Annotated in this window: 47 protein-coding genes, 2 tRNA genes and 1 riboswitch (1 of these 50 only partly in view); of the genes, 21 read left to right on the top strand and 28 right to left on the bottom strand. The window is 68.6% G+C overall.

The window, feature by feature from the left end:
* Positions 1-396 carry the end of an acyl-CoA thioesterase gene (locus tag N1027_RS11055; RefSeq protein ID WP_259507706.1) on the top strand. Its footprint begins 477 nt before the window's first position, so only the last 396 of its 873 coding nucleotides appear in the window; the start codon falls outside the window, past its left edge; the stop codon is at positions 394-396.
* Positions 397-402: 6 nt separating this feature from the next.
* Here the strand turns inward: N1027_RS11055 and N1027_RS11050 are convergent, their stop codons facing one another.
* The 5 genes from N1027_RS11050 to msrA all read right to left on the bottom strand — a co-directional run bounded on the left by N1027_RS11050 (position 403) and on the right by msrA (position 4,515).
* Positions 403-885: an acyl-CoA thioesterase gene (locus N1027_RS11050; RefSeq protein ID WP_259507704.1), complete on the bottom strand. Its 483-nt coding sequence runs from the start codon at positions 883-885 to the stop codon at positions 403-405.
* A gap of 12 nt (positions 886-897) precedes the next feature.
* Positions 898-2,580 (bottom strand): energy-dependent translational throttle protein EttA, encoded by a 1,683-nt coding sequence (ettA, locus tag N1027_RS11045; RefSeq protein WP_259507702.1) that lies wholly within the window; start codon positions 2,578-2,580, stop codon positions 898-900.
* Positions 2,581-2,582: 2 nt separating this feature from the next.
* Entirely contained in the window at positions 2,583-3,116 is a 534-nt protein-coding gene (locus N1027_RS11040) for a DUF6993 domain-containing protein (RefSeq protein WP_259507701.1), read from the bottom strand.
* Between the two features lie 116 nt (positions 3,117-3,232).
* Entirely contained in the window at positions 3,233-3,856 is a 624-nt protein-coding gene (locus N1027_RS11035) for a single-stranded DNA-binding protein (protein ID WP_259507699.1), read from the bottom strand.
* A 131-nt stretch (positions 3,857-3,987) separates the two neighbouring features.
* A complete protein-coding gene (gene msrA / locus N1027_RS11030) occupies positions 3,988-4,515 on the bottom strand; it encodes a peptide-methionine (S)-S-oxide reductase MsrA (protein ID WP_259507697.1) in 528 nt (175 codons plus the stop codon).
* A gap of 59 nt (positions 4,516-4,574) precedes the next feature.
* Here msrA and N1027_RS11025 point away from each other — a divergent pair, with 59 nt between their 5' ends.
* The 3 genes from N1027_RS11025 to N1027_RS11015 all read left to right on the top strand — a co-directional run bounded on the left by N1027_RS11025 (position 4,575) and on the right by N1027_RS11015 (position 6,008).
* Positions 4,575-4,796: a hypothetical protein gene (locus N1027_RS11025; RefSeq protein WP_259507695.1), complete on the top strand. Its 222-nt coding sequence runs from the start codon at positions 4,575-4,577 to the stop codon at positions 4,794-4,796.
* A 135-nt stretch (positions 4,797-4,931) separates the two neighbouring features.
* Positions 4,932-5,858, top strand: coding sequence for a hypothetical protein (locus tag N1027_RS11020; protein WP_259507693.1), 927 nt, complete (start codon positions 4,932-4,934; stop codon positions 5,856-5,858).
* 77 nt (positions 5,859-5,935) lie between these two features.
* Positions 5,936-6,008: transfer RNA gene (locus tag N1027_RS11015), tRNA-Arg, on the top strand.
* A 20-nt stretch (positions 6,009-6,028) separates the two neighbouring features.
* Here N1027_RS11015 and N1027_RS11010 read toward each other — a convergent pair.
* From N1027_RS11010 to N1027_RS10995, 4 genes are all read right to left on the bottom strand, one after another.
* Positions 6,029-6,805: an ABC transporter permease gene (locus N1027_RS11010; protein ID WP_259507691.1), complete on the bottom strand. Its 777-nt coding sequence runs from the start codon at positions 6,803-6,805 to the stop codon at positions 6,029-6,031.
* Positions 6,805-7,800, bottom strand: a complete 996-nt coding sequence (locus tag N1027_RS11005) for an ATP-binding cassette domain-containing protein (RefSeq protein ID WP_259507689.1) — start codon at positions 7,798-7,800, stop codon at positions 6,805-6,807. Before N1027_RS11005 ends, N1027_RS11010 begins: the two co-directional genes overlap by 1 nt.
* Positions 7,801-7,999: 199 nt before the next feature.
* The gene (locus tag N1027_RS11000; RefSeq protein WP_259507687.1) at positions 8,000-8,677 is read right to left on the bottom strand and encodes a PadR family transcriptional regulator; all 678 of its coding nucleotides are present in this window, start codon (positions 8,675-8,677) and stop codon (positions 8,000-8,002) included.
* A 69-nt stretch (positions 8,678-8,746) separates the two neighbouring features.
* The gene (locus N1027_RS10995; protein ID WP_259507686.1) at positions 8,747-8,965 is read right to left on the bottom strand and encodes an SCO4848 family membrane protein; all 219 of its coding nucleotides are present in this window, start codon (positions 8,963-8,965) and stop codon (positions 8,747-8,749) included.
* A 54-nt stretch (positions 8,966-9,019) separates the two neighbouring features.
* Between N1027_RS10995 and orn the strand changes: the two genes are divergently transcribed.
* From orn to N1027_RS10975, 4 genes are all read left to right on the top strand, one after another.
* A complete protein-coding gene (gene orn, locus N1027_RS10990; protein ID WP_259507684.1) occupies positions 9,020-9,640 on the top strand; it encodes an oligoribonuclease in 621 nt (206 codons plus the stop codon).
* 48 nt (positions 9,641-9,688) lie between these two features.
* A tRNA-His gene (locus N1027_RS10985) sits at positions 9,689-9,764 on the top strand.
* An 85-nt stretch (positions 9,765-9,849) separates the two neighbouring features.
* A complete protein-coding gene (locus N1027_RS10980; RefSeq protein ID WP_259507681.1) occupies positions 9,850-10,200 on the top strand; it encodes a metallopeptidase family protein in 351 nt (116 codons plus the stop codon).
* Positions 10,201-10,322: 122 nt separating this feature from the next.
* Positions 10,323-11,612: a D-alanyl-D-alanine carboxypeptidase family protein gene (locus N1027_RS10975; protein ID WP_259507680.1), complete on the top strand. Its 1,290-nt coding sequence runs from the start codon at positions 10,323-10,325 to the stop codon at positions 11,610-11,612.
* 2 nt (positions 11,613-11,614) lie between these two features.
* Here N1027_RS10975 and N1027_RS10970 read toward each other — a convergent pair whose 3' ends face one another.
* From N1027_RS10970 to N1027_RS10955, 4 genes are read right to left on the bottom strand one after another with little or no spacing between them, the layout of a single operon-like run.
* A complete protein-coding gene (locus tag N1027_RS10970; RefSeq protein WP_259507678.1) occupies positions 11,615-12,103 on the bottom strand; it encodes a nucleoside/nucleotide kinase family protein in 489 nt (162 codons plus the stop codon).
* A 28-nt stretch (positions 12,104-12,131) separates the two neighbouring features.
* Positions 12,132-12,914, bottom strand: a complete 783-nt coding sequence (locus N1027_RS10965) for an energy-coupling factor transporter transmembrane component T family protein (RefSeq protein WP_259507676.1) — start codon at positions 12,912-12,914, stop codon at positions 12,132-12,134.
* Positions 12,911-14,542, bottom strand: coding sequence for an ABC transporter ATP-binding protein (locus N1027_RS10960; RefSeq protein ID WP_259507674.1), 1,632 nt, complete (start codon positions 14,540-14,542; stop codon positions 12,911-12,913). The genes N1027_RS10965 and N1027_RS10960 overlap by 4 nt, the downstream gene beginning before the upstream one ends.
* Before the next feature lie 3 nt (positions 14,543-14,545).
* Positions 14,546-15,166: an ECF transporter S component gene (locus N1027_RS10955; RefSeq protein WP_259507672.1), complete on the bottom strand. Its 621-nt coding sequence runs from the start codon at positions 15,164-15,166 to the stop codon at positions 14,546-14,548.
* 81 nt (positions 15,167-15,247) lie between these two features.
* A riboswitch (TPP riboswitch) is annotated at positions 15,248-15,358 on the bottom strand.
* Positions 15,359-15,504: 146 nt separating this feature from the next.
* Here N1027_RS10955 and N1027_RS20135 point away from each other — a divergent pair.
* Entirely contained in the window at positions 15,505-16,428 is a 924-nt protein-coding gene (locus tag N1027_RS20135; RefSeq protein ID WP_259507670.1) for a DUF559 domain-containing protein, read from the top strand.
* A gap of 71 nt (positions 16,429-16,499) precedes the next feature.
* On the opposite strand, the gene N1027_RS10945 is transcribed toward N1027_RS20135, so the two are convergent.
* Positions 16,500-16,874, bottom strand: coding sequence for a hypothetical protein (locus N1027_RS10945; protein WP_259507669.1), 375 nt, complete (start codon positions 16,872-16,874; stop codon positions 16,500-16,502).
* A gap of 115 nt (positions 16,875-16,989) precedes the next feature.
* Between N1027_RS10945 and glgX (N1027_RS10940) the strand changes: the two genes are divergently transcribed.
* Genes glgX (N1027_RS10940) through treZ form a run of 3 tightly spaced genes read left to right on the top strand, consistent with a single transcriptional unit; the run spans position 16,990 to position 23,385 of the window.
* Complete coding sequence (gene glgX, locus N1027_RS10940; RefSeq protein WP_259507667.1) at positions 16,990-19,191, top strand: glycogen debranching protein GlgX; 2,202 nt, start codon at positions 16,990-16,992, stop codon at positions 19,189-19,191.
* A gap of 34 nt (positions 19,192-19,225) precedes the next feature.
* Entirely contained in the window at positions 19,226-21,577 is a 2,352-nt protein-coding gene (gene treY, locus N1027_RS10935) for a malto-oligosyltrehalose synthase (RefSeq protein WP_259507665.1), read from the top strand.
* On the top strand, positions 21,574-23,385 hold the full coding sequence (gene treZ, locus N1027_RS10930; protein ID WP_259507663.1) for a malto-oligosyltrehalose trehalohydrolase: 1,812 nt from the start codon (positions 21,574-21,576) through the stop codon (positions 23,383-23,385). The genes treY and treZ overlap by 4 nt, the downstream gene beginning before the upstream one ends.
* An 84-nt stretch (positions 23,386-23,469) precedes the next feature.
* Here the strand turns inward: treZ and N1027_RS10925 are convergent, their stop codons facing one another.
* On the bottom strand, positions 23,470-24,717 hold the full coding sequence (locus N1027_RS10925; protein ID WP_259507661.1) for a DNA polymerase IV: 1,248 nt from the start codon (positions 24,715-24,717) through the stop codon (positions 23,470-23,472).
* Positions 24,718-24,895: 178 nt separating this feature from the next.
* Between N1027_RS10925 and N1027_RS10920 the strand changes: the two genes are divergently transcribed.
* Genes N1027_RS10920 through N1027_RS10910 form a run of 3 tightly spaced genes read left to right on the top strand, consistent with a single transcriptional unit; the run spans position 24,896 to position 29,763 of the window.
* Positions 24,896-26,206: an alpha/beta hydrolase gene (locus tag N1027_RS10920; RefSeq protein WP_259507660.1), complete on the top strand. Its 1,311-nt coding sequence runs from the start codon at positions 24,896-24,898 to the stop codon at positions 26,204-26,206.
* Positions 26,207-26,210: 4 nt separating this feature from the next.
* A complete protein-coding gene (locus N1027_RS10915) occupies positions 26,211-28,748 on the top strand; it encodes a phosphatidylglycerol lysyltransferase domain-containing protein (RefSeq protein ID WP_259507658.1) in 2,538 nt (845 codons plus the stop codon).
* A gap of 10 nt (positions 28,749-28,758) precedes the next feature.
* Entirely contained in the window at positions 28,759-29,763 is a 1,005-nt protein-coding gene (locus N1027_RS10910; RefSeq protein ID WP_259507656.1) for an aldo/keto reductase family protein, read from the top strand.
* A gap of 117 nt (positions 29,764-29,880) precedes the next feature.
* Here the strand turns inward: N1027_RS10910 and N1027_RS10905 are convergent, their stop codons facing one another.
* Positions 29,881-30,441, bottom strand: coding sequence for a GNAT family N-acetyltransferase (locus N1027_RS10905; protein ID WP_259507655.1), 561 nt, complete (start codon positions 30,439-30,441; stop codon positions 29,881-29,883).
* Between the two features lie 272 nt (positions 30,442-30,713).
* On the opposite strand from N1027_RS10905, the gene N1027_RS10900 reads away from it, so the two are divergent.
* Positions 30,714-31,148 carry a DinB family protein gene (locus N1027_RS10900; RefSeq protein ID WP_259507976.1) on the top strand — a complete coding sequence of 145 codons (435 nt, stop codon included), beginning with the start codon at positions 30,714-30,716 and terminating at the stop codon, positions 31,146-31,148.
* Between the two features lie 35 nt (positions 31,149-31,183).
* Here the strand turns inward: N1027_RS10900 and N1027_RS10895 are convergent, their stop codons facing one another.
* The 7 genes from N1027_RS10895 to mnmA form a co-directional block, all read right to left on the bottom strand.
* Complete coding sequence (locus N1027_RS10895) at positions 31,184-31,699, bottom strand: hypothetical protein (RefSeq protein ID WP_259507654.1); 516 nt, start codon at positions 31,697-31,699, stop codon at positions 31,184-31,186.
* A gap of 138 nt (positions 31,700-31,837) precedes the next feature.
* A complete protein-coding gene (gene gatB / locus N1027_RS10890) occupies positions 31,838-33,352 on the bottom strand; it encodes an Asp-tRNA(Asn)/Glu-tRNA(Gln) amidotransferase subunit GatB (RefSeq protein WP_259507652.1) in 1,515 nt (504 codons plus the stop codon).
* On the bottom strand, positions 33,352-34,893 hold the full coding sequence (gene gatA / locus N1027_RS10885) for an Asp-tRNA(Asn)/Glu-tRNA(Gln) amidotransferase subunit GatA (RefSeq protein WP_259507651.1): 1,542 nt from the start codon (positions 34,891-34,893) through the stop codon (positions 33,352-33,354). The genes gatB and gatA overlap by 1 nt, the downstream gene beginning before the upstream one ends.
* Complete coding sequence (gene gatC, locus N1027_RS10880; RefSeq protein ID WP_259507649.1) at positions 34,893-35,192, bottom strand: Asp-tRNA(Asn)/Glu-tRNA(Gln) amidotransferase subunit GatC; 300 nt, start codon at positions 35,190-35,192, stop codon at positions 34,893-34,895. The genes gatA and gatC overlap by 1 nt, the downstream gene beginning before the upstream one ends.
* 40 nt (positions 35,193-35,232) lie before the next feature.
* Positions 35,233-36,255, bottom strand: coding sequence for an alpha/beta hydrolase (locus N1027_RS10875; protein ID WP_259507647.1), 1,023 nt, complete (start codon positions 36,253-36,255; stop codon positions 35,233-35,235).
* 53 nt (positions 36,256-36,308) lie between these two features.
* Positions 36,309-38,780, bottom strand: a complete 2,472-nt coding sequence (gene ligA / locus N1027_RS10870; RefSeq protein ID WP_259507645.1) for an NAD-dependent DNA ligase LigA — start codon at positions 38,778-38,780, stop codon at positions 36,309-36,311.
* Positions 38,780-39,940 (bottom strand): tRNA 2-thiouridine(34) synthase MnmA, encoded by a 1,161-nt coding sequence (mnmA, locus tag N1027_RS10865; RefSeq protein WP_259507643.1) that lies wholly within the window; start codon positions 39,938-39,940, stop codon positions 38,780-38,782. Before mnmA ends, ligA begins: the two co-directional genes overlap by 1 nt.
* A 97-nt stretch (positions 39,941-40,037) precedes the next feature.
* Here mnmA and N1027_RS10860 point away from each other — a divergent pair, with 97 nt between their 5' ends.
* Positions 40,038-41,015: an endonuclease/exonuclease/phosphatase family protein gene (locus N1027_RS10860; protein ID WP_259507641.1), complete on the top strand. Its 978-nt coding sequence runs from the start codon at positions 40,038-40,040 to the stop codon at positions 41,013-41,015.
* Between the two features lie 122 nt (positions 41,016-41,137).
* On the opposite strand, the gene N1027_RS10855 is transcribed toward N1027_RS10860, so the two are convergent.
* The gene (locus tag N1027_RS10855) at positions 41,138-42,481 is read right to left on the bottom strand and encodes a cysteine desulfurase family protein (protein WP_259507639.1); all 1,344 of its coding nucleotides are present in this window, start codon (positions 42,479-42,481) and stop codon (positions 41,138-41,140) included.
* Between the two features lie 50 nt (positions 42,482-42,531).
* Between N1027_RS10855 and glgX (N1027_RS10850) the strand changes: the two genes are divergently transcribed.
* A complete protein-coding gene (gene glgX, locus N1027_RS10850; protein ID WP_259507637.1) occupies positions 42,532-44,598 on the top strand; it encodes a glycogen debranching protein GlgX in 2,067 nt (688 codons plus the stop codon).
* A gap of 192 nt (positions 44,599-44,790) precedes the next feature.
* Here glgX (N1027_RS10850) and N1027_RS10845 read toward each other — a convergent pair whose 3' ends face one another.
* Positions 44,791-46,245 (bottom strand): DHA2 family efflux MFS transporter permease subunit, encoded by a 1,455-nt coding sequence (locus tag N1027_RS10845; RefSeq protein ID WP_259507635.1) that lies wholly within the window; start codon positions 46,243-46,245, stop codon positions 44,791-44,793.
* Between the two features lie 78 nt (positions 46,246-46,323).
* Between N1027_RS10845 and N1027_RS10840 the strand changes: the two genes are divergently transcribed.
* A complete protein-coding gene (locus tag N1027_RS10840) occupies positions 46,324-46,941 on the top strand; it encodes a TetR/AcrR family transcriptional regulator (protein ID WP_259507633.1) in 618 nt (205 codons plus the stop codon).
* A gap of 72 nt (positions 46,942-47,013) precedes the next feature.
* Here N1027_RS10840 and glgP read toward each other — a convergent pair whose 3' ends face one another.
* Positions 47,014-49,596 (bottom strand): alpha-glucan family phosphorylase, encoded by a 2,583-nt coding sequence (gene glgP, locus N1027_RS10835; RefSeq protein WP_259507632.1) that lies wholly within the window; start codon positions 49,594-49,596, stop codon positions 47,014-47,016.
* Between the two features lie 215 nt (positions 49,597-49,811).
* Between glgP and N1027_RS10830 the strand changes: the two genes are divergently transcribed.
* Together N1027_RS10830 and glgB are read left to right on the top strand one after the other, a co-directional pair.
* Positions 49,812-51,869 carry a maltotransferase domain-containing protein gene (locus N1027_RS10830; RefSeq protein WP_259507630.1) on the top strand — a complete coding sequence of 686 codons (2,058 nt, stop codon included), beginning with the start codon at positions 49,812-49,814 and terminating at the stop codon, positions 51,867-51,869.
* The gene (glgB, locus tag N1027_RS10825; RefSeq protein WP_259507628.1) at positions 51,869-54,088 is read left to right on the top strand and encodes a 1,4-alpha-glucan branching protein GlgB; all 2,220 of its coding nucleotides are present in this window, start codon (positions 51,869-51,871) and stop codon (positions 54,086-54,088) included. Before N1027_RS10830 ends, glgB begins: the two co-directional genes overlap by 1 nt.
* 311 nt (positions 54,089-54,399) lie before the next feature.
* Here the strand turns inward: glgB and N1027_RS10820 are convergent, their stop codons facing one another.
* Entirely contained in the window at positions 54,400-55,383 is a 984-nt protein-coding gene (locus N1027_RS10820) for a tetratricopeptide repeat protein (RefSeq protein WP_259507974.1), read from the bottom strand.
* Between the two features lie 2 nt (positions 55,384-55,385).
* Positions 55,386-57,200, bottom strand: coding sequence for a DUF8094 domain-containing protein (locus tag N1027_RS10815; RefSeq protein ID WP_259507627.1), 1,815 nt, complete (start codon positions 57,198-57,200; stop codon positions 55,386-55,388).
* Between the last annotated feature and the right edge of the window lie 5 nt (positions 57,201-57,205).

Below are 57,205 nucleotides of genomic sequence, written 5' to 3'. Positions count from 1 at the left end.
GACATGCGGCACGTGCCCTCGCCGATCTACCTCTCGGTGGAGGGCGAGCACCTCGCGCATCAGGCCGTCTGGATCAAGGCGCTCGGCCGGCTGCCCGACGACCCGAACCTGCACCGCGCGGCGCTGGCCTACGCGAGCGACTACGCCATCCTGGAGCCCGTGATGCGCCGGCACGGCATCGCCTGGGGTCGTCCCGACCTCAAGATGGCGAGCCTCGACCATGCGATGTGGTGGCACCGCTTCGCCCGAGCCGACGAGTGGCTTCTCTACACGCAGACCTCGCCGAGCGCCGGTGGCGGACGCGGATTCGCGCTCGGCAGCATCTACGACCGCGGCGGGCGACTCATCGCATCCGTGGCTCAGGAGGGCATGCTCCGGATCGCGCAGGAGGGCTGATGCGCGTCAGGTGCGGCGGCGGAAGGTGAGCGGCTCGTCGAGGTAAGGCTCCCAGGCCTCGCGCTCGTGCGGCAGGATGCGCCGCGGCCGCTCGGTGTCGGCGTCGACCAGTACCAGCGTGGTGGAGGCTTTCACGTAGGTGACCTGAGGCGGCAACGCGAGTGGGCTCTTGATCTCGTAGTAGACGTCGAGGCTGGCGCCACCCAGGTGTCCGATCCAGAGTTCGACGTCGATCGGCTGCCGGATGTAGGGCATCGAGCGCACGTATTCGATCTCCTGGCGCGAGATGACGCTCTTCGTGCGCGTCGTGGGGCTGGCGTCGATGACCGCCGTCGTCCACGCCGCCTGCGTGGGGTCGGTCAGGTCGCCGTCGACCCAGAAGGCGAAGACACGCGCTTCTTCGAGGATCTTCAGCATCGAGGCGTTGTTGACGTGCCCGTAGGCGTCGAGGTCGCTCCAGCGCAGCTGGATCGGAACATGCAGTCGCATCGCTGATCGCTTCTAGTCGCGCGTGAGCTTCCGGTAGGCGGAGCGGTGCGGCTTCGCGGCGTCGGGGCCGAGGCGCTCGATCTTGTTCTCCTCGTAGGCCTCGAAGTTGCCTTCGAACCAATACCAGTTCGCCGGGTCGTCTTCGGTGCCCTCATAGGCCAGGATGTGCGTGGCGATGCGGTCGAGGAACCACCGGTCGTGAGTGATGACCACGGCGCAGCCGGGGAACTCGAGCAGCGCGTTCTCGAGGCTGCCGAGGGTCTCGACGTCGAGGTCGTTCGTGGGCTCATCGAGCAGCAAGAGGTTGCCGCCCTGCTTCAGCGTGAGCGCGAGGTTCAAGCGGTTGCGCTCACCACCGGAGAGCACACCCGCCCGCTTCTGCTGGTCGGGGCCCTTGAAGCCGAAGGTCGAGACGTAGGCGCGCGACGGGATCTCGGTCTTGCCGACCTGGATGTAGTCCTGACCGTCGGACACGACCTCCCACAGGGTCTTCTGCGGGTCGATTCCCCCACGGCTCTGGTCGACGTAGGAGATGTCGACCGTGTCGCCGATCTTCAGGTCTCCGCCGTCGAGCGGCTCGAGGCCCACGATGGTCTTGAAGAGCGTGGTCTTGCCGACGCCGTTCGGGCCGATGACGCCGACGATGCCGTTGCGCGGCAGGGTGAACGACAGGTCGTCGATCAGCACGCGCTCGCCGAAGGCCTTGTGCAGCTTCTTGGCGTCGATGACCTGGGAGCCGAGACGCGGCCCCACCGGGATCACGATCTCTTCGAAATCGAGTTTGCGGGTGCGCTCGGCCTCGGTGGCCATCTCCTCGTAGCGGGCGAGACGGGCCTTCGACTTCGCCTGGCGGCCCTTTGCGTTGCTGCGCACCCAGTCGAGCTCTTCGGACAGCCGCTTCGCGAGCTTCGCGTCCTTCTTGCCCTGCACCTCGAGGCGCTCGCGCTTCTTCTCGAGGTAGGTGGAGTAGTTGCCCTCGTAGGGGTAGAGGCGTCCGCGGTCGACTTCGGCGATCCATTCGGCCACGTGGTCGAGGAAGTACCGGTCGTGAGTCACGGCGAGCACGGCGCCGGGGTACTTCGACAGGTGCTGCTCGAGCCAGGCGACACTCTCGGCGTCGAGGTGGTTGGTGGGCTCGTCGAGCAGCAGCAGGTCGGGCTTCTGCAGGAGCAGCTTGCAGAGCGCGACGCGGCGCTTCTCACCACCGGAGAGGTTCGCGACCGGCGCGTCGCCCGGGGGCGTGCGCAGAGCGTCCATCGCCTGCTCGAGCTGCGAGTCCAGATCCCACGCGTCAGCGGCGTCGATCTCTTCCTGCAGCGTGCCCATCTCGGCGAGCAGCGTGTCGAAATCGGCATCGGGCTCGGCCATCTCGGCGCTGATCTCGTTGAAGCGGTCGATCTTGCCCTTGATGGGGCCGACGCCCTCCTGCACGTTCTCGAGCACGGTCTTCGACTCGTCGAGCTCGGGCTCCTGCATCAGGATGCCGACCGTGAATCCGGGCGTGAGCTTGGCCTCGCCGTTCGACGGGGTGTCGAGACCCGCCATGATCTTCAGGATGGTGGACTTTCCCGCGCCGTTGGGGCCGACCACACCGATCTTCGCCCCCGGGAGGAACGCCATCGTGACGTCGTCGAGGATCAGCTTGTCGCCCACCGCTTTGCGGGCGCGCACCATCGAGTAAATGTATTCGGCCATGCTTACCAGTCTATGGCGCGGGTCTGACCCACTAGGCACGCCCCGGTGCCGAGGGCGGGGGCGACGATGCTCTCGTACTGGCCCTGGCCGTACTGCCCGATCAGGCAGTCGTCGCCCCAGTGCACCGAGAACTGGATCGAGTCGGCCGCGACCCCGACCGTGGTCGTGTCGGCCGTGACCTGCATCGCCGCGATGTCGAATCCGTTGGTGCGCAGGTTGCTCGTGAATTCGACACCACCGGCGGCCGGGTTGCTCGCAATGAGCGCCCGGTTGACCGAGTCGAAAAATGCCTGGTTGTCGGCCGCCGAGCCGCCGGGGTTCAGAGTGCTGGCCACCGGGGTGGGAGTCGCCGTCGCGCTCGACGAGGCACTCGTGGTCGGGGCCGTTGAGGTCGACGGAGCGGATGGCCCGGCGGTGCACGCGGCGAGCAGCAGCGACAACCCCACCGGGATCACGGCGAGCACCGCACCGCGGCGGTGCAGGCCGCGTCGATTCGATCGGCTGCCGAGTGCGGTTGCGCCTCGTTTCGTGTGCATCGCTCGCAGTGTCCTCTCGATCGCGGTGCCCCGTGGAACGGCCCGTGGGCCGTCCATGAGTTTATGCGGTCGCCGGGCGATCCGGCTGTGAGCCCCCACCCTCTGGGCTCCCCCGGTCAAAATGGCACGAGCAGGCTCCCGGATGCGGCACCTTCTCCGTCTTCTGACGACAGGGCATCCGAATCATCCACCGACCCGCCGTCGGCGCCGTCTGCCGTGGGCCCGCCTTCTCCCGTCGACCCACCGGAGTCGCCGGCATCCGGTGCCCCTCCAGACAGAGGCGGAGGCGCCCAGCCCGCTTGAGCGAGCCCGGGCGCGCTCGACGATTCTGGCGGCACGAACCCCCCGCCCGACGACTCGGTCTGCTCACCCGGCGAACCGGAGAAGATCGTCTTCGTGTACGCCGAGGTTCCCCAGCTGAGGTCGTGCCCCGCTGCCTCGGCCTCCAGTTCGATCGTGGTGCCGGACTTGTCGCCGTTCTCCCAGGCGCGGACACGCAGCCGCCCGGTGACCACGACGTGCTGGCCCCGCTCGATCGAACTGGCGACGTTGAGCGCGAGCTGGCGGAACGTGGTCACGGTGTACCAGTTCGTCTCGGCGTCGACCCAGCGTTTCTGCTCGCGGTCGAAGCGGCGCTGACCCGAGGCCAACCGGAAGCTCGTGATGTCGAGCCCCGAGTTCGTGGTGATGTGCCGAGGCGACGTGGCGACGACTCCGGTGAGGGTCAAGTGGTCGGGCATCCTGTGCTCCTTGTGATCGTGGTCTGTGGTCGTTGTGACCACCCGATTCTGCGCAGGGAGCGACGACGAAGAACGGCCGAGGCCCGTATCTGTGCACGGGGCCTCGGCCGTTGGAAAATGTGGTGGAGAGGTCAGGCGGCCTTGATGTAGCTCGCGTAGGCCTTGCGCACCTTCGAGACTTTCGGCACCGCGACGGCCATGCAGTAGCCCTGACCCGGGTTCTTCGCGAAGAAGTCCTGGTGGTATTCCTCGGCCCGGTAGAACTCCCCGAGCGGCTCGAGCGTCGTGACGATACCGCCGTCCCACAGCTCCCCGGCGCGCACGAGCGATGCCTCGAACAGGGCCTTCTGCTCCTCGCCCTGGTAGAACATCGCCGATCGGTACTGCGTGCCCACGTCGTTGCCTTGACGGTTCAATTGCCGCGGGTCGTGCAGGGTGAAGAAGACATCGAGGATGATGTCGGCCGGGATGACCGACGGGTCGAAACGCACCTCGACCGCTTCGGCATGTCCGGTGCTGCCGGTGCACACCAGTTCGTAACTGGGATTCGGGACGGTGCCGCCGGTGTATCCCGAGACGACGTCGTCGACACCCTCGAGGGTGCGGTAGACCGCGTCGAGGCACCAGAAGCAGCCTCCTGCGAGAACGAAGGTTTCCATGCCCCGATTCTACGACCGCCCGGAAACGCGATGTCGGTGGCTGGATCTACCGTCGGATCATGACCACCACGACCCCGATCTTGCATCGCCCGGAGCTCCGCCGCGTCCGCGACGGGTACTGGCGCGTGACCGCCCCGTCGGGCATCCTCCTCGGCTACGTCGAGGAGTTCGAGTCGGAGGGGCTGCCGCGCTACCGCGCCACCCGGCTCCATCCGCCCCTGCGGCTGGTGGCCATCGGCGAGTTCGCTGAGCGGGAGGAGGCCGCCGAATGCCTGCGTTGACAAGAGCTGCGGTGACAAGAACTGCGTTGACTGGAGTTGCGATGACACGAGCCGTGATGACGATCGTGACACCAGTTCCGGCGACACCGGCTCGTCGCAACAGCCATCCGAATACTGCGGGGTAGTGTGCGCCTCATGGAATGGTGGAATGCATTCGTCCGGTGGCTCACTTCACCCACCGGAGAGTTCGTGGTCTCCGACATCGTCTTGCCCGCGGTGGCGATCATCGTGGCGGGTCTGCTCGCCGCGTGGATCGCGCACAGCTCGGTCAAGCGCCTCCTCGCCAAGCACGATCGTGAGCTGAAGATCTCGGCCATCGCGTCGCTCATCGACGCCGCCGAACAGGCCTCGGTATGGAATTCGCTCACGCCGCAGGAGCAGATCCTCTCCGACCGGGCGACCGGTCAGGCCGACATCCAGGTGCGCCTGCTGCCGATCAAGGGAGCGGATGTCGCGGCGAACTGGGCCGCCCATGCCCTCGCCGAGATGAAGCGCGAGTCGGCGACCTTCGGCTACCAGGTCGAGCCGGCCGTCTTCGAGTTCCGTGACCGCCTGATCGAGTGGCAGCAGCGTCCGGGCCGCGCGAAGCGGGTCTTCCAGAGCGACCTTGAGCGTTGGGCCACCGAAGACGCGTCCACCGAGCGCGAACTGCTCGCGCAACAGGATGCTTGGGTAGCGCAGCAACACCACTCCCAGTACGCCGGCACCGAGGCTCTGAGTGCCCCCGGAGCACTCAGCACTCCGACGGCATCGAGCACTCCCGCCGCCTCAAGCGCCCCCGCCACACCGATCGCCGAACCCGTGAGTTACGGATCGGGCACCTCGAGCTACGCATCGGGCGCCGCAACCGCGGTCATCGCCCCGGCCGCTCCCCTGCCACCCACGCACGAGCCACGCCCCACGGTGCAGCAGGTGGCTTCGGGCAACGGCACGCGCGGCGTCGCTCCCGGAGCACCGTCGCCGCTGGCCGACCTGGAGTTCACGGTCGACCCCGCAGATGCACGCGCCTCGGGCGAGATCCCGCCGCCGGTGCACGCGTTCCCGCCGCGCGCATCCGAGTAGCGCGACCGAGTAATCCGACCGAGTAGGCACTGGGAGCTACAGGGACGCCCGCCGCGTCGTAGTACGCTTTCGGGGTCGCCCCTGTAGCTCAGTGGATAGAGCACCGGCCTTCTAATCCGTTTGTCGCTGGTTCGAATCCAGCCAGGGGCACGCCTCCCCAGCCCCGAGCACTATGCGCTCCGCTGATAGCTGCGGAACGCCCGCGTCGCCAGCCACGCCATCACCACGGCCAGTGCGGCCAGCAGCCCGAGGTGGAGCCAGATGGAGGCCCAGTCCGGCGCTTCCGACAGTGCCGACCGGCCGACGATCACAGCCCACTCGAACGGGTTGTAGCGCGCGACATCCTGTACCCACTGCGGCGACAGCGCGGTGTTCATGATCGCCGAGCTGAGGAACATCAGCGGAAACGAGATCAACTGCGAGATGCCGATCAGCGCCGTCTGCTGGCGGGCGAGCAGCGCGATCGCGTTCGAGAAAGCGGCGAAAACCGCCGTGAGCAGCACGACGGCGACGAGCAGCACCACCACTCCCAGAACGCCGCCGGAGAAGCGTGCCCCCGCCAACCATGCGATCAGCAGCACCAGCAGTGACTGCACCACCGCGAGGATGCCCTGGTAGACGATCGTCGACACGATCAGCGCGCCGCGGCTGGTGGGCGAGGTAAGGAACCTGTCCATCACGCCCCGATCCATGTCTTGGATGTAGACGGTGCCCGCCCAGGCGCTGCCGAACAGCGCCATCATCATCACGATGCCCGGCGTCAGGAACTCGAGGTACGTGCCGGCGGCGCCGAATCCGGGAATCTCGATGACCGATTTGAACAGCTGCCCGAAAAGCAGCAACCAGATGACGGGCTGGATGAGGTTCATCACGAGGAACGCCGGCATGCGCCAGAAGGCGCGCAACTGGCGACCGGTGAGGAACGCGGTGTGGCTGAGGAAGGTCATCACAGCTCCTCTCCCTGCGCGCGGGCGAAGGTGCGCCCGGTGTGGTTGAGGTAGACGTCGTCGAGGCTCGGCCGGGCGACGGTGGCCGAGGCGACCCGGATGCCCGCGTCATCGAGCAGCGCCAGCGCGAGCGGCAAGGCGGTCGCCCCCGCGTCTGCGCGAGCACGCAGCACGTGCCCGGCCGCCGCCACCTCGCGCAGCAGGTCGAGGCGAGCGATCGCGGCCAACGCGACGCCCGCATCCGATTCGGCCCCGAGTTCGATCACCACTGTGTCGCCACGCAATTCGTTCTTCAGTTCTTCTGGAGTTCCGGATGCGACGACCCGGCCGTGATCGACGATCGCCAGTCGCGAGGCCAGCCGGTCGGCCTCCTCGAGGTAGTGCGTGGTGAGCAGCACGGTCATCCGTTCCTCCACCGACATCCGTTCGATCTCGGCCCACATCTCGGCCCGCGCCTCCGGATCGAGACCGGTGGTCGGCTCGTCGAGAAAGAGCACGGCCGGGCGGTTCATCAGGCCGATCGCCACGTCGAGCTTGCGCGCCATCCCGCCCGAGTAGGTTTTGACGAGTCGGTCGCCCGCCTCCTCCAGCGAAAAGCGCTGCAGCAGCTCGTAGGCGCGGGCCTTCGCGTCGCCCCCTGTCATGCCCTGGAGCCGCCCGGCCAGCACGAGGTTCTCCCGCCCGGTGTCCATGGGGTCGGAAACCTGCTTCTGGGCCACGAACCCGATCGCGTGCCGCACCCGGTCGGGTCGGGCGGCGACGTCGATTCCGGCGACGAACGCGCGACCGGAATCGGCCCGGGACAGTGTCGACAAGATCTTGACGGTCGTCGACTTGCCCGCTCCGTTGGGGCCGAGCAGGCCGAAGACGGTGCCCTCGGATGCCTCGAAGCTGAGGCCGTCGAGAGCCGTGACAGTGTGTCTGCCCCGCCCGCCCGGATATGTCTTGGTGAGCGCGGAGGCCTCGAGGGCCGGCGCGCCAGTGGTGTTCGCCATGGTGTTCTCCTTCGGTTGAGGAGTCGTCTGTCGGGCCCCGGTCCGCGGAATCGCGGGTCGGGCGGAGACCCTGTGCACATGAGTACGATGGCGAAGAGCCTCGAGGCAGCTGTTGACGCAGGTCCGGAAACGGACGACTCGGGTTCAGGCGGTTCGGATGTTGGCGCATCCGGACCGCCGTTTCATGGTGGGCGTAGCCCTACTCGTGTGTGCCGGTGGCCGCCTCCTTCGGAAGATGGGGCGCGAGGAGCTGTTGCACCTCGTGGGCCGGCCGGCCCTGCGCGAGCAACTCGTGCATGCGGGCCCACACGTCTTGACCGCCGACTTCGCCCCTGTCGAGGCGGTCGGCGAAGGCGGCGATGTAATCGCGTTCGGCGCGCAGCAGCGCGAGCTTGTAGTCGAACTCCGCGGTGAAGATCTCGGGCAGACCCGCGAACTCCGGCCCCGAGGCCACCGCCTCGCGGCGCTCGAGCTCGGAGGTGAGGAGTTGGGCGCGCGTACGGAGCAGCCCGGCGACCTCGCGCGGCGGCAGGATCGCCATGAGCGACAACCCCGCCTCGATCGCCGGATACTCCTTCGCCGGCGTCTCGAGGAGGTCGCGGAGCCACTCGGTGGTCTCCCGCCTACCCTCCGCCGTGATCTCGTAGACGGTGCGCTCAGGGCGGTTGCCCTCGCGTTCGAAGCGGGACTCCTCGATGAAGCCGTGCTTCTCGAGCGACTTCATGACCGCGTAGAGCGAGCCGAAGTTCAGGCGGATGCTGTCTTCTTTACCGCGCTCACGCAGGGTGGTGGTGATCTCGTACGGGTACATCGGGCGCTCCCACAGGCACGACAGCACGGCCAGTGCGAGCGGATTGGCAATGGCTCGACGCGACATACTCACCTCCAAATACTTTGTTCAGAGTATTTGGTATCGAAATATATCGCAAGAGCCGGATGCGACGTCCTACTGGCTCACCAGCGCGACGATTGCGACGACCGCCGAGATTGCGGCGATGAGCAGCGAGATGCCGATCAGCACGGCGTGCACGATGAGGAAGGTCGTAGGCTTGCCGGCGTCGTCGCGAGCGCGTTCGTCGCGGTTGACCCGCTTGAAGAACTGCGGCCAGACGATCGCGTTCCAGGCGGCGTTGACGAAGAGGAGGATGGCGAGTGTTGTGATCATCGGCGCCATTCTACGAGCGCCCGCGGTGTCCGAGGCCGCCGCTAGACTCGGCTCATGAGCTCTTCCTCAGACCGTCTCGTCTGGATCGACTGCGAGATGACAGGGTTGGACCTCGAGGTCGACGAGCTGGTCGAGGTGGCGGTGGTCATCACCGACTTCGACCTCGCACTGGTCGACCCGGGCTTCAGCATCGTCATCAAACCCGACGACTCCGCACTGGCGAACATGAACGATTTCGTCACGAAGATGCATGAGACGAGTGGTCTCTCCGAGGAGATTCCGAATGGGGTGAGTCTCGCGGATGCTGAATACCAGGTGCTCGAATACATCCTGAAGTTCGTGCCCACTCCCCAGCAGGCCCCGCTCGCGGGCAACACGATCGGCACCGACCGCTCGTTCATCTCGAAGTTCATGCCGCGGGTCGACGGCCACCTGCACTACCGCAGCATCGACGTCTCCTCCATCAAGGAGCTCGCCCGTCGCTGGTTCCCCCGGGTCTACTTCAACGCCCCGGAGAAGGCCGGCGGCCACCGAGCCCTCGCCGACATCCTGGAGTCGATCCGCGAGCTCGAGTACTACCGCAAAGCGGTGTTCATCGCCGAGCCCGGGCCCACCTCAACCGAGCTCAAGACCCTCTCGGCCGACGTGGTGCGCGAATTCGGCTCGCGGATGTAATAGAATCTTCTATCGTTGCCACGCAATCGCGATTGCGAGGTGAACATGGTGGATATAGCTCAGTTGGTAGAGCGCTGGCTTGTGGTGCCGGATGTCGCGGGTTCGAGTCCCGTTATTCACCCCAGATGTGCTAGTTGCACAGCGTGATGGCCCGGGTTCTCCCGGGCCATCGTCGTCTCACAGCACGAATCACGCACGACAGGATGCTCATGGTCGAGATGGATGCGGAAGCCTTCGAGCAACTCGTCGGCGACGAACTCGACCGTCTGCCCGACGACATGATGGACGGCCTCGACAACGTGATGTTCGTGGTGGAGGACCGCCCGGAGGACGGCTCGCTCGATCTCCTCGGCCTCTACGACGGCGTCGCCCTCACCGAACGGGGGCAATACGGCTTCGGCGAGATGCCCGACCGCATCACCGTCTTCCGGGAGCCGCTGCTGGCGATCTGCGCCGACGTCGACGAACTCCGCGACCAGGTGCACGTCACCCTGGTGCACGAGATCGCGCACTATTACGGCATCGACGACGAGAAGCTGCACGAGCTCGGCTGGGGGTAGCGCGGGTCAGCACGCCGCAGACGGCTAGGACGAGCGGCGCCCACGGCTTGACGGCAGATGCTCAGCAACTCGCAACCGAGTCGATACCCGGGAGGGTATGGTCGCCCCCGTAGCCTGGAGTCATGGCAACGACGGTCGGGCGCAAGGCGGTGAGAGCCGTCATCGTGCTCGTCGGCGTCTTCGTCATCCTCGGGCTCGGACTGTACGGCCCCGCGACACTCGTCGGCCCCCTTCCGTCGGCGAGCGCCTCGGTCGACGAGACCACGGGCGGCGCCGCCACCACGGCCAGCCCCACCATGCCGGCCACCGGGGCGAGTGCGATCGTGGCCGACGTGGCGACACCCGTGATCGCCTCGGCCGGACTCACCGAGGCCGTGCCGATGGGCGGATCGGCCAAGATCATCACCGCACTCGTGGTGCTGGCCGCGAAGCCTTTGGCCGCCGGCAGCGAAGGGCCGACGATCGCGGTATCGAAGGCCGACGCCGACGGCTATCAGAAATACATCGCCGAGAGCGCCCGCACCGTCGCGGTCGCCCAGGGCGAGAACTGGACACAGCGCGAGATGATGGAGGCGATGCTGCTCGGCTCGAGCAACAACCACGCCGACACCCTCGCCCGTTGGGCCTACGGATCGATCGACGCCTATCTCGAGGCCGCCCAGGCCTGGCTCACCGCCCGAGGCCTCACGGGCATCACGGTGGTCGATGCCACGGGGCTCGACGAGAACGACATCGGCACCGCCTCCGACCTCGCCCGGGTGAGCGCCTTCGCGTTCTCCGAGGCGTCGATCTCGGAGATCATGGCATCCGACGCCGACGACATCACGCTGCCGGGCAACCGCCGGGTCGACAACCTCGCGGCCTACCAGCCCGAACTCGGCTACACGGGCGTCTCGCGCAGCTACACCGATCAGGCCGGCATCTGCTACCTGTTCGCGCTGGCGGTGCCGGTCGCCGGTTCGTCAAGCGGCGCATCCGGAACCGATGCCGCCACAGCCACGCTCTACGGGGCGTTCATCCGGGAACCCGATTGGGACACGCTCGACGCCGACCTCGAAGCCCTCGCCGGTTCGGCTGCGGGCACCATCACGCAGACCGACGTGGTGACCGAGGGGCAAGCCTTCGTGACATACACCACCCCCTGGGGCGAGACGGCGCGAGGCGTGGCCACGGCCACGGAATCACGGATGCTCTGGGACGCCTCGGGGCTGCAGTACCGCGTCGACGCGAAACCGATCACCACGGGAGCGAAGGGCGAGCAGGTCGGCAGCGTCACCGTCACGACCCCCGACGGCGACATCACCGTGCTGCTCGAACTCGACCAGCGCCTCCGCGACCCGGGGCCGCTCTGGCGCCTGACCAATCCGGTGCCCGTGATCTCGGCGTTCATCGACTCGCGCACGAAGGGCTGACGTCAGGTCGGCACGACCATCGTGGCGAGTTCGCGCGGATTCTCGCGGCGCACGAACGCCCGCCACTGCGCATCCCAGCGGTCCCACTCCCGCAGGTAGCTCTCGCCGTCGCGCGCGATCGCTCTCGCCTTGCGCGTCTCGTCATCGGTCTCGACCCAGATGGCGAGGTCGGCCAGGGCCCTGTTCGATCTCGTGAGAGCGCCGCAGCCCTCGACGATCAGCGGATGCGACGGGTCGACATCGTGCCATTCGGCCGGTTCTCCGGCGGTCCAGTCGTATCGCTGCCAGCGCGCGGGCAGGCCTGCGCGCAGCGGCTCGAGGAGGTGCCGGTTCACCTGCTCGCCCGCGGCATCCAGGCCGTCCCACCCGGGGTAGACGTCATCGAGATGCACGAGGGTCGGACGGTCGGCGCCGACCCAGTGGTCGCGCATCCGGAGCGCCAGCAGAGTCTTGCCCGAGCCGCTCGGGCCGTCGATCAGGATCACGGTCATGTGACCGCCCCGCTCATGTCAGCCCCGCTCATCCGATGATGAAGTTGAACGAGCCGGTCGCGACCGCGACGGCGATGGCCACCGCGCCGATCGCGGCCCCGACGAGCACGAGGAGCCACTCGCGCCCGCCGAACGACGACTCACGGGCCCAGGTGCGCACGGTCGCTCCGCCGAACCCGCGCGCCTCCATGGCGGTGGCGAGTTTACTGCCCCGACGGATCGAGATGACCAGCAGGGCGAAGGCCTGACTGGCGAAGCGCCGCAGCCGGCCGGAGTCGCCGAGACCACGGGCCCGCCGGGCGAGTTCGAGCTGGCGCCAGTCCTGCAAGAAGAGTGCGATGAGGCGCAGGCCCGCCAACGCGCCGAGCACGAATCGGCTCGGCAGGTGCCAGACCTGAGCCAGGCCGTCGGCGAGGTCGGTGGGGTCGATGGTGGCGAAGAGAACGACGGCGGGGAGCCCGATGGCGAGGATGCGGAGCACCGTCGCCACGGCCAGCGAGATCGAGCCGTCGCTGATCTCCATGAGCAGGAACTGCCAGTAGACCTGCCCGGAGGTGACGCCGTAGAGGAGCGTTGTGAGGCCGGCGAGCGGCGCTGCGATCCAGATCGCGAACGTGCGACGGAAGAAGGCGCGCGGGCCGAGACCCGCCCACACGAAGAGCACGCTCTCCAGCGCGAGCGCCACAGCCGCCGAGACCCAGTCGATGGTGACCAGCAGGATGGCGCTGAGCACGAGCGAGGCGGCGAGCTTCGCGACGGGGTTGATCGAATGGATGCGCCGGGTACCTCGGGGCGGGGCGAGAACGGTCATGAGCGGGTCGCCTCGGCTGAGGTCGCGCGGTGCCGCGTGCCCACGACGATCTCCTGATCGGCCAGGGCTTCGACGAAGGCGCGGTCGTGGGTCACCGCCACGACGGCGGTTCCGCGATCGAGCTGCTCGGCGAGCAGGCGAACGAGTTCGGCCCAGGTGCGGGAGTCCTGCCCGAAGGTCGGTTCGTCGAGCACGAGGACGCGCGGCCGGGCCACCAGGGCCGAGGCGACCGAGAGCCGCCGCTTCTCCCCACCGGAAAGGGTGAAGGGATTGGCGTTCAGCAGCCGGTCGAGCCTCAGTCGGCTCGCCACCTCGGCGACGCGCGCGGAGATCTCGTCGGGCACGAGCTTCAGCGTCGCGAGTGAGATCTCCAGTTCGGCGCGCACGCTGCCGGTGACGAATTGGTGTTCGGGATCTTGGAAAACCATCCCGATGCGCGTGAGCAGGTCGCGAGAGCGCCAGGCGATCGGCGAGGTGGACGGCGCATGCATGCCGCGCCGGGTATGTGTTCCGTCGGCGAGTGCGGCGGATGCTTCGAGCACACCTCCGGCGGGCGGGATGAGGCCGGCCACCGTGAGTGCGAGAGTCGTCTTGCCTGCTCCGTTCGGGCCGGTAATGGCGGTGGCTTCCCCGGCGCGGAGTTCGAGGTCGATCCCCTGAGCCACCGTGACACCGGCGACCCGTGCCACGTCGAGTCCGCGCGCCGTCAGCAGGACGGGCTTGCGGGCATCCGATCCCCCGCCGACCGCAGTGGGGCGCACGGCCGATGCCGCACCGTGCTCAGCCGCATGCTCGGATCGGGATGGCCGGCGCACGCGCGCCGGGCGGGCTGGTCGACCCGCGAGCGGATCGCGACCCGGCACCCAGACGCCATCGCGGGCGAGCTCGTCGCCGCGCTGTCCCAGCACGGTCGCGGGGTCGCCGTCGGCGAGCACTCCCCCGCCGGGCGCCAGCACCACCACCCGGTCCACCACGTCGAGCCAGATGTCGACGCGATGCTCGATCACCACGAAGGTGGCTGCCGACCGGCGCACCAGGTCGGCGACCGCATCCCGCACCTCCACCACGCCGTCGGGGTCGAGGTTCGCCGTCGGCTCGTCCAGCAGGATCACCCCCGGCTGCATCGCCACGACGCCGGCAAGCGCCACGCGCTGCTTCTGGCCCCCGGAGAGTTCCGAGGTCGAGCGGTCGAGCGGCAGGTCGAGTCCGACCGCGCCGAGCGCTCGGTCGACCCGCTGCCAGATCTCGGGGCGGGGCACGCCGAGGTTCTCGCATCCGAAGGCCACGTCGTCGCCCACGCGGGCGAGCACGATCTGTGAATCGGGGTCTTGCGCCACCAGGCCCACTCGACCGCGGGTGTGGCGCGGGTCGTGGCCGGCGACCTCGAGGGTGCCCTCTTCTTCGCCTTCGTCGGCGCCGCCCAGCACACCCGCGAAGGCTTGGATCAGCGTCGACTTACCGGCCCCGGATGCGCCGAGCAGCAGCACACGCTCGCCCGGCTCGATCACGAGGTCGAGTCCCCGAACCGCCCACGAGGAGCGCCCTGCATGCCGCCAGCCCCAGCCCGCGGCCCGAAAGCCTGCGGGAAGGGGCTGCACCGGTGTCGCCGGTTCGTGGCTCCGCGGCATCCGCTACGCCCTCGCCGTCACCTCACGCCCGGAGGCGAAGCGGTTGAGCGCGCCGGTTCGGGCGAGAGCCCGCACCACCACCCAGGAGAGCAGACCCGCGATCACGGCGCCGCCGATGACCGCGCAGACGACGTAGATCGTCTTGAAGTCCATGCCGTTTCCGGCATACCAGAGGATCGAGTCGTTGATGCCCATGGCGAGTCCCGCTCCGGCGCCGGCGAGGATGGCGACGTAGACGCGGTAGTTCGCGTAGAGGAAGATCGCGAACACGATCTCGGCGCCGAGCCCCTGCACGATGCCCGACACGAGGGTGAGCACGCCCCACTGGGTGCCCACGAGAGCCGAGACCACGGCCGCCACGAGTTCGGTGAAGACAGCGGCACCGGGTTTGCGGATGATGAGCCCGCCGAGCACACCCGCGAACAGCCAGAAGCCGTACACGAGCGACTGCGCGCCGGGGAGGAGCGCTTCGAGGGGAGCGCTGACAGGGGTGTAGGTGAGGTTCCAGACCCAGAAGATGAGTCCGGAGGCGACGCCGATGACGCTGGCGACGACGATGTCGACGACCCGCCAGCGGTAGCTGACGCGGGTGCGCCGTGCGGCTTGAGCTGTGGTGGTGTGCACTTTTCGTGCCCTTTCATTCAGTGGAAGGGGCACGGGCGGGCACGTCGTAGGTGCTGTCCGCTTTCGCGGACGGCCACCACGCCGAAACCCAGAGATGCCTCCCTGCGCTGGCATGATCCAGATCAGGTTCGACGGTCGAAGGTTGAGAACCTTCCTCTCAGCCCGGCTCACCGGACTCCCGTGTGCCCCCAGTATAGGCCCGCCCCGCCTCGCGCGACTCGTCCCAAACGGGGCAGAATTCGCCGAACGTGCCCAGTTAGGGACGAGTCGCCCGCCCCCGGGAGAGTGGAGCTGTGGATAACTCAGGATGGAGGGGGCGGGCACAGGAGGATGGGTGGGTGCCTCGCAAAGATCCGCTTCCCGAGCCTCTTCGGCGGTCACCGTTCGCGCTGGCGCAGGCGCTCGACCTCGGCGTGGGAACCGACCGGCTACGCGGCGACGATCTGGCACGTCCGTTCCGCGGAGTGCGCGTCGCACGAGGCGGCCCGCTGTCCCTCGTTCAGCATTGCCATGCTTACGCACGGCGGATGCGCGACATCGAGTTCTTCTCGCACCTCACCGCTGCGGAGCTGTGGGGCGTGCCGCTGCCGACCGAGTGGCGTGACGGTGCCGACATCCACGTCTCCACTGTCGGCCAACGACGTGCGGCTAAGGCTCGCGGCGTCATCGGGCATCAGATCTCCGACGAGCTCCTCGTGGTTGCGACGCGGTACGGGCTGCCCCTCTCCGACCCGTCCACAACGTGGTGTCACTTGGCGAGTTCCCTGTCGGACGACGATCTCGTAGCGGCCGGTGATCATCTCGTCCTCACCCCGGCGCGACAGGTGCCTCGCGACCCTCGCCCGTACTGCACGGTCCAGGAACTGGCAGAACGAGTCGCCGCATTCCGGGGGCGCGGCAGTGTGCGCGCCCGGCGAGTTGTCGCGCAGGTGCGCGACGGTGCCGAATCACGCCGGGAGACCCTGGTGCGATTGCGCCTGCTCGCCGCGGGCTTACCCGAACCCGAGATCGGCATCAACGTGTTCGACGCATCCGGAACCTGGATCGCCCGCGTCGACATGATCTACCCCGCGTGGAAGGTGATCGTCGAGTACGACGGCGACCAGCACAGAACCAGCACACGTCAGTATGAACGCGACATCCGTCGCCTCGACGACCTGCACGAGGCGGGCAATCGTGTCGTGCGCATCCGCAACTCCACCCTTGCCCTCGCGCCCACCCTCGTGCGTCACGCCCTCCGCGCCGCTGGCGCACCTGTGTGACTCGTCCCTAACTGGCCCAAGACGCGTGAAACTGCCCACTTAGGGACGAGTGGGAGGGGACGAGCGGTGGGTTACTTCTTGAGGGCCCGGATGACTCGGGCCAGGGACCAACCCGCGGTGACGATGACGGGGATGGAGACCGCGAGGAGGGAGATGAGGTTGGGCTGGAACTTGGCCTCGCCCGCCGTGGTGACGTAGGCACCGATGGGGATCGACACGCCGCCGCCCCCGAAACCCTCGCCGTTGGCATCGCCCGCGCCGAGCTTGTCCGACGACGCGACGGTGGCTCCCGGGGAGGATGCGGTGCCGTTGCCGCCACCGAAACCCGACCAGACGAGGGCCACGGGCACGATGGTCGCTCCGTCGATCGTGACCGGATCGCCGTAGGCAGCTCCGACTCCGATGGTGCGGGTCGCGTCGGTGAGAGTCTCCACAAGGTTCGCCATGGATCAACGGTACCGCGATCGTCGTCGCCGGGATAGGCCCCGAGATCCAGTCCGCACCCCATGGGCCGGATGGCGATTCCGGGTAGCGTGGGCTCAGACCCCGACAGGAGAACACATGCAATCGTGGCCAGGATCGGCCTACCCCCTCGGCGCCACCTACGACGGGAGCGGCACCAACTTCGCCCTCTTCAGCGAGGCCGCCGAGAAAGTGGAGCTCTGCCTCTTCGACGAAGACGGCACCGAGACCCGCATCGAACTCGCCGAGGTGGATGCCTACGTCTGGCACGCCTATCTCCCCCAGGTGCAGCCGGGTCAGCGGTACGGCTACCGCGTGCACGGCGCCTACGACCCGGAGAAGGGGTGGCGCGCCAACCCCAACAAGCTCCTCCTCGACCCGTACGCCAAGGCGACGAGCGGCGAGATCGATTGGGACCAGTCGCTCTTCTCCTACACCTTCGGCGACCCGGATTCCCAGAACGACCAGGATTCCGCCGGTCACATGACCTACGGCGTGGTGATCAACCCGTTCTTCGACTGGTCGGGTGACCGCAAGCTGCGCATCCCCTACAACGAGAGCGTCATCTACGAGGCCCACGTGAAGGGGCTGACCGAGCTGCACCCCGCCGTGCCCGAGGAGCAGCGGGGCACGTATGCCGGTGTCGCGCATCCGGCCGTCATCGCCCACCTGAACAAGCTCGGCGTCACGGCCATCGAGCTGATGCCCGTTCACCAGTTCGTGAACGACAGCGTGTTGATCGACAAGGGCTTGAACAACTACTGGGGTTACAACACGATCGGCTTCTTCGCCCCGCACAACTCCTACTCCGCCACGGGAGACCGCGGCCAGCAGGTGCAGGAGTTCAAGGGCATGGTGAAGGCCCTGCACGCGGCCGGGATCGAAGTGATCCTCGACGTGGTCTACAACCACACCGCCGAGGGCAATCACCTAGGGCCGACCCTGTCGTTCCGCGGAATCGACAATGCCGCCTACTACCGCCTGGTGGAAGACGACCTGCGGTACTACATGGACTACACCGGCACCGGCAACACCCTGAACGTGCGGCACCCGCATTCGCTGCAGCTCATCATGGACTCGCTGCGTTACTGGGTGACCGAGATGCACGTCGACGGCTTCCGCTTCGACCTCGCGTCAGCACTCGCCCGCGAGTTCTACGACGTCGACCGGCTCTCGACCTTCTTCGAGCTCGTGCAGCAAGACCCGGTGGTGTCTCAGGTGAAGCTGATCGCCGAGCCGTGGGATGTCGGGCCCGGCGGCTACCAGGTGGGCAACTTCCCGCCGCAGTGGACAGAGTGGAACGGCAAGTACCGCGACACCGTGCGCGACTTCTGGCGCGGCGAACCCAGCACCCTGGGCGAATTCGCGAACCGTTTCACCGGCTCGGCCGACCTCTACGAGCACTCGGGCCGGCGACCGGTCGCCAGCATCAACTTCGTCACTGCGCACGACGGATTCACCCTGCGCGACCTCGTCTCCTACAACGAGAAGCACAACGACGCCAACGGTGAAGACAACAACGACGGCGAATCGCACAACCGCTCCTGGAACAGTGGAGCCGAAGGGCCGACCGACGACGCGAAGGTGCTGGGCCTGCGCGCCCGCCAGCAGCGCAACTTCATCGCGACCCTCCTCCTCAGTCAGGGCGTTCCGATGCTGCTGCACGGCGACGAGCTCGGCCGAACGCAGCAGGGCAACAACAACACCTACGCGCAGGACTCCGAGCTGACCTGGATCCACTGGGACTCCGAGGACCAGCCGCTGATCGAGTTCACCGCGGCGGTCGCCCGGCTGCGGAAGGAGCATCCGACCTTCCGTCGCAGCCGCTTCTTCGACGGCCGGCCGGTCAAGCGCGGAAAGGGCGAACCGCTGCCCGACATCGTCTGGCTCGACTCCGACGCGAGCGAGATGCAGCCCGAGGACTGGGACTCGAGTCTCTCGCGATCCGTCGGTGTCTTCCTCAACGGCCAGGGCATCCGCGCGCGCGATCTGCGCGGCAACCCGCTCTCCGACGTGCACTTCCTGATCTACTTCAACGCCCACGACGAGGAGCAGGAGTTCACGCTCCCCAGCGCCGAGTATTCGGATTGCTGGGACGTCGTGATCGACACCGCGGGCGAGGCCGCCGACTCGCAGGTCTTCACAGCCTCCGCTCCGATGACCGTCGAGGCGCGCTCGATGGTAGTGCTGCGCGTGCATCAGGAACCGGAGACCGAGCCCGACCACTCGGTGGCGGCTTCGCTCACGGCGCAGGCCGACTCCTCGGGCCAGATCGCTCCCCCGATCCCGTTCGTCGCCTGAGCAGTAACCGGCAGAAGCAGAAGAAGGACTCCGGATGCGCACGCCCCGCTCCACCTATCGGTTCCAGATCACTCCCGAATTCACGCTGTGGGATGCGGCGCGCATCGTGCCGTACCTCTCGCGCCTCGGCGTCGATTGGGTCTACCTCTCCCCTGTGTTGCAAGCTGAGGCAGGCTCTCAGCACGGCTACGACGTGACCGACCACTCGCGCGTCGACGAGTCGCGCGGCGGCGCGGACGGACTGCACGCCCTCTCGGAGGCGGCACACGCTGCCGGGATGGGAGTGCTGGTCGACATCGTGCCGAACCACGTCGGCGTCGCGACGCCCGCGGCGAACCCGTGGTGGTGGGATCTGCTGACCTTCGGTGAGAGGTCGCGCTATGCCGAGGCGTTCGACGTGGACTGGGCCGCGGGCGGCGGGCGCATCCGCATCCCGGTGCTCGGCGACGACTCGCTCGACGCCCTGCGGATCGAGGCCGACGGGCCCCACGGCGCATCCGTTCTCGCCTACTACGACCATCTCTACCCGATCGCTCCGGGCACGGCCGACGACGGGGCCGACGCCCGCACAGTGCACGATCGGCAGAACTACGAGCTGATGAACTGGCGACGCGAGAGTGCGGAGCTGAACTACCGGCGCTTCTTCGCGGTGTCGTCGCTCGCGGCCATCCGGGTCGAGGAGCCGTGGGTGTTCGACGAGTCGCACGCCGAGATCGGGCGCTGGTTCCGGGAGGGGCTCGTCGACGGGCTGCGGGTCGATCATCCTGACGGGCTCGCCGATCCGGGCGGCTACCTTGATCGGCTGGCGACGTTGACCGACGGGGCGTACGTGCTGGTGGAGAAGATCCTCGAGGGCGCGGAGCCGCTCCCGCCCGCCTGGAGCACCGCGGGCACGACGGGCTATGACGCCCTGGCGGGCATCGACCGCGTCTTGATCGACCCCGCCGGCGCCGCCACCCTCGTTGCAGGCGAGACCACCCACGACGTGCGCTCCGCCTGGAACGACCTCATCCACGGCACCAAGCGGGGCATCGCCGACGGCATCCTGCGCGCCGAAGTGCTGCGCCTCACCCGCGACATCGAGCGGAGCGGTGGCCTCGACCTGCAGGCTGGCGCGAACATCCCGAGCCCAACGGATGTCGCGGACGCGGTCGCCGAGCTGCTCACCTGCTTTCCGGTCTACCGCTCCTACCTGCCCGAGGGCCGCGAGCAGCTCGAACACGCCCTCGTCGAGGCCACGCGGCGGCGCCCCGAGCTCGAGGCGGTGCTGGCCGCGACCGCGGAGGTGCTCGGTCGAACGGGAGCCGCACCGAGCGTGCGGTTCCAGCAGACCTCCGGCATGGTGATGGCCAAGGGCGTCGAAGACACGGCGTTCTATCGTTGGACCGGGCTCACCAGCCTCACCGAGGTGGGCGCCGATCCGGCCGAGCTGAGCCTCGAGCCAGAAGAGTTCCACGAACAGCAACGCCGGCGGCTCGAGCTGATGCCCGACTCGATGACGACGCTCTCGACCCATGACACGAAGCGCTCCGAAGACGTGCGGGCGCGCATCTCGGTGCTCGCCGAGATCCCCGACGGCTGGAGCGGCACCCTCTCGAAGCTGCAGCACCTGCTGCCTCTCGGCGACGCCTCCTTCGAGGCGCTCCTCTGGCAAGCACTCGTCGGCGCGTGGCCGATCTCCCGCGAGCGCGCCCAGGCCTACGCCCTGAAGGCAGCACGGGAGGCAGGCGTCTCGACGAGCTGGCTCGATCCGGATGCCGCCTTCGAAGAGCGGATGTCGCACGCCATCGATGCCGTCTACACCGACCCGATCCCACGCGGAGTGCTGGAGAGCCAGCTCGCCGCGATCCAGAGCGCGGGCCGCAGCAACTCCCTCTCGGCCAAGCTCGTGCAGCTGACCACGGTCGGCGTACCGGACGTCTACCAGGGCAGCGAGCTCTGGGACCTCTCGCTCGTCGACCCCGACAACCGCCGGCCCGTCGACTTCGACGAGCGTGCGGAGCTGCTCGGCATCCAGGAGGCCGGCGAACTGCCCGCGATCGACGAGACCGGCGCAGCCAAGCTGCTCGTCGTGTCGACGGCGCTCCACGTGCGCCGCGACCGGCCCGAGCTGTTCACGAGCTACCGCGGACTCGAGGCCCGTGGCTCGGCCGCGCAGCACGTGCTCGCGTTCGACCGGGGCGGGGCCGTGACGATCGCGACCCGGCTGCCGCTCGGACTCGCCCGGCACGGCGGCTGGGACGACACGACGCTCGAACTGCCCGAGGCCGGCAACGGCTACGTCGACGCGTTCACGGGGCGCATCTTCGGCGACCGCGACGTGCGGCTCGCCGCCGTGCTGGAGCGCTACCCGGTCGCGCTGCTGGAGAGGATCGACGAGCGATGACGAAGAGGAATTTCGACGTCTGGGCGCCCCGCGCCGAGCGGGTGCAGCTGATCCTCGGCGACGACCGGAGCCCGGGTGCCATCGACGGAACGGGCAGCGGGCCGCACACCGCGCATCCGATGGTCGTCGGCGACGACGGCTGGTGGCGCGCCGGCCCCGACGCGCCCGCCTGGCGGCCGGGCCTCGACTACGGCTACCTGCTCGACGGCGCCGGGCCCTATCCCGATCCGCGCTCCCGCCGTCAGCCCGAGGGCGTGCACGGCCTCTCGCGCACCGACGATCCGGCTGACTACGCCTGGCACGACGACCAGTGGCGCGGCTCCCCCATCGACCACGCCGAGATCTACGAGCTGCACGTCGGAACCTTCACCCCCGAGGGCACCCTCGACGCTGCGGCCTCGCGACTCGACCACCTGCGCTCGATCGGTGTCACACACGTCGAGCTGCTGCCCGTGAACGGCTTCAACGGCACGCACAACTGGGGCTACGACGGGGTCGCCTGGTTCACCGTGCACGAGGGCTACGGCGGGCCGGATGCCTATCGCCGCTTCGTCGACGCCTGTCACGCATCCGGTCTGGCCGTGATCCAAGACGTCGTCTACAACCACCTGGGCCCGAGCGGCAACTACCTGCCACTGTTCGGCCCGTATCTGAACGATGCGAGCAGTAACACCTGGGGCACCTCGGTGAACCTCGACGGGGAGGGCTCGTCGGAGGTGCGGCGCTTCATCATCGACGACGCGCTGATGTGGCTCGGCGACTACCACGTCGACGGCTTGCGGCTGGATGCCGTGCACGCGCTGGTCGATGGCGGCCCGGTGCACCTGCTGGCGGAGCTCGCGGCCGCGGTCGACGAGTTGTCGGCGAGCACGGGCATCCGTCGCGCCCTGATCGCAGAATCGGACCTCAACGACCCGGTGATGTTCCAGCACCGCGACGAGGGCTACGGCCTCGACGGGCAGTGGAGCGACGACTTCCACCACGCGGTGCACGTGAACCTCACCGGTGAGACCACCGGCTACTACGCCGACTTCGACTCGGTCGGCGCGCTCGCGAAGGTGCTGACGCGCGGCTTCTTTCACGACGGCACCTGGTCGAGCTTCCGCGGCCGGGTGCACGGCATCGAACTCGATCGCGCCCAGACGGCACCCTGGCGGCTGGTGGTGGCGTCGCAGAACCACGATCAGATCGGCAACCGCGCCGTCGGCGACCGCCTCACGGCCACCCTCTCGCCCGACGACCTCGCGATCGCGGCCGCGCTCACCCTGCTCGGCCCGTTCACGCCGATGCTCTTCATGGGCGAGGAGTGGGCGGCATCGACGCCCTGGCAGTTCTTCACCTCGCATCCGGAGCCCGAGCTCGGCCGCGCGACCGCCGAGGGGCGCATCGCGGAGTTCGCGAAGATGGGGTGGGACGAGTCGGTGGTGCCCGATCCGCAAGATCCGGAGACGTTCGAACGCTCGAAACTCGACTGGAGCGAGATCGACGACCCGGAGCATCCGGAGCACCGCGCGATGTTGTCGGTGTACCGGGCGCTCGCCGCGATCCGCGCCACCCTGCCACCGGGCGAAGAGCTGCGACTCTCGGATGTGCACGTCGACTTCAGCGAGGAGGCCCGCTGGCTGGTGCTCGAGCGCCCTCCGATCGTGCTCGCCGTGAACCTCTCGGATGCCCCGCTCGATCTGGCGACGATCGCCCCCCGCTTCGGCGCTCCTCTGTTCTCATCGCACGAGCACCTGCGTGGCGAGCCCCTCCCGCCCGTTCTGGCCAGCCTCGCACCCCACTCCGTGGCGGTCTCCCGCCTCTGAGCCGCCGCTCACTCGTCCCTTAACGGGGCAGATCTCGCAGTTCGGGCCCGTTTGGGACGAGTGAGCGCACGCTCCCGCGGGCGATCAGCGGCGGGTGCCGTTGCGGTCGGCGGTCTCGCCCGACTTCGGGGCGTTGACGAGGGAGGCGGGGCGCACCGAGTCGGTGCCGAACTTGGCCGTCACGCGGTCGATTGTGCGCTCGGCGTCGCGCCAGCCCTCGGAGGGCACGGTCTCGTCGGCCCACAGGGCCGGCTGGTGCACGGCGGCGCCGGCCTCAGAGAGCTGCTCCACCCGCACCCCGATGAGTCGGATGGCCTCGCCGCGCGAGCCGACCGCCTCGTAGATGGCGGACACCTCGTCGAAGATGCGCTTGCCGAGGTCGGTCGGTTCGGACAGCGTGCGCGACCTCGAGATCGTGGTGAAGTCGGCGTAGCGCAACTTCAGCGCCACCGTGCGGCCCACGAGGCCTGCCGCCCGCAAGCGCACAGCCACCCTCGTCGACTGGTGCAGGAGTTCGCGGCGCAGCACATCCGGCGACCGTTCGTCGATGTCGAAGGTGCGCTCGTGACCCACGCTCTTCTCCTGACCGACCGGCACCACCTCGCGCGGGTCGATCCCGAGCGCGAGCTCGTGAAGTTTCGTTCCGGTGGCGTCGCCCACCGCGCGCACGAGCGCATCGAGCGGTGTGTCGGCGATGTCGCCGACCGTGCGCAGCCCCAGCCGCTCGAGCTGCTCGGCCGTCTTGCCGCCGACGCCCCAGAGCGCGCGCACGGGAAGCGGATGCAGGTAGGCGAGCACCTCTGACGGCCGGATGACGAGCATGCCGTCGGGTTTGGCCCGCCCCGACGCCAGTTTGGCCATGAACTTGGTGGGCGCCACGCCGACCGAGCAGGGCAGCCCGGTCTGCTCGAACACCCGGGCACGCAACCGCGCGGCGATGACATCGGACTCGCCGAGCAGCCGCCGGGCGCCTGCCACGTCGAGGAACGCTTCGTCGATGCTGAGCGGCTCGACCAGCGGGGTCACCTCACGGAACAGCGCCATCACGGCCTGCGACGCCTCCCGGTAGAGGTGCATGTGCGGTTCGAGCACGATGGCCTTCGGACACAGCCGGAGTGCCGCGCCCACGGGCATCGCGGAGTGCACGCCGAAGGCGCGCGCCTCGTAGGTGGCGCTGGTCACCACCGCGCGGGGGGAATGCCCACCGATGATGACGGGCTTGCCACGGAGCTCCGGATGCGAGAGCAACTCCACGGAGGCGAAGAACGCATCCATGTCGACGTGCAGGATCGACGGACTCGGCTCGCCGATCGGTTCTGCCGCGCCATCCATACCCCGAGCTTAAGCGGAACGGAGGGCACCCGGGGCGGAACCGCCGACACCGGAGGGAGACCCGAAACCCGTGATGCAGCCCTCGCATGGCGTTCTCCCAGAGATCGTCCAGACGGTGGGAAAATACTGATCGACGCCCGGCCACTGCCGGCCGCGCGCCGAGCCGACAGGAACCACCGTGAAACCACTCCTCGACGTGGGACTCCTCTCCGGGCCCCTCGTCATCGCGGTGTACGCGGCGGCGGCGATCGCCGCGCTCCTGCTGCTGTTCGTGCGACCCGGCCCGCGCTGGCGCCGCTCGCACTGGCTCGTCGTCGCCCTCGGCGCGGCGGTCGTCGGCGCCGCGGTCGGCATCGGCCTCACCTGGCTGCTGAACGACGCCCTCGACCTGTTCGGCGCCGAGCTCACGCCGGTGGTACGCCTCTGGATCGCCCTCGGCTTCGCCGGCTTCGGCGTCGCGATCGCCTCCTTCTGGTGGGCGACCTGGCGGCGGGTCATCGCCTCGATCCTCGCCATCGTGCTCTTCGCCGGTGCGACCGCCATGACCATCAACATCGACTTCGGGCAGTACCCCACGGTGCGCAGCGCCCTCGGGCTCAGTGCTTATGCCGGCGACGTGCTGCCGACCATCGCGAAACCCGATCCGGCCACCCAGCCCACGATCGCCACCTGGACCGCCCCGGCCGACCTGCCCACCCAGGGAGCGGTCGGAACGGTCACCATCCCGGCCACCGCATCCGGTTTCCACGCCCGCGACGCCGTGGTCTACCTGCCGCCCGCCGCACTCACGGCCGATCCCCCGAAACTTCCGGTGCTGATCATGATGTCGGGTCAGCCGGGGAGTCCGGATGCGCCGCTCGACGCCGCGAAACTCCGCCAGAGTCTGGATGCCTACGCTGCCGCCCACCAGGGACTCGCGCCGATCGTGGTGTCGCCCGATCAGCTCGGGTCGCCCGACGTCAACCCGATGTGCGTCGACTCGCCCATCGGCAACTCCGCCACCTACCTCACGGTCGACGTGCCGGCTTGGATCACCGCCAACCTGCCCGTGCTCCCCGGCCCGCGCTACTGGGGAATCGGCGGCTACTCGCAGGGTGGAACCTGCTCGATCCAGCTCGGTGCCGCGCATCCGGAGCTCTTCGGGGCGATTCTCGACGCCTCGGGCGAGGAGTTCCCGAAGCTCGGCGACCCGCAGACCACCATCGACAAGGGCTTCGGCGGCGACGCGGCGAAGTACGCAGCGGCCTACCCCGCGGCCATCATGGCCGCCCACACCCCTTACAGCGACATGTTCGCGGTGTTCGGGGTCGGCAGCGACGACAGCGTCTATCTGCCGGGGGTCAAGACGCTCTATGCCGATGCGCAGGCGGCAGGCATGACGGCGACCTACATCGAGTCGCCGGGCAGCGCGCATGACGCCACGACCTGGGCCTACGTCTTCAAACAGGGCCTCGGGCTGATCGCCGACCACTGGGGACTGAACCGGTGACCAGGTGACGCAGAGCGACACGGTCACGCGCGGCGACACCACCACGAGAGGTCCGGATGCCCGCCGCCGGCTGCTGCAGAAAGCCGCGCGGCACGCCCGCTCCATCCCTGTGACCTGGGTGGTGCTCGCCCTGGTGCTGGCCGCGAGCTTCGTGCGCATGTCGATGCACCCCGGCCGGGCGCGAGGCGGCATGGATGCCTTCGTGTCGACCGGGTTCGACACCGTCTTCGTCGACCACGACTGGGTCTCCACCATCACCTCGGTGTTCTTCGTCTGGAACCCGCTGCTGCTGGTGTTCGTGGTGGTGGCGATCGTCGTCGGCCTGGGCTGGGCCGAGCGCCGGATGGGGCACTGGCGCACCGTGCTGGCCTTCGTGGTGGTGACCGTGCTCGGCATCGTGCTGGGGCTCGTCACCGAGGCGCTCGGCGTGGGCCTCGACCTCTACTCGGCTGAGATCACCCGCACCCATCGCACCGTCGATCCGATCATCGCGGTGGTCGGGGTGGTGATGGCGGCGAGCGCCTTCGCCGGCCCGCTGCTCAAGCGGCGGGTGCGCATCGTCGGGTTCGCCGTGATCCTCGTCTTCGTGCTCTATTCGGGTCAGCCTTCCGATGGCTACCGTCTCTTCGCCGCCGTCGTCGGCCTGCTGCTCGGGATGGCGCTCGCCCGCAAGCCGCTGGTGGTGCGCCGGCCGCGTGCCACTCGGCGCGAGACGCGGACGCTGCTGGCCGCCCTCGTCGCCGTGACGGCGCTGGGGCCTCTCGTGACCATCGTCGCCCCCACCGGTGGCGGGGCGCTGAACCCGCTCGGGCTGTTGTTCCGCGACCCGCTCCGCGACTACGCCGCCATCGCCGCCCACTGCCAGACCGGCGACTACACCCGGCACTGCGTGAACGCCCTGGCCCTCTCCCGACTCGACGGGCCGGGAGCGGTGCTGCTCACCCTGCTGCCGCTCTTGGCGCTGCTCGTGTCGGCCTGGGGCATCCAGCGCGGCCGGCGGGTGGCGCTCTGGCTGGCGGTGTGGATCAACCTGGCGCTGGCACTGCTCGCTGCCGTCTACTTCGGATTTCTGCCGCTGCTCTCGAGCTCGGAGTACACCGCGTTCCAGACGGCGGCAGCCGAGAACTTCCGGGCGTTCGAGACCGTCTCGGCGCTGGTGCCCGTCGTGATCGCCCTCGGGCTGGTGGCATCGCTGCGTTTGTTCCCGCCCGAAGTGGGAGCCGGGTCGACACTGCGGTTCTTCGCGCTCGTCGGCGCGCTCTTCGTCGGTGTCTCGGTGGTCTACCTCGTGATCGTGCATGCGGCACACGACCAGTTCAGCCCACCGGCCGCGTTCGGCGACCTGCTCCTCGACCTACCGGAGCGGTTCGTGCCGGTGGGCTTCTTGTCGTTCGAGCCGAAAGACATCTTCCCCGTCGGGCCGGTCGCCGTGGTGGCCTCGCAATGGGTTGGCCCGGTGTTCTGGGCGGCCACGATCGTCGCCGCGTTCCTCGGTATGCGGCACGTGCATCCGCGGGGCGCCGTCACCGACGAGGTGCGAGTGCGGGAGCTCCTCCGCACCGGGTCGGGCGGAACGCTGTCGTGGATGGCGACCTGGACCGGCAACCACTATTGGTTCGCCCCCGACGGAAACGCGGTGGCCTACCGGGTGGTGAACAACGTGGCGATCACGACCGGGGATCCGCTGGGCCCGGCGGGCACGCATCCGTCGACCGCCTTCGCCTTCGCGACCTACTGCACCGACCGCGGCTGGACGCCGGCGTTCTACTCGGTGACGGATGCCGTGCGAGACGCCCTGACGGAGGCCGGCTGGTCATCGTTGCGGGTGGCGGAGGAGACGATCGTGCATCCGGCCGAATGGTCGCTCGAGGGCAAGAAGATGCAGGACATCCGCACCTCGATCAACCGGGCGGCGAAAGAGGGTGTGCGGGCCGAATGGCGCAACTACGCGGAGCTCGGGCCGTTCGTGACCACGCAGATCCGCGAGATCTCGGAGCTCTGGGTGGCGGAGAAGGGCCTGCCGGAGATGGGGTTCACGCTCGGCGGGGTCGACGAGCTGATGGCTCCCGAGGTTCGACTGATGGTGGCTCTCGACGACGACGACCGGGTGCAGGGAGTCACCAGCTGGCTGCCGAGCTACGCCGAGGGGCGCGTCGTCGGCTGGACCCTCGACTTCATGCGGCGGCGACCCGACGGCCTGAACGGGGTGATGGAGTTCTTGATCGCGCAGACCATTCTGCGTGCCCGCGACGACGGCGTGCCGTTCGTGAGCCTGTCGGGGGCGCCTCTCGCGGTGGCCGGAGACGGGCGCGATCAGCAGTCGACGGGCATCCTGAAATTCCTCAGCCGTACCCTCGAACCGGTATACGGCTTCCAGTCGCTGCTGCGGTTCAAGATGAAGTTCCAGCCGTCGGTGCAGCAGCTTCATCTGTGCTTCCGCGATCCGCTCACGTTGCCGGCGATCGGGCTGGCTCTCGGTCGGGCCTATCTGCCGACGCTGTCGGCCCGCCAGGCGGTTCGCGCCCTGTCCGGGCGGGAGTAAGTTGTGAGGTATGAAGTATCGATACCTCGGTAACAGCGGACTCAAGATCTCCGAAATCACGTACGGAAACTGGCTGACCCACGGGTCACAGGTCGAGAACGACATCGCCACGCGGTGCGTGCAGGCGGCTCTCGACGCCGGGATCACCACCTTCGACACGGCAGACGCCTACGCCAACACGGCCGCCGAGACGGTTCTCGGCGACGCCCTCGCCGGCCAGCGGCGCGAATCGCTCGAGATCTTCACCAAGGTCTACTTCCCGACCGGACCGGCCGGCCCGAACGACACCGGCCTCTCGCGCAAGCACATCAGCGAGTCGATCAACGCCTCGCTCCGCCGCCTCAAGACCGACTACGTCGACCTCTACCAGGCGCACCGCTACGACTACGAGACCCCGCTCGAAGAGACGATGCAGGCCTTCGCCGACATCGTGCGCCAGGGCAAGGCCCTCTACATCGGTGTGAGCGAGTGGAACGCCCAGCAGCTGCGCGAGGCGCATGCGCTGTCACGCGAGCTCGGCTTCCAGCTCATCTCGAACCAGCCGCAGTACTCGATGCTCTGGCGGGTCATCGAAGAGGAGGTCGTGCCCACCTCCCGTGAGCTCGGCATCTCGCAGATCGTCTGGTCGCCCGTGGCGCAGGGCGTGCTGACCGGCAAGTACCTGCCCGGTCAGCCGGCACCCGAGGGCAGCCGCGCCACCGACGAGAAGGGCGGCGCCGACATGGTGAAGTCCTGGATGCGCGACGAGGTTCTCGAGCGCGTGCAGCTGCTCGCGCCGGTGGCCTCCGAGCTCGGACTCACCCTGGCGCAGCTCGCCATCGCGTGGGTGCTCTCGAACGACAACGTGGCTTCGGCTCTGATCGGAGCCTCACGGCCCGAGCAGGTCTCCTCGAACGTCGAGGCGTCGGGTGTGACGCTCTCGCCCGAGGTGCTGGCGCAGATCGACGACATCATCGGCGACCTGGCCGAGCGCGACGCGGCGCAGACGACGTCGCCGGCGCACCGCCTGGTCTGATCGCTCGGGCGCGCCCGAGCGCCGCGCGACCCACACGACCCGCACGACCTCCTCGCGACTCGCCAATATCCGCCCTCCTTCTTGCTTCGGAGGGCGGATTTTGGCGGGTCGCGGTGGTTAGGGGAGGTCGCGAAAGTCGGATACGTCGGCGGCCAGGAGAGCGACCACGACAGCGCCGCCCTTGGTGGCCTGACGGCCGACCTCCCAGAAGCCGAGGCGCGCGTGGAAGGCAAGGGAACCGGGGTTCGGTGGCTCGACGTTGACCTCGCAGTCCACCTCGGTGGCACCCGACTCGCGGGCTGCAGCGAAGACGGCGTCGTAGAGCACGGCGCCGAGCCCCGCGCTGCGGTGCCCCTCCGCCACCACGATGCGGTCGACGTAGAGGAAACCCCCGTCGTCACCCGCGCGCTCGCTGAACCAGCGGTAGTTCTCACTCGCGTAGTCGACGCCCGGCGGCAGAGCCAGCACGAAGCCCACCACGGCATCCGGATGCGCCGGCTCCGGGTGCCCGGGGTCGAGCACCGCAGCTGCCAGCTGCGCCTGCGCGAGGAGCGTGCGCATCTCGTCCGCACCGATGTCGTTCACGGCCGGCACCGCTCGGCGATTGAGCAGAACGAGCCGGTCGACGTCGGCATCGGTGAGAGAACGGATGATCGGGGCGGCGGGGTGAGTCGGCACAGGGCGACATTACCTGCTGTTCGCTGGCCGCGTATCCGGTGCCCCTCCCGTGACCGGCCGGAATGCGCATCCGGGCTGCGTCATTGACAATAGAGATCGAAGGAGACCCCCTATGACTGCCGCACGAACCCCGCACCCCGAAGCGACGACCTGGCTGCGCCTCCAGAAGCGCGCCCACCGTGAGTTCGCCGGGCGGGTCGCCGCCGTGACCGACTGGACCGGCGCCCACCCCCGACACCGACTGGAACGTCGCCCAGCTCGTCAGTCATGTCATCGAGGAGCAGCAGTGGGTTCCGTGGCTGCTCTCGGGGCTCACCACGAGGCAGGCCAAGAGTCGCCTCAGCCCGTTGAAGGACGACCTCACCCACGAATGGCATCTCTACTCCCTGGCCGCGACGACGGCCTGGCACGACGCGTCGCCGAGCGCGCAGGTGAACCTCTCCTACGACACCGTGACCGTGATCGACTACCTCAAGGAGCAGGTCTCCGACGTCACCATCCACACCTGGGACCTGGCCCGCGCGCTGGGCGTCGACGAGCGGATCGACGAGGAACTCATCGAGCACGTGTGGACCGTCTTCGAACCCCAGCGCGACACGCTCGAGGCGAGCGGACTGTTCAGCTCGCCCGTGGCGGTTCCGGATGACGCGCCCCTCCAGTCGCGTCTGCTCGCGCTCACCGGGCGTGACGATCGCATCAGCGCCTGAGGTGCTCGCTTCGCCCCAGCCCTGCTCTGCTCAGCTCAGCTCTGGAGCTCTGAAGGGCGTCGGTATGCCGTCGACCCCGCCGGGCGGTAGACCAGCTCTTTCGGGTTGGTGGCGCAGAGTTCGAGCAGCAGTGCGTCGAGATCGATCCGCAGGATCTCGAGTTCGGAGACGATCGACGATGGCCGCTCGTCGACGTTCTCGATGAAGATGTTGCAGGCGGCGACCATGTAGTTGAGCGGATTCCAGGCGGTGGATTGCGGACGCAACGACCTCCGCGCCGTGCGGACCTCTTTGCGGAGGAGCACCACCGAACGCATCACCCGGTTCAGATCGGAATCGGGATCGGCCCGGTCGATCGACAGCGGCGACGCGCTCTGCTCGGGCGACAACGCACGCCGGGAACCGATCTCGATCGTCAGCAGACGCAGAGCGTTCACCTCGGCGATCCGCTCGACCCGTCGCCCCTTGCCGCGGTCGATCAGGAGCGCCAGCAGCGCACCGCCGGTGACACTGATCGTCGTCACGATGATCTGGGCTACGAGAACGTCCATAGCGCCACTCTACGAGCGACCACCGACACCCCTCCGGCTGTCGTCGGCGCGTCCCAGCGACGCTCACGAGATCGAACGCAACAGGCCCTGCTCGACGACCCGCAGCAGAAAGCCGCCGCGAAGCAGCGGTCTTCTGTACTACGAAGCCGCGCGCTCCAGCACGAGTTCGCGCACGCGCGCCGCGTCGGCCTGGCCCTTCATCGCCTTCATCACCGCACCGATGACGGCTCCGGCGGCCTGCACCTTGCCGTCTCTGATCTTGGCGAGCACGTCGGGCTGGGCAGCGAGGGCCTCGTCGATGGCAGCGATCAGAGCACCGTCGTCGGAGACCACGGCGAGTCCGCGCGCATCCACGACCTCCTGTGGTGATCCTTCGCCGTCGATGACGCCCTCGAGCACCTGGCGGGCCAGGCGGTCGTTGAGGGCTCCGCTGTCGATGAGGGCCACGAGGGCGGCGACGTCGGAGGGCGACACCAGCGACGACGCCTCGGCATCGCGCGCGTTGGCAAGGCGGGAGATCTCGCCCGACCACCACTTGCGTGCGGCCTGCGGCGACGCCCCGGCGGCGACCGTCTCGGTCACCTCCACCAGCAGTCCGGCGTTCTGCACGTCTTGGAACTCGAGGTCGGTGAATCCCCACTCCTGCTTCAGGCGGCGCCGGCGGGCGGCAGGCGGCTCGGGCAAGGCGGCCCGCAGTTCCTCGATCAGCTCGAGCGAGGGCACCACGGGCAGCAGGTCGGGCTCGGGGAAGTAGCGGTAGTCATCCGCGTCGGACTTCGGCCGACCGGCCGAGGTGGCGCCGGTGTCTTCGTGCCAGTGCCGGGTCTCCTGCGTGATCGTTCCGCCGTCGGCGAGGATCTGCGCCTGACGCTGGATCTCGTACCGGATCGCCCGCTCCACGGAGCGCAGCGAGTTGACGTTCTTCGTCTCGGTGCGGGTGCCGAGCGGCGCCGGAGGCTCGCCTGGCGCGGTGCGCGGGCGCAACGAGATGTTGGCGTCGCAGCGGAGGTTGCCGCGCTCCATCTTCGCGTCGGAGATGCCGAGCGCCACCACGATGTCTCGGATGGTGGAGACATAGGCCTTCGCCAGTTCCGGAGCATCCTTCTCGGCGCCGTAGATGATGTCGGTCACGATCTCGACCAACGGCACGCCGGCGCGGTTGTAGTCGACCAGCGAGTACTCGGCGCCCTGGATGCGCCCGGTGGAGCCGCCGACGTGCGTCAGTTTGCCCGCATCCTCTTCCATGTGAGCGCGCTCGATCGGCACCGTGAACAGGCGCCCGTCGGGCAGCTCCACGTCGACCGACCCTCCGAAGGCGATCGGCTCGTCGTATTGCGAGATCTGGTAGTTCTTCGCCAGGTCGGGGTAGAAGTAGTTCTTGCGGGCGAAGCGACTCGAGGGCGCGATGGAGCAGCCGAGAGCGAGCCCGAGACTGATGCTGTAACGAACGGCCTGGCCGTTCACCACGGGCAACGATCCCGGAAGACCCAGGTCGACCGGCGTGATGTTCGTGTTGGGCTCGCCACCGAAGAAGTTGGGCGCGGTCGAAAACATCTTGGTGCGGGTGTTGAGTTCGACGTGCACCTCGAAGCCGAGCACGGGCTCGAAGAGTTCGAGCGCCTTGTCGAAGTCCATCAGTTTCGCTTTCGCCATCAGACGGCTCCTTCCTGTGCCGCAGCCATCTCGCCGGGGGCGAGATCGGGAGCGAGGCTGATCAGTGTGTGGCCCCAGCTCTGCTCGAGCAGGGCTTCGAGAGCGGCGCCGACGTTGTAGAGGCGGGCGTCTTCGCGGGCGGGGGCGAGGAACTGGATGCCGACCGGCAGGCCGTCTTCGCGTGCCAGGCCGACGGGCAGCGAGATGCCGGGGATGCCGGCGAGGTTCGCCGGGATGGTGGCGATGTCGTTGAGGTACATCGCCATCGGGTCGCCGGTGTTCTGGCCAAGCTTGAACGCCGTGGTGGGCGCGGTGGGCGACACCAGCACGTCGGCCTGCCCGAAGGCGGCCGCGAAGTCTCGCTGCACCAGGGTGCGCACCTTCTGGGCGCTGCCGTAGTAGGCGTCGTAGTAGCCGGCGCTGAGAGCGTAGGTGCCCAGGATGATGCGGCGCTTGGCCTCGGCGCCGAAACCGGCCTCGCGGGTGGCCGACATCACGTCTTCGACCGTGCCGCCGCCGGGCGGGTTCACTCGTAGGCCGAAGCGCACGGAGTCGAACTTCGCGAGGTTGCTGGAAGCCTCGGCCGGCATGATCAGGTAGTAGGCCGCGATCGCGTACTCGAGGCTCGGCAGGCTCACGTCGACGATCTCCGCGCCCGCGGCCGCGAGCACGTCGAGGGCCTCGCGGAAGCGCTCGAGCACGCCGGTCTGGAATCCTTCGCCGTCGAGCTGCTTGATCACGCCGATCTTCAGCCCCTTCACATCGGCGCGACGAACGGCCTCGGCCATGCTCGGCCAGGCATCCGTGAGCGAGGTGGAGTCGAAGGGGTCGTGCCCGGCGATGATGTCGTGCAGCAGAGCGGAGTCGAGCACCGTGCGGCTCACCGGCCCGATCTGGTCGAGGCTCGACGCGAGGGCGATGGCGCCGTAGCGGCTCACGCCGCCGTAGGTGGGCTTGACGCCGACCGTGCCCGTGACGTGGGCGGGCTGGCGGATCGAGCCGCCGGTGTCGCTGCCGAGCGCGAGCGGCGCTTCGAAGCTGGCGACGGCCGCGGCCGAGCCACCGCCGGAGCCGCCGGGGATGCGCTCGAGGTCCCAAGGGTTGTGGGTGGGGCCGTAGGCCGAGTGCTCGGTGGAGGAGCCCATCGCGAACTCGTCCATGTTGGTCTTGCCGATGGGGATGAGGCCGGCGGCGCGGAGCTTCACCATCACGGTGGCGTCGTAGGGCGGAATCCACCCCTCGAGGATCTTCGATCCACTCGTGGTGGGCATGTCGTTCGTGACGATGACGTCTTTGATGGCGATCGGCACGCCCGCGAGCGGATGCAGTTCCTCGCCGGCCGCGCGGCGTGCGTCGATCGCGGCCGCGGTGGCGAGACTCGCATCCGGAGCCGTGTGAAGGAAGGCGTGCACCTCGCCGTCGACCGCGGCGATGCGGTCGACGTGGGCCTGGGTGGCCTCGACGGAGCTGACCTCGCCGGAACCGAGTTTCTCGGAGAGCGCCGACGCCGACAGGCGGATGAGTTCGTGGTGGTGGCCCATCACTGCTCCTCTCCGAGGATCGCGGTCACGCGGAAACGCGATCCGTCGTGGTCGGGTGCGCCGGCGAGCGCCTGCTCGGTGGTGAGCGTCACGCCGGGCTCGTCGTCGCGGTAGACGTTCTGCAGCGGGATGGGGTGGCTCGTGGCCGGCACATCGGGGGTGGCGACCTCGGAGACCTTCGCGACGTTGTCGACGATCGAACCGAGCTCGCTCGTCAGGCTTTCGATCTCCTGAGGTGTCAGGGCGATCCGGGCGAGGTTCGCGAGATGCGCGACCTGCTCCTGGGTGATTTCGGACATGGTGCTCCGTGTTTCGATTCGCGAGGGGTGTGGGTTGATTCTATTCGGTGGGGCTGGGTGGGGTCGGGCCGGGTGGAGCGGCAGAGGGTGCGGTGACGCGGGTGAGGAACTCGCGCGTGCGGTCGAGTGCCTCCTGGGCTTCCTCGAAGTCGAGGTGGAACTGGTACTCGTGCGGCAGTGCCGGCTGGTGGTCGGCGGCCCAGAACAGCGCGGTGACGTCGACGCCGGCAGCGCGCATCCGTTCGGCCAATGGCACGGACTGGATGTGGGTGAGGCCGTCTCCGTTGCCACCGGAGAGCCAGACCGGCGGGAGGTCGCCGGTGACGAAGTCGATGGTCGACATCGTGGCTCCGGCGGGCGTCTCCGACCAGTTCTTGTGGCCGGTGTAAGCCCACAGGGCGGTCTTGAAGCCCCAGCCGACGATGCCGGTGGCGCTCGCCATCGCCGGGAGGTCGTAGAGCCCACAGTGCAGCACGACTCCGGCGAGCTGCGACGGCTCGAGCGACGGCACCACACCGACGAGCCGGGCGTAGCGCGGATTCGTGATGAGCACCGCGAGCTGGCTGGCGAGTTGGGCGCCGGCCGAGTCGCCCGCGAGCACGATGCGCGTCGGATCGATGCCGAGCTCGGCGGCGTGCTCGACCAGATAGCCGAGAGCACGGTTCAGCTGGGTGAGGGCGACGGGGTAGACCGCTTCCGGTGCGATCGTGTAGTCCAGGCCCACGGTGACGTGGCCGTCGGCTGCCAGGATTTTCAGGTAGGGCTCGACGTCGCTCTTGCTGCCCGAGATCCAGGCGCCTCCGTGGATCCAGACCACTGCGGGCGCCGGCTTCGTGCGGCCGCCCACGTCGAAGACGTCGAGAGTGGTGGTGAAGCCCGCGTCGCCGTATTCGACGTCGCGGTGCTCGATGAACCCGACGTCGGGCACGTACGGCGCCATTTCGGCGAGCGTCACGCGGGCGCCCTTCTCGAACACCCGCCGGATGACGAGCACCGCCGGCCACGGCGTCGCCCGTAGCACGGCCACGATCGCGCCCAGCACGGCCGCGGCTCCCACGGCCACGCCCACGACGTTCCGCCACCCACTGCCGTGGGCTCGACCTCGCACTGCCCGACTCATGCCGAGGAGTCGCCGGAAGCGGGCTTGTCGGCCTCCGCTGTCGCATCCGCCGCCGCGTCCGCTTTCGCATCCGCCGCCGCGTCGGGTTCACCCTCCGCCGCATCGTCACCCGTGGCACCATCGGCCGGCTCCGCGCCTGGCACCGGCGGAAGTGCCGACGGCCCCTGGCTCACCAGGATCGCGAACTCCGCCGCGTCGATGATCCGCAGACCCAGCGCCTCCGCCTTGCCGAGTTTCGAACCCGCACCGGGACCGGCGGCCACGAAGTCGGTCTTCTTGCTCACGCTCGATGCGGCCTTGCCACCGGCCTGGATGATCGCCTCCAGAGCCCCCTCGCGGGAGAAACCCTCGAGCGAGCCCGTGGCCACCACGGTCACGCCGTCGAGCACTCCGCCGCTGCCGACCGCGGCGCCCGGGCCCGGATGCCCCGGTGTGGCGAACTGCACGCCCGCCGCGGCCCAGCGGTCGATGATCTCCACGTGCCAGTCGACGGCGAACCAGTCGATCAACGCATCGGCGATGATGCCGCCCACACCGTCAACCGCCGCCAGCTCTTCACGGGTGGCGGCACGAATCGCCTCCAGCGACCCGAAGTAGTCGGCGAGCGCACGCGCTGCGACCGGCCCGACGTGGCGGATGCTCAGCGAGACCAGGATGCGCCAGAGCGGCTTCGTCTTCGCCTTCTCGATGTTCGTCAGCAGCTCGATGGCGTTGCTCGACGGCACCGAATCGTCGTCGCCCCAGAACACCTCGGCGTCGGCGTCGTAGGCAGGATCGGCGTCGCGCCCCGACTTGCGCCGCTTGCGGCGGAACGGCGTGACGAGCTTCGGCGAGCCGTCATCGTTCAGCTTCTCGAGCCCGGTCTCGTTGTCGCGCACGATCACGCGGATGGGGAACAGATCTTCCATCTGCAGCGCGAACAGACCGGCCTCGGTGACCAACGGCGGCTCAGGTGGCTCGGTCGGCTGCGTGAGGGCTGCGGCCGACACCTCGCCGAGACCCTCGATATCGAGAGCGCCGCGCGACCCCACGTGCTCGACCCGGCCGCGCACCTGGGCGGGGCAGCTGCGCGCGTTCGGGCAGCGCAGGTCGATGTCGCCCTCTTTCGCGGGCGCGAGCTTCGTGCCGCATTCGGGGCAGAACTCGGGCATCACGAACTCGCGTTCGGTGCCGTCGCGCAGTTCGACCACCGGGCCGAGCACCTCGGGAATCACGTCTCCGGCCTTGCGCAGCACGACCGTGTCGCCGATCAGCACCCCCTTGGCCTTCACGACGTCTTGGTTGTGCAGGGTCGCCTGGCGCACCTCGGAGCCGGCGACCTCCACCTTCTCCATCACGGCGAAGGGCGTGGCCCGGCCCGTGCGACCCACGCTCACCACGATGTCGAGCAGCTTGGTGTTCACCTCTTCAGGCGGGTATTTGTAGGCCGTGGCCCATCGTGGCGCTCGGCTGGTGGCGCCGAGCTCTTCGTGCAGAGCCAGGTCGTCGACCTTCACGACGATGCCGTCGATCTGGTGCACCACGGAGGCCCGGTGGATGCCGTAGTAGCGGATGAACTCCGCCACCTCGCCGATGGTGTCGAAGACCCGGTAGTAGCTCGAGGTCGGCAGCCCCCAGCCCTTCAGCAGCTCGTAGACCTCGCTCTGCGCAGCGACCGGCGGATTCGGCCAGGCGCCGATGCCGTGCACCAGCATCTGCAGCCGACTGAGGCGCGCCGCCACGAGGGCGAGCTGCCGCTCATTCTTGCCTTCGGACTTCTGTCGCAGCGATCCCGCCGCCGCATTGCGCGGGTTCGCGAACACCCGCTCGCCGGCAGCCTCCTGGGCCGCGTTCAATTCGTCGAACGCGGCGACCGGAAAGAAGATCTCGCCCCGCACCTCGACGAGCGGCGGATGCCCCGTTCCGGCCAGCCGGGCCGGGATGGTCTTGATCTGCAGCACGTTCTCGGTGACGTCTTCGCCCACCACCCCGTCACCCCGGGTCGCGGCCGTGACCAGCACGCCGTTCTCGTAGCGGAGGTTGATGGCCAGCCCGTCGATCTTCAGTTCGCTGAGGTAGCGCACGGTTGCGCGACCCGCGTCCCGCTGCACCTTCGCGGCCCATTCGTCGAGCTCTTCTTCGCTGAACACGTTGTCGAGGCTCAGCATCCGCTCGGCATGGGTGACCGGGGTGAACATCGTGGTGACCGCACGACCGCCCACCGTCTGGGTCGGGCTGTCGGGAGACTGGAGCTCCGGATGCGCCCGCTCCAGTTCACCGAGCCGGCGCACCATGAGGTCGTAATCCTTGTCGGTGACGGTCGAGGCGTTCTTCTCGTAGTACTCGTCGCGCAACTCCAGGATGCGCGTGGTCAGGTCTCGCGCTTCGGCCCTGGCCGCTTCGACATCGCTCGGGGTCTCCTGCGGCAGCGTCGCCGCGGCCGCCGCAACACCGTCGTCCGCCGCTCGCCCCCTCCCCCGTGCAGCCATCAGGCGCCTGCCCCCAGGGGGACGGCACCGCCGACGGCATGAACACGGGCGAGATCTGCTGCAACCGTGCGATCGATCGTGCACTGACCCAGCACCCGCGTGCCGACGTAGACCACCGCCGTCTGCCCTGGCGCGACGCCGTTGAGCGGAGTGACAGGCGTGATGACGAGCTCAGGTGCCCCATCTGCATCAGCGCGCACGCGCGCCACAGCATCGACCGGATCGGCGTGCGCCCGGATCTGCACCTGGCAGACGAAATCGATCTCCGGATGCTCGGGCGCCCGCCCGGCCCAGGTGTAGCGCGACCCCGCGATCTCCGCGATGTCGAGTGCCTCCTTCGGGCCCACGACCACCGTGTTCTCTTTCGGGCGAACCTCGAGAACGAAGCGGGGCTTGCCGTCGGCCGCAGGCATCCCGAGCTTGAGGCCGCGGCGCTGGCCCACGGTGAACGCATGGGCGCCCTCGTGCGAGCCGACCACCGCGCCCTCTCGATCGACGATCGAACCGGTGGCCGTGCCGACCTTGTCGGCCAGCCAGCCGCTGGTGTTGCCGTCGGGGATGAAGCAGATGTCGTGGCTGTCGGGCTTGGAGGCCACCGAGAAGCCGCGCTCGGCCGCTTCGGCCCGCACCTCGGCCTTCGACGGGGTGGCTCCGAGCGGGAACATGCTGTGCGCGAGTTGCTCGGTGGTGAGCACGCCGAGCACGTAGGACTGGTCTTTGGCCCAGGCGGCCGCCCGGTGCAGCTCGCGGTTGCCCTCGGCGTCCGTCGTGATCGACGCATAGTGGCCCGTGCAGACCGCATCGAAGCCGAGGTCGAGCGCCTTTTCGAGCAGTGCTGCGAACTTGATGCGCTCGTTGCAACGCATGCAGGGATTGGGGGTGCGGCCGGCGGTGTATTCGGCGATGAAGTCGTCGACCACGTCGGCCTTGAAACGCTCGGAGAAATCCCACACGTAATAAGGGATGCCGATCTTGTTCGCGGCCCGCTGCGCATCCATCGAGTCTTCGATGGTGCAGCAGCCGCGACTGCCCGTTCGCAGGGTTCCGGGCATGCGGCTCAGCGCCAGGTGCACCCCGACGACCTCGTGACCGGCTTCGACCGCGCGGGCGGCGGCGACCGCGGAATCGACACCACCGCTCATTGCTGCGAGAACTTTCATGCCTTCAAGCATACGGGGGGCCTCTGACACGCAGCCTGTCCGCGAGTCGATCAGTGGATGGGGTGAATGCACAGCGTCTCGGTGCAGAATGAGTGCGATGTCAGCACTTCTCGAGGCACCGCGCGAGACCCGAGAGCCCCAACCGCGCCGGAGGCCGAGAATCCGAACGGGCCTTGCTGTCTTCGTCTGCGTTCTGGCCCTCGCTCTCGCCGCCGGAACGGCTCTGCACGTGCTCGCCCCCGAGCTGTTCGGGTTCAGTCTCGTGGTCGAGTCGGCGCTCCCCTGGTTCGGACTGGCCATCCCGGTGCTGTTCGTGCTCGCGTTCATCAGCCGCGCCAAGGGTGCCGTCATCGCGGCACTGGTGCCGGCGCTGGTGTGGTCGGTCATGTTCGTGCCCGCGATCGTTCCGCTTTCCTGGAGTGCGCCCGCGGCATCCGGTGACACCCTCACCATCGCCAGCCAGAACGTGGAAGCCGATTCAGGAACCGCCGCCGATTCGGCCACCGCACTCGCGGCATCCGGAGCCCAGGTGATCGCTCTGCAGGAGATGGACTCCGACGCCCGCGACCAGGTCGAGGCCGTGCTGAGCGACAAGTACCCCTATTCCTACGGAATCGGCACGGTGGGTGTATGGAGCACCTACCCCATCCTGAACGCCCAAGCTCTCGATCTCGGCCTCGGCTGGCAGCGTGCCATCGCCGCCGATCTGCAGACGCCCACGGGGCTGGTGAGCATCTACGTCATCCACGCGGCATCCGCTCGGCCCGGCGAGCACGCCGATCGCGACACGATGCTCGCGAACCTCGCCGACTACATCCCTCGTGACGAGAACGACCGCATCCTGATGGTGGGCGACTTCAACGCCGGCTCCTCCGACCGCAACATCGCGGGGCTCACCGGTCAACTGAGCGAGGCCAACCAGTCCGGCGGCGGCTTCGGCTTCACCTGGCCGGCAGCCATGCCCATCACGCGCCCCGATCACGTGCTGCAGCGCGGCATGGAGGTCACGTCGAACAGCACCCTGCGGGCCGGCGCCTCCGACCACCTGGCAGTGCTCACCACTCTCAACCTGTAGCGCCCAACCTCGTGGCGGGCGCCGACCGTCAGTTCGCGCCCGACCTCCTGGCGGGCGCCGACCGTCGGTTCGGGAGCGTCGAAACGACGAGCGACGCCGCGGCGAAGGGCGCCTGTTCGGCGTCAGGGGTGCGGGGCGGGCGACACGAGGCGGTCGGCGAAGCCGGCCTTGCGGGCGGCCGCGTAGGCCGCCGGGAGGGCCTCGACCAGGGCGTCGATCTCGGCGGGGGTGGTTCCGTGGCCGAGGGTGAAGCGGAGGGCGCCACGCGCCTCGTCGTCGGGCACGCCCATCGCCGTCAGCACGTGCGAGACCTCCGGCACCCCCGCCTGGCAGGCCGAGCCCGTCGACACCGAGAAACCCTGCATGTCGAGGAGGAACAGCAGCGAATCGCCCTCGCAGCCCGGGAACGTGAAGTGCGCGTTGCCCGGCAGCCGGCCCGCAGGCGACGGATCGCCGCGCAGCACCGCATCCGGCACCGCCGCCCGCACACCCGCGATCAGCCGATCACGCAACGCCGCGAGCTCCGACACGAACCCGTCGCCCGCCCCCGCGAACCCGTCCTCCCCCGCCAACTCGTCGCCCGCCCCCACGAACCCGTCCCCCGCACCCGCGTCTGCCGCACCCACGAACCCGTCGCCCGCGCGAGCGAGCGAAGCACCGCCTGCCTGCGGCACCCGGGCAGCCTGCGGAACCAGGGCGGCCGCGGCCGCAAACGCCACCGCGCCCGCCACATCCTGCGTGCCCGACCGAACCCGCTGCTGGTTGCCGCCGTGGATCAGCGGCTCAACGACACTCCGCCGCGCCACCACGAGCGCCCCGACCCCCACCGGACCACCGATCTTGTGCGCCGATATACTCAGCGCATCCGCCCCCACCGACGCGAACGAGATCGGCAGGTACCCGTAAGCCGCGACCGCGTCGACGTGCACCGGCACCCCGGCACTGCGCGTCACCGCGGCGAGCGCCGCGACATCCTGAATCGTGCCCACCTCGTTGTTGGCCCAGAGCAGTGACACCAGGGCGACGGATGCGCCGTGCTCGGCGAGCGCCGACGCCAAGACCTCAGGTGACAGCCGCCCCAGCGAATCCACCGGCAGCTGCACGACGCGCGCCCCCTCGTGCCGCGCGAGCCACTCGACGGCGTCGACGGTGGCGTGGTGCTCTCCGCCCGGCACCAGCACGACGGGCCGCGACCCCCCAGCCTCAGACCCCTGCCGCGCCCAGTACAGCCCCTTGATACCCAGGTTGATCGACTCGGTTCCCCCCGAGGTGATGATCACCTCGATCGGCTCGGCCCCGAGCGACGCGGCGATGACCTCGCGCGATTCCTCGAGCATCCGTTTCGCCTGCTGCCCTTGACTGTGGATCGACGACGGGTTGCCCACGAGACCGAGCGCGGCGACGTAGGCCGAGCGAGCGGCCGGGATCATCGGCGTGGTGGCGGCGTGGTCGAGGTAGACGGGCATGGATTCCTGCGGATTTCAGCGGATCATCGGTGACAACTACTCTAAGTCTCATGACTGCGGCCGATCCGTTCGCTCGGATGGGCGTTCGACAGACTTCTCACGGTGGCGAGATCCGGGTGTGGTCGGAGAACGCCACGACCATCGACCTCTGTCTCTACGACGACAAAGACCCGAACTGGATCGTGAAGACCGTTCCGCTCACCCGCGACGCGGCTTCGAACGTGTGGACGGCCCGCACCCGCAGCCTGACGCCCGGCCGCCGCTACACCTTGCGCGTCGACGGCCCGACGGGCCCGGATGCGCCGATGAACGCCTTCGACCCGGAGATCGCGCTGCTCGATCCCTACTCCCGCGGATTGGTGCGCTCCGGCCGCGAACAGTGGCGGAGCGTCGTGATCGACGAGGAGTTCAACTGGAACGGCGTCACCAAACCGCAGACCCCGCTCGACCACACCGTCATCTACGAGGCGCACGTGAAGGGGCTGTCGAAGCTCAACACCCGCATCCCCGAGCACTTGCGCGGAACCTACGCGGGCCTGGCCCACGAGACCAGCATCGGCTACCTGAAGGGCCTCGGCGTCACGGCCGTCGAACTGCTGCCCGTGCACGCCTTCGTCTCCGAGCAGCGACTGCAGAAACAGGGCCTCACGAATTACTGGGGCTACAACACCCTCGGCTTCTTCGCCCCGCACAACCTCTACGCGAGCCGCGCCGCGCAGGCCGAGGGGCCGGGAGCCGTGCTCCGCGAGTTCAAGGGCATGGTGAAGCTGCTGCACGAGGCGGGACTCGAGGTCATCCTCGACGTGGTCTACAACCACACCGCCGAGGAGGGTCGGGGCGGACCCACCTCGAGTTTCCGCGGCATCGACAACGCGCGCTACTACCGGCAGACCAGCCGCGGCGACTACATCGACGTGACCGGATGCGGCAACTCCATCGACACCGCGACCCCGGCCGTCTCGCGGATGATCCTCGACTCGCTGAAGTACTGGGCGAACGACGTGCAGATCGACGGCTTCCGATTCGACCTCGCGGCCACCCTCGGGCGCAACGAGGACAACTACTTCGACCACGAGCATCCGCTCATCAAGGGCATCGTCGACGACCCCGAGCTCGCCGGGGTGAAGATGATCGCCGAGCCGTGGGACGTGGGCATGGGCGGCTGGCAGACGGGCAACTTCCCCCGCGGGTGGTCGGAGTGGAACGACCGCTTCCGCGACCGGATGCGCAAATTCTGGTTGCGCGACATCAAGTCGATCCGCGAGAACGGTTCGCCGGGAGACGGGGTCGGGATGCTCGCCACGCGCATCGCCGGGTCGTCGAGCACCTTCGCACAAGCCCGCGGCCCGCTGGCGTCGGTCAACTTCGTCACCGCCCACGACGGGTTCACCCTCGCCGACCTCACCGCCTACAACGTCAAGCACAACGTGGGCAACGGGGAGGCGAACCGCGACGGCAGCGACAACAACATGTCGTACAACCACGGCATCGAGGGCCACACCTCTTCGCGCACCATCGAGTCGACGCGGCGGCGCGCCATGCGCAACCTGATGGGCACCCTGCTGCTCTCGGCCGGAGTACCGATGATCACCGCCGGCGACGAGTTCGGGCGCAGCCAGAAAGGCAACAACAACGCCTACTGCCACGACTCCGAACTGACCTGGCTCAGCTGGGACAGGCGCACCTGGCAGAAGGATCTCTGGCGCACCACCCAGCACCTGCTCCGGATGCGCCGCGAGAATCCCGCACTGCGACCCGTGCGGTACGGGGTGTTCGGCGAGCGCACACCGAGCGCCAGCCAGATGGACTGGTACGACGCAGCCGGCGAATCGATGTCGGTCTCCGATTGGAACTCACCCGAGAACCGCACCCTGATCTACGTCGCGGCCTCGACGCCCGAGCACGAGGACTTCAACCGCATCCTCACCGTCATCCACGGCGTCGAAGCGCCCGAGCGGGTGACGCTGCCCTTGCACGACGACGTGTCTGCTTACGAGCTGCTGTGGGATTCGGCACAGGACGTGCCGTCGGCCCACCAGGCGCCTGTTCCCCGCTTCGCGCCCGGGCAGGTGGTGGACGTCGCACCCACCTCGATGCAGTTGTATCGCGCGGTGTAGGGGCTGGAACTGGGGTTCTCAGAGGGTTCCCCGCGCCCGCGGCGATGGAACTCGGTACCGCCCCGCCACTGCCCGCGCTGAGCTGCCCTACCGGGTAGCTCGGCGCTCGGTGCTCGCGCCGCCGCTTCTGCGGCGCGAGGCGACATGTTCGGCTGAGGTCGCTGACGCGGCCTCGGCCTCACCTTAGGCCGGCTAAGCGCGGCCCGCGGCTTGCTGCGCCGTTCCCCTGCCCCTTGGGAGGAGGAGGGCCAGGAGGGCAGCCAGCGCCAGGGCTGCGGCTCCCACCCAGATCGCCGGGGTTGCGGCATCCACGTAGCCGGTGGGAGTGAACGTGCCGCCGGCGCCCGTGAAGATAGCCGTGAGGGCGGCTATGCCGAGGGCGACACCGATCTCCCGCAAGGTCGAGTTGGTGCCCGAGGCCTTCGCGTTGTCCTGCGGGGTCATGTTCGCGAGCACGGCCGTCGACGAAGGGGCGAACACCAAGCCCATGCCGACACCCGCCAAGATGAAGGCCGGCAGCAGGGTGCCGTAGGAGACATCCGCAGCCATCCTAGAAGCGAACCAGCCCACACCGATCGCCTGCAACGCCAGCCCGACGACGATCAGCAACCGGGTGCCGACCCGCGGTGCGATGAACCCGGCGAGCGGCGCGATGACCATGGGCGCCAGCGTCCACGGCATGGTCTGCACACCGGCCTCCAGCGGCGACGAGCCCTGCACGATCTGCAAGAACTGAATCAGGATGAAGATCGACCCGAAGATGCCGAAACTGAACACGAGCCCCACGACGTTGGCCACCGAGAAGCTCCGATCGCGGAACAGCCGCAGCGGCAGCAGTGGATTCGACACCCGCGACTCCCACACCACGAAGGCCGCGATCAGCGCCGCGCCGCCGACGATCGAGCCCAGCACCTCGAGGCTCCCCCACCCCGCATCGTTGCCCCGGATGATGCCGTAGACCACCCCGAGCACGCCGACACCGGCGAGCACCACGCCCACGATGTCGGCCCGGAGACGAGCGCCGAACGAGTTCGGCAGCGCGAGCAGCACGAGCGGGAAGGTGACGATGCCGACGGGAACGTTGATCCAGAAGATCGCGTCCCAGTTCCACCCTTGGATGACTGCGCCGCCGACGAGCGGTCCGAGCGCCACGCCGAGCCCGGAGATGCCACCCCAGATCCCGATGGCCAGCGGACGCATCCGGGCGCTGACCGAGCCGACGAGCAGCGTGAGCGACAGCGGCATGAGCGCCGCGGCACCCGCTCCTTGCACGGCACGGGCGGCGATGAGCATCCAGGGCTCCGTGCTCACGGCGCAGAGAGCCGACGCGACCGTGAAGATGCCGATTCCCCAGAGAAAGACGGTGCGGCGGCCGAGCCTGTCGCCCAGCGCTACCGCGAAGAGCATGAGGCTGGCGAAGCTGAGGGTGTAGGCGTTGACGAACCACTGCAGCTGTTCGACCGAGGCCGAGAGCTCCTCGCCGAGAACCGGCAGCGCGCTCGTCACCACGAGGTTGTCGAGGGTGGCCATGAACATGGGCAGCGACGCCGCCACGATGGCGAGCCAGACGGGGATGCGGCGCCGCCGAGCCGCGCCCGCCGACGATGCCTGAGCGACCGGGCCGGTCGCTGATTGTGTGATTGCCAAGGAGCAATCCTTTCAAGAAGTAGGTAATCGGATGATTACAAGTGTCACCCTAAGTAATCAACTGATACCATGTCAAGGGTGACCGAGAAGAAGCCCCGAATGGCGGCCGACGAGCGCCGCTTGCTCGTGCTGGATGCCGCGTCGACGGTGTTCGGCAACGCGGGCTACGCAGGCGCGACGACCGACATGGTGGCGCGCGCGGCCGGCGTCAGCCAGCCCTACGTCGTGCGGATGTTCGGCACCAAGGAGCAGCTCTTCCTCGAGGTGCTGCATCGCGCGCTCGACCGAATCATCGCGGCCTTCCGCGAGGCGATCGCCGGCGACCCCGAGGTGCCCATCGCCCGGCGTCTCGGCAACGCATACTTCACCCTCACCGCCGATCGCAGCATCCTGCTGAACCTCATGCACGGCTTCGTGCTCGGTGCCGACCCGGTGATCGGCCCGCGGGCGCGATGCGGCTTCATGGACGTCTATCGTCTGCTGCGCGAGGAGGCGGGAATGAGCGCTGAAGAGGCATCCGAGTTCCTGGCGGGCGGCATGATGGCGAACGTCGTGTTGGCGGTGCGGCTGTTCGACGACTACGCCGGCGACCCCGCCGTGCGCGAGCTGATGGGCACGGTGTTCCCCGAGAAGCTCGATCTCATCCGCAAGGGCCACCCGCCGCTGCCCACGAGCATGCCGCCACGCTCCGGGTGACTAGTTTTTGTGCAAATAGCGATGACCGACCCCATATAGGGCATCGGTCATCGCTATTTGCACAAAAACTCGTCAGTGCGCGACCGCGATGAGCCCCAACTCGGCCGCTGACGCCAGATTCGCGTGCTTCGGCACCACCCGCACGGTGTACCCGAATGAGCCGGCTCGCGCGAGCTCCACCGTTCCCGAGTAGACGAGCGGCGAGTCGTCGGACTGCGCGGAGGGGTGCGCGTCGCCGAGGTGCGGCGTCGACAGCTCCACCGTCGCCGCATCGCTCAGGTCGTCACCGTGCACCGCGTGCCCGTAGACGACCTCCACGGCGACGTCGCGCGGCGTGAGCCCGCCGAGCTGGATGTGCGCCCGCACGTGCAGCACGTCGCCCACCTGGGGCGTGTCGTCGAGTCCACCCGACTCCACGTGCACCACCGAGATGCCCGGCCAGGCCGCGCGAACCCGCTCCTTCCACTCCGACAGCTCCCGCGCCGCCTCGTGGTCGTCGGCGGACATCACGCGTTCGGCCGCAGCGGCCGGGATGTAGAGCCGCTGCACGTACTCGCGCACCATGCGATCGGCGCTGAGTTCGGGCGACAGGGTGGAGAGGGTGTGCCGGATCGACTGCATCCAGTGCCCGGGCACACCGTCCGAATCCCGATCGTAGAAGCGCGGAGCGACCTGATTCTCCATCAGGTCGTAGAGCGCCTCGGCCTCGAGGGTGTCGCGTTCCTCGGCATCGCCCGCCGAGTCGGCGGTGGGGATCGCCCACCCGTTCTCGCCGTCGTAGTACTCGTTCCACCAGCCGTCGAGAATCGAGAGGTTGAGGCCTCCGTTCAGCGCCGCCTTCATGCCGGAGGTTCCACAGGCCTCGAGCGGCCGCAGCGGGTTGTTCAGCCAGACGTCGGTTCCCGGATAGAGCACCTGGGCCATGCCGATGTCGTAGTTCGGCAGAAAGACGATCCGGTGCCGCACCTCGGGGTCGGAGGCGAACTGCACGAACTTCTGAATGAGCCGCTTGCCCTCCTCGTCGGCCGGATGCGACTTGCCGGCCACCACGAGCTGGATCGGCCGCTCGGGGTTCAACAGAATCGACTTCAACCGTGCGGGGTCGTGCAGCATCAGCGTGAGTCGCTTGTAGGTGGGCACGCGGCGGGCGAATCCGATGGTCAGAACCGAGGGGTCGAGGAGGCTCTGGAACCAGGCGGGCGGGATGGAGTCGGGGTTCTGGTCGCGCCAGGCTTCCGTGACCCGGCGGCGGGCGTCCTGCACCAGCTGGCGCCGCATGTCTCCGCGCACGGCCCAGATCTCCGCATCCGTCACCGCGTCGGACGACCAGTCCGCCGCGGTCGTGTCGCCGGTGCCGAGCTTCGTGCGCGCGAGCTCCTGCAACAGAGGGTCGGTCCAGGTGGGAGCGTGCACGCCGTTCGTCACCGAGGTGATCGGCACATCGGCGCGGTCGAATCCCGGCCAGAGGCCGGCGAACATGCCTCGGCTCACGGCGCCGTGCAGCTGGGAGACGCCATTGGCCCGCTGTCCGAGTCGCAGGCCCATCACGGCCATGTTGAAGACGTCGGGCGAACCACCGTCGTAGTCCTCCGCGCCGATCGCCAGTACCGACTCGACGTCGAGGCCCGGCAGCATGTCGGTCGAGAAGTACCGCTCGACGAGCGAGCGCTCGAACCGGTCGATGCCGGCCGGAACCGGCGTGTGCGTGGTGAAGACCGTGCCGGCCCGCACGACCTGCAGCGCCGCATCGAAGCTCAGTCCGCCACCGATGAGGCTCGAGATGCGCTCGAGACCCTGGAATCCGGCGTGCCCTTCGTTGGTGTGATAGACCTCCGGCATCGGCGAATCGGTGAGTTCCGACACCACCTCGAGGGCGCGCACTCCGCCGATGCCGAGCAGCAGCTCCTGCAGCAGGCGATGCTCTCCCCCGCCGCCGTAGAGGCGGTCGGTGACGCTGCGCAGGTCGTCGTCGTTGTCGGGGATGTCGGTGTCCAGCATGAGCAGGCGCACCCGGCCGACCTGGGCCTGCCAGATGCGGGCGTACAGCGCGCGATCGCCGGGCAGGGCCAGCACGATCTGGGCGGGGGTGCCGTCGGCGAGTCGCAGCACCGAGAGCGGCAGGCCGTCGGGGTCGAGCACGGGATAGCTCTCCTCCTGCCAACCGTCGCGCGAGATCGCCTGGGTGAAGTAGCCCGAGCGGTAGAACAGGCCGACGCCGATGATCGGCACTCCGAGGTCGGAGGCGGCCTTCAGGTGGTCGCCGGCCAGGATGCCGAGCCCACCCGAATACTGGGGAAGGGCGGCCGCGATGCCGAACTCCGGCGAGAAGTAGCCGATCGAGGCCGGGCGCGGCCCTTCGAGCCCCTGATACCACCGCGGTTCGCGGAGGTAGGCGTTCAAGTCGTCACGCAGGCTGTTCGCCCAGGCGACGAACCCCGGGTCGGCCGCGAGCTGTTCGAGCCGCTCCGGGCCCACGGCGCCCAGCAGAGCGACCGGATCCCCCTGGGTGGCGCGCCAGTCGTCGGGCGAGATGTGGGCGAAGATCTGCCGGGTCTGCTCGTGCCAGGCCCAGCGCAGATTCGCGGCGAGCTCCCCCAGCGCCTGGAGCGACTCCGGCAGCACGGATCGGACGGTGAACCTGCGGATCGCCTTCACGCGAGAATCTCCTTCATCGGCGCAGCAGCGCCGGTCGAACGATCACCGCCGGGTTGCAGGGAGACGGCCCTCGCTAGCCTAGGGCGTGCGCAGGAGAACTGCCCCTCGCCGGCAGCAGGCACGCACCTGACGAGCGCGTGAACATCTCCGATACTCGCCCCGGCCCGGGAGCAGCGCACCGTTGCGTGAGAGTGCTTTGTCGGTAGGGTCGGACTGTGGCAGCAACTCGAAACGACACGGCAGCGGCACCCTTCGAGCCCGCGGTAGGGCGGATTCCGATCCTGGAGGTCTTTCCCCAGGTCGAAGGCGGGCGCTGGCCGGCGAAAGGCTACGTCGGGGAGGTCATGCCCTTCGGCGCACTGGTGTTCCGCGAGGGCCACGACGCCGTCGGCGCGCACCTCGAACTCGAAGCCCCTGACGGCACCCTGACCGACCGTCCCCTCACCCGTACGCACAGCTGGGACGACGAGTGGCGCGGTCTCGCGCAGGTCACGAGCGTCGGCGACTGGCGCTTCCGCATCCGTGGTTATTCGGATGACTACGCCACCTGGGAGCACAACGCCACCATCAAGATCGCGGCCGGCATCGACACCGAGTTGATGTTCGCCATCGGAGCCCAGCTGTTCACGCGGCTGGCGGGCGAGGCCGAGCGCTCGGCCACCGACCGCCAGCTGTTCGCCCGGGTCTCCGCCCAGCTCACCGAGACCGCAGGCCCCGCCGCCGAGCGTCTGGGCCTGGCTTACGGCCCCGAGGTGGCGGAGGCCCTGCAGCGCCGGCCCGCGCAGAGCCTCGTCACCCACTCCGACTGGATGCCCCTGCGCGTCGAGCGCACACGGGCGGGCTCCGGTGCCTGGTACGAGTTCTTCCCTCGCTCGGTCGGCGCCAAGCAGGCCGCGAACGGCAGCTGGAAGAGCGGCACCTTCCGGAGTGCGGCCAAGCGGCTTCCGGATGTCGCGGCCATGGGTTTCGACGTGCTCTACCTTCCGCCCATCCACCCGATCGGCGAGGCCTACCGCAAGGGCCGCAACAACACCCTCGACCCGCAGCCCGGCGACCCGGGCTCGCCCTGGGCGATCGGCGGTGCCGCCGGCGGCCACGACGCCATCCACCCCGATCTCGGCACGGTCGCCGACTTCACGTACTTCGTGAAGGCGGCGAAGAAGGTGGGGCTCGAGATCGCCCTCGACTTCGCCCTGCAGGCCTCCCCCGACCACCCCTGGGTGAAAGCGCACCCCGAGTGGTTCACCACGCTTCCCGACGGCACGATCGCGTACGCCGAGAACCCGCCGAAGAAGTATCAGGACATCTACCCGATCAACTTCGACAACGACTCGTCGGGCATCCGCGCCGAAGCGCTGCGCATCCTGGAGTACTGGATCGGGCTCGGCGTGAAGATCTTCCGGGTCGACAACCCGCACACGAAGCCGCTCGATTTCTGGGAGTGGATCATCCACGAGGTCAACACCGCGCATCCGGAGGTCGTCTTCCTCGCGGAGGCCTTCACCCGCCCGGCGCCGATGCAAGGGCTCGCGAAGGTCGGCTTCCAGCAGTCGTACACGTACTTCACCTGGCGCAACACGAAGACGGAGATCGAAGAGTTCTTCACCGGGCTCGCCCAGGAGACGGATGCCTTCTTCCGCCCCAATCTCTTCGTGAACACGCCCGACATCCTCACCGAGTTCCTGCAGTTCGGCGGGATGCCGGCCTACCGCATCCGTGCGGTGCTCGCAGCGACCGGCGCCCCCACCTGGGGTGTCTACTCGGGGTTCGAGCTGATCGAGAACGTCGCTCGGCCGGGCGCCGAGGAGAACATCGACAACGAGAAGTACGAGTACAAGGCGCGCGACTTCGCCGGAGCCGCGCAAGACGGGCGTTCGATCGTGCCCGACATCACGCTGCTGAACGAGATCCGCCGCGCCCACCCCGCACTCGGCCAGCTGCGCAACCTGCGCTTCCACGGCAGCGACGACGACTCGATCGTGGTCTACTCCAAGCACCTCGACGGCGAGTTCACCCCCGACGGGGTCTCCGACACCCTCATCGTGGTCGTCAACGTCGACCCGCATTCCGTGCGCGAGACCACCGTGCGGCTCGATCTCGAGCTGCTCGGCCTCCCGGCCGGGGCGAGCTTCGAGGTCACCGACCTGCTCTCCGGAAACGTCTGGGAATGGTCGGCCGACAATTACGTGCGACTGGATGCGTTCACGCAGCCCGCGCACATCCTGCACCTCACCCCCGGCTCCGGTCGGCACAACGAAGGCGGCGCATCCTGATGGCCTCACCCGACGGCTCCATCGCCCTGACCCTCCCCACCATTCCCGAAGAGGTGCTCCAGCGGGTCGCCACCGGGTCGTATTACAACCCGCACGAGGTGCTCGGTCAGCACCTCGTGAACGCGGCGGGCGTCTCCGACCCGGTCACGGTCATCCGCACCCTCCGCCCGCTCGCCAGCGAGGTGTCGGCGGTGCTGGAGAACGGGGCTCGCACGCAGCTCACCCACCTCTTCGACGGCATCTGGCAGGGCATCACCATCACGGGCCTGAACGACTACGTGATCGAGGCGCGCTACGACGACGGCAGCGTCTGGACGGCCGACGACCCCTACCGCTTCTCGCCCACGCTCGGCGACCTCGACCTGCACCTCATCGGCGAGGGCCGGCACGAGAAGCTCTGGGACGTGCTCGGCTCGCGCGTCGAAGAGAAGCAGGGCGTCGATGCGGCTTCGGCCGGAACCGCCTTCGCGGTCTGGGCGCCGCATGCCAAGGCCGTGCGCGTGATCGGCGACTTCAACGGCTGGGACGGCGTGCGCCACGCCATGCGCAGCCTCGGCGGCACCGGGGTCTGGGAGCTGTTCATCCCCGACCTCACGACCGGTGGCAACTACAAGTTCGAGATCCTCACCCAAGGCGACCAGTGGGTGCGCCGGGCCGACCCGATGGCCCGGTACACCGAGGTGCCGCCGCTCACCGCATCGGTGATCGGCACCAGCTCCTACGCGTGGGATGACGGCGAGTGGATGCGCACACGGGCCGCCACGAACCCCCACACCAGCCCGATGAGCGTCTACGAGATGCACCTCGGTTCGTGGAAGAAGGGGCTCGACTACCGCTCGGTCGCCGACGAACTCATCCCCTACCTGCAGCATCTCGGGTTCACGCACGTGGAGTTCATGCCGCTGGCCGAGCATCCGTTCGGCGGCTCGTGGGGCTACCAGGTCACCTCGTACTACGCGCCCACCTCGCGATTCGGCCACCCCGACGACCTGCGCTACCTGATCGACCGGCTGCACCAGGCGGGCTTCGGCGTGCTCATGGACTGGGTGCCTGGACACTTCCCGAAAGACGAGTGGGCGCTCGCCCGGTTCGACGGCGAGGCGCTGTACGAGCATCCGGACCCGCGTCGCGGCGAACAGCCCGACTGGGGCACTCTCGTGTTCAACTTCGGCAACAGCCAGGTGCGCAACTTCCTGGTGGCCAACGCGCTCTACTGGCTCGAGGAGTTCCACATCGACGGACTGCGCGTCGACGCCGTGGCGAGCATGCTCTACCTCGACTACTCCCGCAAGGAGGGCGAGTGGCTGCCGAACCAGTACGGCGGGCGCGAGAACCTCGAAGCGATCAGCCTGCTGCAGGAGGTCACCGCCACGGCCTACAAGACGAACCCGGGCATCGTGATGATCGCCGAGGAGTCGACCTCGTGGCCCGGCGTCACCCACCCCACCGATCGGGGCGGCCTCGGCTTCGGCATGAAGTGGAACATGGGCTGGATGCACGACTCGCTCGGCTACATCGAGCAGGATCCGATGTATCGCAGCTACCACCACGGCGAGATCACCTTCTCGTTCCTCTACGCCTTCAGCGAGAACTTCATGCTGCCGATCTCGCACGACGAGGTCGTGCACGGCAAGGGCTCGCTGCTGCAGAAGATGCCGGGCGACCACTGGCAGAAACTCGCCAACCTGCGGGCCTACCTCGGCTTCATGTGGGCGCACCCGGGCAAGCAGTTGTTGTTCATGGGGCAGGAGTTCGGGCAGCCGTCGGAGTGGAGCGAAGAGCGCGGACTCGACTGGTGGATTCTCGACCAGCCGGTTCACCAGCAGCTGCTGGGGCTCGTGTCACGTCTGAACACCGTCTACCGCGAGAATCCTGCACTGTGGGCGCTCGACAACGAGCCGGCCGGTTTCGAGTGGATCGACGGCGGGTCGTCGTCACAGAACCTCGTGTCGTTCCTGCGCTGGGACTCCGAGGGCAACCCGATCGCCATCCTGATGAACTTCTCGGGCAACCCGGTGGGGCCGTATCGCGTCGGCCTGCCGTTCGGTGGCCGGTGGGACGAGCTGGTCAACACGGATGCCGTGGAGTACGGCGGGTCGGGCGTCGGCAACTACGGCACCGTCGAGGCCGAGTACGTGCCGTGGTCGGGGCGTCCGGCGTCGGTGGAGTTGACGCTGCCACCTCTTGCGGCCCTGTATCTCAAGCCTCACAAAGGGTAGTGACGCGGAGGGCGGCGGGTTTTCACCTCCCGCCTAGGGGTTGAGCGGAGCTCAAAGGCGGCGGGAGGCAAAAACCCGCCGCCCTCCGCTGCGCGTTCGGTCCGAAGAGGGAACGGAACGGCATCGCAGGCAACAGGCCGCTCCCGAACGACCCAGGGTGAGCGCGAGGCCGCGAAGCGACCTCACGCGAACATGTCGCCTCGCGCCGCAGAAGCGGCGGCGCGAGCAATAAGGGCCCGCCCAGCCGAAGGCCGGGCGAGCCCGAAGAGTGGCGGGGCGGTACCTACGCCCCCAGCCCAGCGACGAAGCGCCTAGTACAGCAATCCAGCCAGTCGCCTGCGTGCCGCGGCAACCCTGGGGTCCTCCACCCCGACGACCTCGAAGAGTTCCAGGAGACGCGTGCGGATCGCATCCTTGCCCGCCTGGTCCTGCTTCGGGAAGAGCGTGAGCAACCGGTCGAACGCATCGTCGACGTGACCGCCGGAGAGGTCGAGGTCTGCGACCAGGAGTTGGGCATCCAGGTCGGCCGGGTTCGCGGCTGCCGCGTTGCGGATGTCGTCGAGCGACTTGTCCTGCAGGCGTGCGAGCAGCTTCACCTGCGCCAGGCCTGCGACCGCGAGGGCGTCGCGTGGGTTCTGGGCGATGGCGGTCTGGTACTCGGTGATCGCAGTCGCGTAATCGCCCTGCGAGATTGCCTCGTAGGCCTCCGCGTGATGCGGGGGCAGAGGCTCTTCGACGGGCTCGGCCGGTTCGGCATCCGGGTCGGCGCCCTCCACCGTCACCGTGCCGGTGACACCGTTCTGGGCGGCGAGCTGCAGCACCTGCTCGACGACGGCGCGCACTTCCTGCTCGGGGTAGTTGCCTTGGAACAGCGACACCGGCCGACCGCCGACGAGGGCGGCGACCGTGGGCACCGACTGAGCCTGGAAAGCCTGCGCGAGTTGCGGGTTCGCTTCGACATCGACGCCGACGAGCACCACGCGGCCCGCGTAGCTCGTGACCACGCTCGTGAGCACGGCGCTGAGCTCCTTGCTCTGCTCGGCCCACTCGGCGCGAAGGTCGACGATGACGGGAACCGAGTTCGACAGCTCGATGAACTGGGTGAAGTTCGCGTCGTCGCCCTCGAGAATCAGCGAGGGCACCACACCGGCGACGGCACCGGGAGCTCCGGCAGCACCCGCTCCGTTCGGACCGCCCGCGACTCCCGGCGCACCCGGGGCTCCGGGTGCAGGTCGGTTCACGAGCGACGACAGGTCGACGGCTCCGCGCAGATTTCCTGCGGGGGGCGGGGGCATGCTCACGGCAACTCCTTCGCTTGCACGAGCCCCTGCGAGAAGCCGAGGAGCTCTGCCTTACCTGGGTCTCCGAACGGAGGGATGTAGAACAGCAGCTGATAGCCGTAGGTCGCCTCGACGCCCTTCGCCGTCTCCGTGATGCCCGACAGCGCCTTCACGGCGCCCTCCGCGCTCACGGTGGCACCCGACTCGATCGGCTTCGCCGTCTCCGACTCGCGGAGGTCGACGGCCACCAGGGCCCCGGAGTCGCTCGTGGCCAAGGGGATGCTCTCCCCCGTGCCGGGCACTTGAGCGAAGTCGATCGTGGCCGACGACCCGATGCCGGCCTTCTTGGCGTTCTTGTAGTCGACGCCCACCTGGGTGCGCAGGGTGTCGCCGGTTGCATCGATCTTGTCGATGTACTGGCTCGCGTCACCGACAGACAGGATGTCGGCGTATGCCGTCTTCAACTCGTCGGGCGTCATCGTGAGCAGCTTCGTGTCGAGCGGGAGGCGGGTCGTACCGACGCTCGCGGCCGCCACCGGGGGAAGGCTCGTGTCGGGCTCGAGGGTGATCTCGTAGTACACCTTGTAGTTCGAGCGCGGCGTCTCCTGCACGAGCATCAGTGCCACGGGCGGAACCGTGGTGTCCGTGCCCTGCACGATGGTGAACACCGTCTTCGGCCAGGAGTCGGTGGCCTGCGGGAGCACGACCTGCAGTGGCCCCGCTGGAATGGCCTGGGGGGCCGGGTACTCCGGGTAGCCGGCACGGATCGCGTAGGTCGCTGACCGCAGGTCGAGGGCGGGCCCGGTGAACCGGTCGGCCAACTCGTCTTTGCTGCTGGCCGCGTCGGCTGCGGCGGTCACCGAGGAGATGTTCGCGACGATGCCCTCGAGCTGAGCTTCGGTGACGGCGGGCGTCGGCGTGTCGTCGGCGTCGTCGACCGCAACCGGCGCGTCGGGGTCGGGTGTCGCGGCCGCATCGGAGGCGGCGGGCGTGGCCGGAGCAGTCGACGAACCGGTCGCCGGACCTGCAGCCTGGGGCCAGTAGTCAGCGGAGCAGCCGCCGAGGGCCACGAGCGATGCGAGGGCGATCGGCACGGCGATGGCCGGAGCGATCGACCGCCGGCTTCGCTTGACACCGGATTCGATGGCGTTCGTACGTGAAGAAGAGAAGCGCTTGCCCTTCGGTAGTGCCGGGGGCTTCCGGCGCGGACGCTGCGAGCGCCGCATGTGCAGGAGACCGAGCACCAGAAGCACGAGGCCGGCCAGCAGGAAGGCGATGCCCGCCACGATCAGTGGGCCGACCCAGGGCGTTGCGTTCGGGATGGGCCACGACAGGCGGATCTGCGTGGGCGCGGGCTGCGTGCCGTCGGAGGCGACGATCATCGAATACCCGGCGGGCAGGGCGAGAGTGCGGTACATCGCGTCGTCGGAGGTGAACTGTTCGAGCCACAGATCGCTGTCGGCCGGGTTCGCCGAGCCGCTGGCCACGTTGTCGGCCGCATCCGGATTTGCCGCGACGGTCGTCGACGTCAGCTCGCCGCTGTCGGCGTCGTAACCGATCGACGCGTATTCGGAGCCGTCGAGCCATGCCTCCACGTCGGCCGTGCGCCCGTAGGCCGCGAAGACCGTGTCGCTCCCGCTCAGCACGACCGTCTGCTTACCGGCGTGCGCGGTGAGAGCCGACGAGTCGATGAGAGCGTAGGACTCGTCGCCGTCGAGGGTCACCGACGAGACGACCGTGCTCGGGGGAAGGAACACGGTTCGCTGCGCGACACCGGCGCCGATCAGCGCGGTCGCGATGATGAAGGCGAAGATGGCGAAGATAAAGCGCACGAAGA

Source organism: Herbiconiux aconitum (assembly GCF_024979235.1).
Taxonomy (GTDB): Bacteria; Actinomycetota; Actinomycetes; order Actinomycetales; family Microbacteriaceae; genus Herbiconiux; species Herbiconiux aconitum.
The sequence above is the reverse complement of the archived record's forward strand: the minus strand, read 5'-3'. Positions and strand labels throughout refer to the sequence as shown.

What these genes read in the sequence shown, in the direction of transcription:
- N1027_RS11050 (WP_259507704.1), bottom strand. Translation starts at nt 885, where the DNA reads ATGCGACTGCATGTTCCGATCCAGCTGCGCTGGAGCGACCTCGACGCC.
- ettA (WP_259507702.1), bottom strand. Translation starts at nt 2,580, where the DNA reads ATGGCCGAATACATTTACTCGATGGTGCGCGCCCGCAAAGCGGTGGGC.
- N1027_RS11040 (WP_259507701.1), bottom strand. Translation starts at nt 3,116, where the DNA reads ATGCACACGAAACGAGGCGCAACCGCACTCGGCAGCCGATCGAATCGA.
- N1027_RS11035 (WP_259507699.1), bottom strand. Translation starts at nt 3,856, where the DNA reads ATGCCCGACCACTTGACCCTCACCGGAGTCGTCGCCACGTCGCCTCGG.
- msrA (WP_259507697.1), bottom strand. Translation starts at nt 4,515, where the DNA reads ATGGAAACCTTCGTTCTCGCAGGAGGCTGCTTCTGGTGCCTCGACGCG.
- N1027_RS11025 (WP_259507695.1), top strand. Translation starts at nt 4,575, where the DNA reads ATGACCACCACGACCCCGATCTTGCATCGCCCGGAGCTCCGCCGCGTC.
- N1027_RS11020 (WP_259507693.1), top strand. Translation starts at nt 4,932, where the DNA reads ATGGAATGGTGGAATGCATTCGTCCGGTGGCTCACTTCACCCACCGGA.
- N1027_RS11010 (WP_259507691.1), bottom strand. Translation starts at nt 6,805, where the DNA reads ATGACCTTCCTCAGCCACACCGCGTTCCTCACCGGTCGCCAGTTGCGC.
- N1027_RS11005 (WP_259507689.1), bottom strand. Translation starts at nt 7,800, where the DNA reads ATGGCGAACACCACTGGCGCGCCGGCCCTCGAGGCCTCCGCGCTCACC.
- N1027_RS11000 (WP_259507687.1), bottom strand. Translation starts at nt 8,677, where the DNA reads ATGTCGCGTCGAGCCATTGCCAATCCGCTCGCACTGGCCGTGCTGTCG.
- N1027_RS10995 (WP_259507686.1), bottom strand. Translation starts at nt 8,965, where the DNA reads ATGATCACAACACTCGCCATCCTCCTCTTCGTCAACGCCGCCTGGAAC.
- orn (WP_259507684.1), top strand. Translation starts at nt 9,020, where the DNA reads ATGAGCTCTTCCTCAGACCGTCTCGTCTGGATCGACTGCGAGATGACA.
- N1027_RS10980 (WP_259507681.1), top strand. Translation starts at nt 9,850, where the DNA reads ATGGTCGAGATGGATGCGGAAGCCTTCGAGCAACTCGTCGGCGACGAA.
- N1027_RS10975 (WP_259507680.1), top strand. Translation starts at nt 10,323, where the DNA reads ATGGCAACGACGGTCGGGCGCAAGGCGGTGAGAGCCGTCATCGTGCTC.
- N1027_RS10970 (WP_259507678.1), bottom strand. Translation starts at nt 12,103, where the DNA reads ATGACCGTGATCCTGATCGACGGCCCGAGCGGCTCGGGCAAGACTCTG.
- N1027_RS10965 (WP_259507676.1), bottom strand. Translation starts at nt 12,914, where the DNA reads ATGACCGTTCTCGCCCCGCCCCGAGGTACCCGGCGCATCCATTCGATC.
- N1027_RS10960 (WP_259507674.1), bottom strand. Translation starts at nt 14,542, where the DNA reads ATGCCGCGGAGCCACGAACCGGCGACACCGGTGCAGCCCCTTCCCGCA.
- N1027_RS10945 (WP_259507669.1), bottom strand. Translation starts at nt 16,874, where the DNA reads ATGGCGAACCTTGTGGAGACTCTCACCGACGCGACCCGCACCATCGGA.
- glgX (WP_259507667.1), top strand. Translation starts at nt 16,990, where the DNA reads ATGCAATCGTGGCCAGGATCGGCCTACCCCCTCGGCGCCACCTACGAC.
- treY (WP_259507665.1), top strand. Translation starts at nt 19,226, where the DNA reads ATGCGCACGCCCCGCTCCACCTATCGGTTCCAGATCACTCCCGAATTC.
- treZ (WP_259507663.1), top strand. Translation starts at nt 21,574, where the DNA reads ATGACGAAGAGGAATTTCGACGTCTGGGCGCCCCGCGCCGAGCGGGTG.
- N1027_RS10925 (WP_259507661.1), bottom strand. Translation starts at nt 24,717, where the DNA reads ATGGATGGCGCGGCAGAACCGATCGGCGAGCCGAGTCCGTCGATCCTG.
- N1027_RS10910 (WP_259507656.1), top strand. Translation starts at nt 28,759, where the DNA reads ATGAAGTATCGATACCTCGGTAACAGCGGACTCAAGATCTCCGAAATC.
- N1027_RS10895 (WP_259507654.1), bottom strand. Translation starts at nt 31,699, where the DNA reads ATGGACGTTCTCGTAGCCCAGATCATCGTGACGACGATCAGTGTCACC.
- gatB (WP_259507652.1), bottom strand. Translation starts at nt 33,352, where the DNA reads ATGGCGAAAGCGAAACTGATGGACTTCGACAAGGCGCTCGAACTCTTC.
- gatA (WP_259507651.1), bottom strand. Translation starts at nt 34,893, where the DNA reads ATGGGCCACCACCACGAACTCATCCGCCTGTCGGCGTCGGCGCTCTCC.
- gatC (WP_259507649.1), bottom strand. Translation starts at nt 35,192, where the DNA reads ATGTCCGAAATCACCCAGGAGCAGGTCGCGCATCTCGCGAACCTCGCC.
- ligA (WP_259507645.1), bottom strand. Translation starts at nt 38,780, where the DNA reads ATGGCTGCACGGGGGAGGGGGCGAGCGGCGGACGACGGTGTTGCGGCG.
- mnmA (WP_259507643.1), bottom strand. Translation starts at nt 39,940, where the DNA reads ATGAAAGTTCTCGCAGCAATGAGCGGTGGTGTCGATTCCGCGGTCGCC.
- N1027_RS10860 (WP_259507641.1), top strand. Translation starts at nt 40,038, where the DNA reads ATGTCAGCACTTCTCGAGGCACCGCGCGAGACCCGAGAGCCCCAACCG.
- N1027_RS10855 (WP_259507639.1), bottom strand. Translation starts at nt 42,481, where the DNA reads ATGCCCGTCTACCTCGACCACGCCGCCACCACGCCGATGATCCCGGCC.
- glgX (WP_259507637.1), top strand. Translation starts at nt 42,532, where the DNA reads ATGACTGCGGCCGATCCGTTCGCTCGGATGGGCGTTCGACAGACTTCT.
- glgB (WP_259507628.1), top strand. Translation starts at nt 51,869, where the DNA reads ATGGCCTCACCCGACGGCTCCATCGCCCTGACCCTCCCCACCATTCCC.
- N1027_RS10820 (WP_259507974.1), bottom strand. Translation starts at nt 55,383, where the DNA reads ATGCCCCCGCCCCCCGCAGGAAATCTGCGCGGAGCCGTCGACCTGTCG.